Source organism: Actinoplanes sp. NPDC051388, from assembly GCF_055586225.1.
In genome coordinates, this window is sequence record NZ_JBVJIP010000005.1 from 1 (window position 1) to 55,663 (window position 55,663).

Sequence of the window (55,663 nt, forward strand, 5' to 3'; positions counted from 1 at the left end):
GGGGGTGGGGGGGGGCTCGGGGGGGGGGGGGTGGGGTGAGGGGGGGAGGTGGGTTTTTTGTCTGGGTGGGGGGGCGGGGGGGGGGGGGGGGGGGGGGGGGGGGGGGGGGCCCCCCCCCCCCCCCCCCGCCGCAGTCAGCGCTGCTCCGGACAAGAGCAGGCCGACGCGTCGGAAGCGAGTCACGGATGTTCCTCCATCGATGGTCGGGAGCGCTCCCACATCGACGGATGGCGACTTGTCTACCGATATGCCCGGGGTCTTGTCAACATGCTGGAAACATAGGTGTCGGCCAATGCCGGATGGCGGGGCATTTGTTTCCGGCTCTTGACAACCAAATGTCCGGGGACCATCGTCATGGGAGCGCTCCCACTCGATGAACGTCAATGTCTAGGAACGTTACCCCCGACGTGCCAGGAGAGGATCCCCGTGCGCCGCCCCCGAATACCCGCCCTCGTCGCCGTGCTCACGTTGGTCGGCACGCTCTCCCACGCCGGGTCGGCGCCCGCCGCGGCCGACATCCGTGCCGCCGAGGGCTACCACTGGCAGAACGTCCGCATCGACGGCGGCGGCTTCGTGCCCGGCATCGTGTTCAACCGTACGGAAAAGAACTTGATCTATGCCCGGACCGACATCGGCGGCGCCTATCGCTGGAACCAGGCCGGGCAGAACTGGACGCCGCTGCTGGACTGGGTGGGGCAGCGGAACTGGGGCTTCAACGGCGTGCTCAGCATCGCCACCGACCCGGTCGACCCGAACCGGGTCTACGCCGCGGCCGGCATGTACACCAACAGCTGGGACCCGAACAACGGCGCCATCCTGCGGTCCGCGGACCGCGGCGCCACCTGGCAGGTCAGCCCGCTGCCGTTCAAGAACGGCGGCAACATGCCCGGTCGTGGCATGGGCGAGCGGCTGGCGGTCGACCCGCACGACAACCGCAACGTCTACTTCGCGGCCGAGGGCGGCAACGGGCTCTGGCGCAGCACCGACTTCGGCGCGACCTGGGCCCGGGTGACCGCGTTCCCGAACCCGGGCGACTACGTGCAGGACCCGTCCGACCCGAACGGCTACCTGAGCCAGAACCAGGGCCTGACCTGGGTGACCTTCGACGACGTCACGCGCGACGTCTACGTCGGGGTGGCGGACAAGAACAGCCCGGTCTACCGCTCGCCGGACGGCGGCGCCACCTGGGCGCGGATCCCCGGGCAGCCGACCGGTCACCTCGCCCACAAGGGCGTGCTGGACTCGGTCAACCATCAGCTCTTCATCGCCACCAGCGACACCGGCGGGCCGTACGACGGCGGCAAGGGCCAGGTGCACCGGTTCGACACCCGGAGCGGCGTCTGGACCGACGTCAGCCCGGTGCCGCTGAACGACACCTACTTCGGCTACTCCGGCCTGACCCTGGACCGGCAGCACCCGGGCACGCTGATCGTCGCCACCCAGATCTCCTGGTGGCCGGACGCGATCTTCTTCCGCAGCACCGACAGCGGCGCCACCTGGACCCGGATCTGGGACTACGCCGGCTATCCGAACACCACCCGGCGCTACACCATGGACATCTCGGCGAACCGGTGGCTGGACTTCAACAACAACCCCCAGCCGCCCGAATCGTCGCCGAAGCTGGGCTGGATGAACGAGTCGGTGGAGATCGACCCGTTCGACTCGGACCGGATGCTCTACGGCACCGGCGCCACGGTCTATGCGACCACGGAGCTGACCAACTGGGACCGCGACACCACGTTCACCATCCGGCCGCTCGCCAAGGGTCTGGAGGAGACCGCGGTGCTCGACCTGGCCGCGCCGCCGACCGGAGCGCCGCTGGTCAGCGCCCTGGGCGACATCGGCGGTTTCTATCACGCCGATCTCCAGGTGGTGCCGGAGTTCTTCCACGACACCCCGAACCTGGGCAGCAACACCGGCATCGACTTCGCCGAGCTCAACCCGTCGGTGTTCGTCCGGGCCGGCAACGGCACCGGGTCGCACGTCGGCATCTCCACCGACGGCGGCCGCACCTGGTATGCCGGACAGGAACCCGGCGGCGTCACCGGCGGCGGCTCGATCGCGATCTCCGCCGACGCCTCCTCGATCGTCTGGGCGCCGTCCGGCCCGGGCGTGCACTACTCCACCTCACGCGGCGGCTCGTGGTCCGCGTCCGCTGGCATCCCGGCCGGCGCCAAGGTCGAGGCCGACCGCGTCAACCCCAGGACCTTCTTCGGATACGCCGCGGGCCGCCTGTACGTCAGCACGGACGGCGGCGCCACGTTCGCCGGATCCGCCACAGTGGACGCCCGTGCGCTGCGTACCGTGCCCGGCAACACCGGCAACGTCTGGCTGGCCGGCGACTCCGGGCTCTTCCGCTCCACCGACAGCGGCGTCACGGTCACCAGGGTGGCCGGGGTCGACGCCGCCGTCAACGTCGCCTTCGGCAAGGCGGCGCCCGGCGCCACCCACCCGGCCGTCTTCCTGGTGGGCACCGTCGGCGGCGTGGACGGTGTCTTCCGTTCCGACGACACCGGCGCCACCTGGGTGCGCATCAACGACGACACCCATCAGTACGGCAACGCGGGCGAGGCCCTGGCCGGCGACCCGCGCATCTACGGCCGCGTCTACCTCGGCACCAATGGCCGCGGAATCCTTTACGCCGACCGCACCGGAGGCAAGTGATGAAACTGAGACGATGGGCCGCGATCGCGGCCGCCGCCGTCCTCGCGGCGACCGCGGGAACCCTGGCCCTGCCCGGCACCGCACAGGCGCACGGCGCGATGATGGCGCCCGGCAGCCGCACCTACCTGTGCTGGCAAGACGGCCTGAGCGACACCGGGCAGATCATCCCGCAGAACCCGGCCTGCGCGGCCGCGGTGGCCCAGAGCGGCGCCGGCTCGCTCTACAACTGGTTCGCCGTGCTGCGCTCGGACGGGGCGGGCCGGGTCAACGGCTTCCTCCCGGACGGCCAGCTGTGCAGCGGGGGGACCGGTGGGCCGTACAACTTCACCGGCTTCAACCTGGCCCGCAACGACTGGCCGCAGACCCACCTGACGGCGGGCGCCAGCATGCGCTTCGACTACAACAACTGGGCCAAGCACCCGGGCACCTTCTCGCTCTACATCACCAAGGACTCGTGGAGCCCGACCCGGGCGCTGGCCTGGAACGACCTCGAGCCCACGCCGTTCTCCCAGGTGGTCAACCCGACGTCGATCGGCGGACCGGGCACCGACGACGGCCGCTACTCGTGGACCGCGAACCTGCCGTCCGGCAAGAGCGGCAAGCACCTGATCTACTCGGTGTGGTCGCGCTCGGACAGCCAGGAGACCTTCTACGGCTGCTCGGACGTGGTCTTCGACGGTGGCAACGGTGAGGTCACCGGCGTCGGCGACGGCACCGTACCGCCGCCGGACCCGGACCCGACCGACCCGACCGACCCGCCGCCCACCGGCAGCACCTGCGTGGCCGGCTACCGCGTGGTGAGCTCGTGGGGCGGTGGCTTCCAGGGCGAGATGACCGTGGGTGCGCCGACCACCCCGGTGAGCAACTGGATGGTGCACTTCACCTTCCCCGGCACGCAGGCCATCACCCAGTCGTGGAACGGGAAACACTCCACGTCGGGCTCGATGGTGATGCTGTCGCCGGAGGCCTGGACGAGCACCATTCCACCCGGTGGCTCGGTCAAGGTCGGCTTCCTCGCCAACGGCGCCGCGCCGGCGAGCGTGGACAACCTGATGTGCATGCCGGGCTGACGCACCCATGAACCCCCGCGGCACGGCCGAGCCCGCCCGTGCCGCGGGGCCTGCCCTGACAGGCCCTGCCTGCCCCGCCCACGAGCGCGGTGGATGTAGCTTGTGTCGGATGTGACCTCGCAGTGAGGGCCGGCGACAGGGGTGGGGAACGGATCGATGAGGGCTGAGCTTCGATCAGGGCCGCTTCGATCAGGGCTGAGTTTCGATGAGGGCTGAGCGGAGCCGCTCGACCGGGCGTCCGACGCTGGATCAGGTCGCGACCCGGGCCGGCGTCGGCCGCGGCACCGTGTCCCGCGTGGTGAACGGCTCGGAGAAGGTCAGCCCGGAGGCGCGGCGGGCGGTGGAGAGCGCGATCGCGGAGTTGGGTTACGTGCCGAACCGAGCCGCCCGGACGCTGGTCACCCAGCGCACCGACTCGATCGCGCTGGTCATCTTCGAGTCCGGCCAGCGGTTTTTCGCCGAGCCGTTCTTCGGCCGCATCGTGCAGTCGATCTCGTCGGCGCTGGTCGGCCGCAACCTGCAACTGCTGCTGATGATCGCGCAGTCGGGCGAGGAGCGGCGCCGGGTGGACGGCTTCCTGACCCGCCAGCACGTGGACGGCGCACTGCTGCTCTCGCTGCACGGCGACGACCTGCCGGCCCGGCTCGAGGAGCGTGGCGTCGCCACCGTGCGGGCCGGGCGGCCGGTCACGCCGATCGGCGAGCAGTGCTCGGTGGACGCGGACAACCGCGGCGGCGCGCGGGACGCGGTGGAGCACCTGTGGCGGCAGGGCCGCCGCCGGATCGCCGCGATCGCCGGTCCGCTCGACATGGCGCCCGGCGTGGCCCGGCTGGAGGGCTACCGCGACGTGATGGGCCCGACCGGCCCGGTGGCGATCGGCGACTTCAGCGAGGAGAGCGGCGCCGCCGCGATGGCCTGGCTGCTCGACCACCACCCGGGCATGGACGCGGTCTTCGCCGCCTCCGACATGATGGCCGCCGGCGCGATGCGGGTGCTGCGCGCACGCGGGCTGCAGGTGCCTCAGGACGTGGCGCTGATCGGCTTCGACGACTCGGTCATCGCCCGGCACACCGAGCCGCCGCTGACCAGCGTGCACCAGCCGATCGAGGAGATGGGCCAGGAGATGGTCCGGCTGCTGCTCGCCAAGATCGACGGCGAGCCGGTGGACTCGAACGAGGTGGTGCTCAGCACCCGCCTCGTCGTTCGCGGTTCCACCTGATCAGGCGCCGGACGCACGGCCCAGCTCGTCCAGGCGGGTCTGCAGCACGGCGGCCTGGTCGCGGTCGATGGCGTCCGCGCCCTCGCCGACCCGGGCCCGCACCTTCTGCCGCAGCTGGTCCACCCGGGCCGGGATCTCGTCCGGCGCGGCCCGCTCGAGCTCGCGCACCAGGTTGAGCAGGTCGAGGGCCACGTCGTCGCGGATCCGCCCGGCCGCCTGCCCGGCCTCGACCTCGGCGGTCACACGGCCCACCGCCTCGTCGACGCCGATGGTCGGCTCGACTTTTGGTGTGGGCTCCGCGGTCTTCTCAGTTGGTGACGGGGTCGGATCGGATGCCGGAGCCGATGGGGCGGACACCGGCGGTGACGGAGATTCGTCCTCCGCCCAGGAGCCGATCAGCACGGCGACACCGGCGACGGCGAGCAGCAGGACGATCGTGGCGACCCGGCCGATCGACCGTTTCGGCGAGTGCTGCATCGCCACGGTGTGCGCCTCCGCCCGGCCGGCCGTGAAGGACCTCGGCGGGGGCGGGGCGGACACCGGCTCGCCGGCCAGCGCGGTCAGGCCGGCGCGCAGCTCGGCGGCTTCGGGCCGCTCGTCGGGGGAGTCGGCGAGGCAGCGCTCGACCAGCGCGCGGAAGGCGGGCGGCGTTTCCGGCGGCAGCACCGACGGCCCGGCGGCCCGGGCGGCGGTCAGCTCCTCCCAGGTGTCCACCGGATAGGGCGGATCCCCGGTCACCATCTCGAACAGGACCACGCCCAGGCCGTACACGTCGGTGGCGGGCTCGGCCGGCTTCCCGTCCAGGCGCTCGGGCGCCACATAGGCCGGGGTGCCGAAGGTGGCCCCGGTGTCGTCGTCGTCCGGGGCGCCGAACACCGCGCTGATCCCGAAGTCGAGGATCTTCGCGCCGGTCGGCGTCAGCATCACGTTGCCCGGCTTGACGTCGCGGTGCACCACCCGCTGGGCGTGCGCGGCGGCCAGCCCGTCGGCCACCTGCGCGCCGATCCGCGCGGCCTCGGCCCAGCCCAGCGGGCCGTCGGCGATCCGGGCCGCCAGGGACGAGCCGTGCAGCAGCTCCATCACCACGAACGGCGCGATCGTGCCGTCCGGCCGCTTGGTCTCGCCATAGTCGTGCACCGCCGCGATGTGCGGGTGTGACAGCCGCGCAGCGGTCCTGGCCTCGGTGAACGCCTGCTGCACGACGGCCGCGGAGAGGGTGGACAGCTTGATCGCGACCGCCCGGTCGAGCAGCTCGTCGTCGGCCTGCCAGATCTGCGACATGCCGCCGGTGGTGAGCTGATCGGTCAGCCTGTAACGCAGCGACAGCACGGTCCCGGCCGCGGGCCAGACGACATCCACCCGCGAACTGTACTTCGTCCGGCAGCAACGCCACGCCATCGACGTGTGCGTATTCGGCGAATCCGGATCCGGCCTTTGCGATGGGCGCGGAGCTAGGCAAACTGCTGAGGGCAGCACTCCGCCGGGCCACGGCGGACCACGAACAGAGAGGACTCCGGATGACGACCGTCGCGGACGGCATCGAGGGCATCACCGCCCTGGCCGGCAAGGACCTGGGCGCCACCGAGTGGCTGACCGTGACCCAGGAGCGGGTCGGCCAGTTCGCCGACGCCACCGACGACCACCAGTGGATCCACCTCGACGTGGAGCGCGCGAAGGCCGGCCCGTTCGGCGGCACCATTGCGCACGGCTTCCTGACGCTGTCGCTGGTGATCCCGCTGCTCGGGCAGTTGCTGCAGATCACGGGCATCTCGATGGGCGTCAACTACGGGCTCAACCGGGTGCGCTTCCCGGCGCCGGTGCCGGTCGGGTCGCGGATCCGGATGCTCGGCACGGTGGCCTCCGTCGAGCCGGTGCAGGGCGGCGTGCAGGCGGTGCTCGACCTGACGATCGAGGCCGAGGGCTCGGCCAAGCCGGTCTGCGTGGCCCAGAGCATCCAGCGCTTCTACGCCTGAGGTGTTGCGTATAGGTGTGCAGAGACCCTCTGCACACCTATACGCACCGCCGGCGGCCGATTTCTATACTTCCGGCATCGACATCACACGTTTCCCCGACGACGTCGCAGCCCTCATCGAGGCCCGGGACGGCCTGCCGATCGCGGCGATCTTCGGCACGGGTGGCGCGCTCCACGGCGAGATAGTCGCGCCCAGCCCGCGGCACGAAGAAGCCGAGCAGCCGCGGGCCGGCTACGACGAGGTGACCGTGGTCGCCACCGCGATGAAGCTTCCGGACGCGGCGCGCGCCTCGCTCTCCGACGAGCTCGGCGCCGGGTCGTCACCGAGCGCCGGCCGCTCACCGCCGGGACCGACGCGCATCTCGAGATCGAGCGCCCACCGGACAGCTGAGCCCATCCCTGGGCCCGGGCCCGTTGCGTATTTGTGCGCAGAGCCGTTCTGCACACACATGCGCAACAGCCTCACGCGGCGCGGCCGCGGACGCGGCGGCCGACCTCCGCGCGCAGCGCGACGAACTCCGGCTGCTCGCGGGTCGCGATCTGCTCGCCGCGCACCGGCAACCGCACCGCCAGATCGGCCACCACCGTCGCCGGCGCGCCGCCGAGCACCACCACCCGATCGCCCACATACACGCTCTCGTCGATGTCGTGCGTGACGAACAGGATCGTCATCCCCGGCCCGCGCACCGACAGCAGCAGATCCTCCAGATCCTCGCGGGTCTGCGCGTCCACCGAACCGAACGGCTCGTCCATCAGCAGCAGCGACGGGCGGTAGGCCAGCGCCCGCGCGATCGACACCCGCTGCTGCATGCCGCCGGAGAGCTGCCACGGGCGTTTCAGTGCGGACGCCGCCAGGCCGACCTCCTCCAGCGCGGCCATCGCCTCCGCGCGGCGGGACGCCCTGGTGCCACCGCGGCGGCGCAGCGGCAGCGCCACGTTGTCGCGGACCGTGAGCCAGGGGAGCAGGGAGCGGCCGTACTCCTGGAAGACCACGGCCAGGCCCTCCGGGACGCCGGCCACCGGGGCGCCGTCGATCAGGATGCGGCCCTCGGCCGGGGCGGTCAGCCCGGCGACGCAGCGCAGCAGCGTGGACTTTCCGCAGCCCGAGGGGCCGACGATGCTGACCAGCTCACCGCGCGCCACGGTCAGGTCAACGGCTTTCAGGACCGCATGCCCGCCGTACGCGTGACCGAAGCCGTTGATCTCCAGCACGCCGCTCAGTCGCCTTCGCCGTACATCGCCGCCTCGGACCGGGCGACCGGCACCTCCACCAGGAACGGCCCGTCCGCGGTCACCCCGTGCGACAGCGCACCCTCCAACTTGGACGCGTCCGGCACCCGGGTGGCGAAACAGCCCATGCCGATCGCCAGCCCGGAGAAGTCGAGCCGATGGATGTCCGTGCCGACCAGGTCGGTCGCGCCGAGCCGCCGCCCGAGCTGCCGCACCGCCTCGTAACCCCGGTTGTTCAGCACCACGAAGGTGACCGGCGCCCGATATCGCACGGCGGTCCAGATCGCCTGGATGGCATACATCGCCGAGCCGTCGCCGACCACGCAGACCACCCGTTCGCGACCGGCCAGCGCCCGCCCGACGGCCAGCGGCAGTCCCCAGCCCAGCGCGCCGCTGCCGGTGGTCAGGAATCCGCCCGGCCGGGTGATCGGGAAGCGCGCGTGGAACTCGTCGCGGTGGCTGGGGATCTCCTCGACCACCACGGCGCCCGCGGGCGTCACGGCGCGCAGCGTGTCGATCACGAACGCGGCGCTCATCGGGTCGTCGCGGGGCGCCGGATCGGGCCGCGCCCGCGGTGGCGGCTCCGGGCGATAGCGCTTCTCCACCAGGTCCAGCAGCACGGTCAGGCCCTCCCGCACGGTGCTGAGCACGGTCGTCCCGGCCGGCGCCCAGGCCGCCTCCAGCGGGTCGCAGTCCAGCTGGAACAACCGCGTCCCGGCCGGCAGGTAGTCCCCCTCGGTGTGCACGTGGTGCTTGAAGATCGTGCCGCCGGCCGACACCACCACGTCGTGCCCGTCGAGCAGCCGGACGATCTGGTCGCGCACCGGCGGCAGGAAGCCCTGGAACAGGCGGTGGTCCTCGGGGAAGCCGGACCGGGCCGACATCGGCGTGATCCAGACCGCCGCGGAGACCCGCTCGGCGAGTTCCACCGCGGCCTCCCCGGCGCCCTCGGCGTCCACCCCGGCGCCGATCACCAGCGCCGGCCGGCGGGCGCCGGTGAGCGCGCTGGCCACCTCGGCCAGCGCCGCCGGGCCCGCGGTGAAGGCGCCGAGCTGGGGGCGGGCGCGGATCAGCGCCGCCGGCCGGTCCCAGTCGTCCTCCGGCACGGAGAGGAAGACCGGGCCGCGCGGATGCGTCATGGCCATCCGGTAGGCCTCGGCGACCGCGGCGGGCACGTCCTCGGCGCGGTCCGGCTGGCTGCTCCACTTCACATAGGGGCGGGGGAACGTGGCCGGCTCGTCCGCCGACAGGAACGGGCGCGTGGGCAGCATCGCCCGGGTCTGCTGGCCGGCGATGACCAGCAGCGGCACCCGGTCCCGGAAGGCGTTGAACACCGCGCCCAGCCCGTGTCCCACTCCGCCGGCCGAGTGCAGGTTCGCCACCCCGGCGCGGCCCGACCCGATCGCGTGCCCGGCCGCCATCCCCACCACCACCGACTCCTGCAGCCCCAGCACGTACGTGAAGTCCGGCGGCCAGTCGCGCAGCATCCGGATCTCGGTCGACCCGGGGTTGCCGAACACGGTGTCCACGCCGACCTGCCGGAAGAAGTCGAAGACGGCGTCCCGAACGGTGGGCATGTCAGGAACCTCGGTTTCGCAGGGCGGCACGTTCCACGGTCAGCAGCAGCGTGTTGAGCAGATATCCCAGGATGCCGAGCAGCACGATCGCGGACCACACGGTGGGCAGGTCGGACCGGCTCTGCGCGTCGGTGAGCTGGAAGCCGATCCCGTTCGCGGTGCCCGGCAGCAGCTCGGAGAAGACCATCAGGATCAGCGCCAGCGACAGGCTGAGCCGCAGCCCGGCGAAGACCTTGGGCAGCGCCGACGGAATGATCACCCGGGTCAACCGGTCGGCCGCGGAGAGCCGGAAGACCCGCGCGGTGGCGGCCTGCACCGGATCCACCGAGCGGGCGCCGTCCGCGGTGTTCAGCAGGATCGGCCAGACCGCGCTGACCGCGATCGACACGATCTGCATCGCCGTGCCCAGGTGCAGCAGCACGATGAAGACCGGCACCATGGTGGGCGGCGGGATCGCCCGGGCGAACTGCAGCAGCGGATCGAGATAGGCGAGCACCCGCTCGGAGCGGCCCAGCGCCAGCCCGAGCACCACCCCGGCGACCGCGGCGGCGGCCAGCCCGGCGGCCATCCGGCCCAGGCTCGGCAGGATGTTGCCGGTCGCCTCCGGGGTCAGGAAGAGGCGGGTGGCCGGGCCGGAGAACCACAGCTCGTGCATCCGGGCCAGGATCGCGGTCGGCGGCGGGAAGAAGACGTCCGCGGCGGCCCGGGCGGCGAGCTCCCAGAGCAGCGCCAGGGCGGCGGGCACCAGGATCCTCAGCGCCCGTGCCATCCGAGGAACCTCCTCTCGCCCCGCACCAGCACGGCGTTGATCAGCAGGCCCAGCGTGCCCGCCCAGACGGTGCCGGCCAGCACGTCGGTGGTGCCCTCGACGGCCTGCTGGGCCTGCGCGATGAACACGCCCAGCCCGTCGCCGAACCCGGCCAGGATCTCGGTGCCCACGGCGAGGATGAGCCCGATGGCGGCGGCCAGGCGTACGCCGGTGGCGATGAACGGCGCGGCGGCCGGCAGCGAGACCCGCCACATCACCTCGGCCCGGCCGAAGCCGAAGACGCGCAGCGTCTGGCGCGGCACCGGGTCGACCTCGCGCAGGCCGTAGACCGTGTTGAACAGCACCGGCCAGATCGCCGCGTAGACGATCAGCGTCACCTCGGTGCCCAGTCCGGCGCCGAGGATCAGGCTGACCAGCGGGATCAGCGCCACCGACGGGATCGGCCGGAGGAACTCGAGCACCGGCCGCAGCGCGTCGCCGATCGCCGGCACGCCGCCGAGCAGCAGGCCGAGCGCCACGCCGAGGAGCACCGCGAAGGCCACGCCGGTCGCCCAGGCCCGGATCGTCGCGCCGACGCCGGCCAGGAAGAGCGGGTCGCCGGCCAGCCGCACCGCCCGGAACAGCACCTCCGAGGCGGGCGGCAGGAACTCGCGCGGGATCGCCCCCGTCACCGCGAGAAGCTGGCTGGCCGCGACCACGGCCGCGACGCCGATCAGACCCCGCCTCATCCGGTGAAGAGCACGGTCTGGACATCGATCGGGCTCTTCAGCAGACCCTGCGCGGCCATCAGGTCCGCGAGCCGCTGCAGGGCAGCGGGATCGGACTTCGTCGGGTACGCGGGCAGGCTCAGCGTGCCGGCGACGGCGGCGTCCACCTTGGCGTACGAAGGCAGCACCCGCTCGACCGCACCCCGATCCCCGGCCGCTACCGCCTGTGCCTTGGTGATCGCACGCTGGAACGCGGCCGCTGTCTTCGGGTACTTCGTGACGAAGTCCTCAGTCCCGATGTAACCGCTGACCGGAAGTCCGGTCATCGGTGGCCTACCGGCGTCCAGAACCATCCGCCCGGACACCTTCTGCTGGATCACCGTGCCGAACGGCTCGGCGGTGTGCACCGCGTCCACATCACCATTCGCCAGCGCCTTGTCCATCAGCGGAAATGGCACCGCGCGGTATTTGATCGTGGCCGGATCCACGCCGTTCGCGCGGAGAATCTCGTTCAGCGTGAGCGATTGGATGTTGTTCAGGATGTTGACCGCGACGGTCCGGCCGGAGAGATCCGCGATGGTCTTGATCGGCGAATCCCCGCGCACCACCACCCGCATGAATTCCGGTGCCACCGCGGCCCCGCCGGCGAGGATCCGCAATTTCAGGGTGCCCTGCTGGTGGGCCTGCAGGAAGGTCACGTAGTTGGCGCCCGCGATCACGTCGAGTTGACCGTTCTTGAGGGCCGGCAGCGCGGCCAAGCTCTGCGCCACGGGCTGGATCCGCACGGTGAGGCCCTCGGCCGCGAAGAGCTTGCGCTCCTGCGCGATGTGCAGCGCCGCCGCATCGAGCAACGGCAATGAAGCGACCGTCAGCGAGTCCTTTTCCAGCCCGCCGGCCGAATCGGGCTGGTCCGATCCGCAACCGGTGATCGAGAGCAGAAGTAGTGCGCAGAAACCCGCGGTGACGCGATTCCATCGCATAGCGACAAGTCAATACCGATGGTCCGATGTGCACAAGGTCTGCGGGCAGCACGGGGTGAGGGCAGGACTACGTCGAGCCACGAGGACCGGTTCAGTGTTTGAACAAAGTTTTCCTGACCGAAACATGTGAATTCCTCGAACTCGAAGCCGGGTTGACAGGCATGTCAGGCATCTTGGACGATCCCCTGTCGACACGAACTACATTCACGGCCGCCGCGGTTCCGGGTGGCCCCGGCGCAGGAACGGGGAGGCGACGAGTGCCGCCGACGGGGGTCGTCACACCTGATGGGCCGGCACCGAGCGAGACCGCCGTTCTGGGCGTGCCCGATTCCTGGCGGGTGCCGTTGCAGCGCCGCGGTGGCTCCGGCCCCGCCCGGCCCACCTATGCCCCGGTCCCGTTGCCGCCCACCGACGGCGAGAAATACCTCTACGCGAAGCGCCGCCTGGCCCCGATCACCCTGGCGTCGCTGGTCAGCTTCGGCTGCCTGCTGATCAGCCAGGCCAGCTTCATCCGCACCGCGCCGTGGCTGCTCGCGCTGGTCCCGCTGACCGCCTTCACGGTCGTTTACTACCTGATCTCGCTGGTGGTCAACGGCTTCACCCGCGGCTTCGACATACAGGCGCACAAGCGGCTGGTCAAGGCGTGGCAGCCGGAGCGCTGGCCGTCGGTGGACGTGTTCCTGCCGGTCTGCGGCGAGGCGCCGTTCGTGCTGCAGAACACCTGGGAATCGGTCCGCCAGATGGCCAAGTCCTATCCCGGGCCGGTCGACGTCTACGTGCTCGACGACTCCTCCGACGCGGTGCTCGAGCGGATGGCGCTGCGCTTCGGCTTCGTCTACCAGCGGCGGCCGAACCGGGGGTGGTACAAGAAGGCCGGCAACATGCGATATGCGTTCGAGCGCTCGATGAGTGACTACATCCTGGTGCTGGACGCCGACTTCGCCCCGCGCATCGACATGATCGAGGAGATGCTGCCGTACTTCGACCAGGAACCCGATCTGGGCATCGTGCAGTCGCCGCAGTTCTTCCGGGTGCACCCCGGCCAGGGCTGGCTGGAGCGTGGCGCGGGCGCGGTGCAGGAGCTCTTCTACCGCTCGGTGCAGGTGTCGCGGAACAACCACGAGGCGGCCATCTGCGTCGGCAGCTGCGCGATGTACAAGCGTCAGGCGCTGGCCGAGATCGGCGGCAACACGCTGATCGACCACTCCGAGGACGTGCACACCGGCTTCGACCTGCGCCGGGCCGGCTGGCGGCTGCGCTACATCCCGGTCGCGCTGGCGGCCGGCGTCTGCCCGGCCGACGTCGACTCGTTCTTCACCCAGCAATATCGCTGGTGCGCCGGGTCGATGAGCCTGCTCGGGTCGAAGAAGTTCTGGCAGATGAAGCTGCGACCGCGTGCCCGGCTGAGCTACATCTCCGGCTTCTGCTACTACCTGCACACCGCGGTGTTCGCGGTGTTCGCGCCGGTGGTGCCGCTGATCATGCTGCTGGTCTTCCCGCAGAACGTGGGCCTGGCCAACTACCTGCTGATCATCCCCAGCGTGATCTACAACCTGGTGCTGTTCCCGCTCTGGCACAAGTGCCGTTACGGCCTGGACAGCTTCACGGTCAAGATGATCTACGGCTGGTCGCACTTCTTCGCCGTGTGGGACATCCTGCGCGGCCGCCGGATGGGCTGGCAGCCGACCGGCGGCACCAAGAAGAAGAGCAAGACCCGGCGGCTCTGGATCGCGATGCGGTTCTGGACCGGCGGCACCGCGCTGCTCTGGGTCGGCGGCGCCGCGTTCCGGATGGTCACCAAGGACGCGCTGACCTACACGCCGCTCTTCCTGACCGGCATGTTCTTCCTGACGATCGTGGCGCAGGCGCTGCTGATCGACCCCGACAAGGACCGTTCCGAGGTTCTGCCGGCGTGAAGACGAAGCACCTGATCGCGGGGGCGGTGATGCTGTCCCTCGCGGTCGTCGAGTTCAGCATCGCCCGGGACATCCAGCTCGGACCGGCCGCGCTGGCCCAGGCCCCGGGCCCGGGCGGGGCGCCCGCAGTGGCGACCGCCGCGCCGCCCGCCCCCGCCTTCGACGTGTCGCATCTGGCCGCGCCGTCGGGCAAGTACTTCGGGGTGGCGCTCGGTGGCTCGCCGACCGCGCCGGACTCGGTGGCGGCGTATGAGGAGAAGGTGGGCAAGCAGCCCAACCTGCTGACCGTCTTCGAGAGCTTCGACGACGAGTTCGCCGCCGGGCAGGCGCGGGAGGCATATAAGGGCGGCGCGCTGCCGGTGATCCGGTGGGAGCCGTTCAAGCCCAAGCTCAAGGACATCGCGGCCGGCAAGCAGGACGCGTACATCAGCCGGTTCGCGACCGCCGTCCGCACGGTCAACGTGCCGATCGTGCTGACCTTCGCGCACGAGATGAACGGGCACTGGTATTCCTGGGGCACCAGGGGCAACAAGGCGGCCGACTTCGTCGCGGCCTGGCGGCACATTCACGACCTGTTCCGCAAGGCCGGCGCCACCAACGTGATCTGGGTCTGGACGCCGAACGTGGTCAACCCGGTGCCCAAGGTCAAGCTCAAGCCGCTCTACCCCGGCGACAAGTACGTGGACTGGATCGGCATCGACGGCTACTTCACGCACGGCGGCAAGACCACCTACGCGGGGCTGTTCGGGCCGACCAAGAAGCAGGTCCGCACGTTCACCGACAAGCCGTTCCTGATCGTCGAGACCGGCGCCGAGCCGGGCGCCAACCGGCCGATCTGGATCCGCGAGCTGGCGGCCGGCGTCAAGGACGACGACGACATGCTCGGCTTCATCTACTTCAACCAGAACGGCTCGGCCCGCTGGAAGATCGACCAGGACTCGGCGGCGCTCGCGGCGATGCGCAAGGGCGCCGAGGCCAAGGTCTTCGGCTTCACGGTCCGATGACCGCCACCGTCACCCCGCCGCGGGACGTGCAGACGTTCCGGCCCGAGCCGATCAGCCATCGCCGGGCGGGGGAGCGGTCGCCGGCCACCGCCTTCCTGGCGTTGCTGCCCGCGCTGGTGGTGGCCGGGGTGACGGGGTACGGCGCCGGCGACCGCGAGCTGAGCCCGGCCGAGTTCGCCACCGTGCACGCGGCCGGGCTGTCCTGGCCCGAGCTCTGGCGCCTGCTCACCCACACCGACCTGGCGAACGGGTGCTACCTCGCGGCGATGCACGCCTGGTCGGCGGTGGCCGGCGACTCGGCGCTGATGCTGCGCCTGCCCGGCATCGTGGCGATGGCCGTCACCGCCGCGGTCACCGCCCTGATCGGCCGCCGCCTGATCAGCACCCCCGCGGGGGTCGTCGCGGGTCTTCTGCTCGCGCTCACCCCGTCGATCACCCGGTACGCCCAGGAGGCCCGCCCGGCCGCCCTGGTGACCATGTGCGCCACGCTGGCCACCTACTTCCTGCTGCGCGCGGTGGACCGCCCGACCTGGTGGCGGTGGTCGCCCTACGTGCTGACGCTGGCGCTGACCGGGCTGCTCGCGGCGCCCGCCATGGCGCTGCTGGCGCCGCACGCGATCGGGGTGTGGCTGGCCACCCGGCCCGGCGACGAGGCCCGCCGGTGGCGCTTCGCCGGTGCGGCCGGCGCCGCGACCCTGATCGTGCTTCCGTTGCCGGTCCTCTTCGCCGACCAGCACCCGCTTCCGTCCTGGCTGGCCGGCCCCGCGCCGGAGCTGCCCGGCGACGTGTTCCTCGGCGCCCGCCTCGGCTACGCCCTGATCGCCCTGGCCCTGCTCGGCGCGCTGCTGCTGTGGCGCCGGCACCGGCAGGGCGCCGGCCTGCTGCTGGCCTGGGCCGTGCTGCCCGTGCCGGCCGCTCTGCTGTGGTCCGGGACCGCGGGCGGCGTGCTGTTCGTGCTGCCCGCGGTCGCCGTGCTGGCCGGCGGCGCGACGGTTTATCTCTTCCGTCCGCTCGGCACCAAGCCGCACGGCGCGCTGTGGCTGCTCAGCGCCGCCGTGGTGCTGCCCGGGACGGCCTATCTGGCGGTCGACGACCAGCGTGCGGTGCGGCAGGGCCCGGCCGTTTCCCTCGCCGCCGCCCTGACCTGGGTGCGGGAGAAGGCGAAGCCGGGCGACGGCATCGTCTACAACGACCCGGCCGCCCGGCTCGCCGCCGCCGGCGCGACCGCGCCCAAGGACGTGCTGCTGGCCCGGCCCGCCGCGCAGCTCGGGGCCTATCAGGCGCTGGAGTGCCCGGATGCCGCGCCCTGTCTCTCCGGCAGCAAACGGCTCTGGCTGATCGCCCCGGCCGGCCGGAAGGCGCCGTGGGACGGCCTGGCCCCGGCCGCGGCCGCCATCCTCGGCCAGGACTTCGCGGTCACCGACAAGAAGTCCGTGCCGGGCCTGACCGTCACCCTGCTGACCCGCAAGCCGGCCGGGGCATAGCGCCTAGCACGCCGATCGTGGCGGTGGCGGCGGAACGGCGAAGATTCAGCAAATCCGCGGGGTTGCCGATGGGGAGTAGGTGACGACTCTCGTGCAACGTCTGCCGCGTGGCGTCCGGCTCTCCGACGAGTCCTGGGCGGCCCGGCACCGGGTCGTGCTGCGGCTGCTCTGGTGCCATCCACCGGCGTTGCTGCTGGTCGGCCTGGCCGGACCCCGGCCGCTCACCGAGACGTTGGTGTTCTCCGCCCTGATCGCGGTCATCGCGGGCTACAGTCCCTTCGCGGTCGGCCAGGTCGCCCGCTCGACGGTGGCCAGCGTCGGGCTGATCGCCTCCACGTTCGTCTTCATCGAGCTGTCCGGCGGACGCATCGACGCGCACCTGCACCTCTACGCCATCCTGGTCTTCGTCGCGCTCTACCAGCGGTGGGCGCCGCTGGTGTGGGCGCTGGCCATCGTGGTGGTGCATCACGCGGTCGTCGGGCTGGTCGCGCCCAGTCGCGTGTTCGGCATGGGGATGCACCACGAGGACGCGCTGGTGATGGTCGCGATCCACGCCGGCGCCCTGGTGCTCGAGGCGGCCGGAATCCTGGTCCTCTGGCACTTCGCCGAGCAGGCCGAGCGCGAGGGTGAGCAGCTGGCCGAGGAGGCCCAGGCGGCCCGCCGCGAGCGCGACGAGGTGGACCGCGCCGCGAAGGCCCGCGAGATGGAAGCCGAGCAGGCCCGCGCGTCGAAGGCGGTGGACGAGTCGGCGCGGCTGGTCCGGCAGACCGCGGAGGTCGCCGAGGACGTGCGCGCGGCGATCGACGCGGTCGCCGCCGTCGACCGCGAGCTGTCCGGCCTCTCCGCCGCGGTGCAGGACATCGCGCGACGGTCCAGCCAGGCGGCCGGCATCGCGGCGTCCGGCCGTGAGGTGGCCGACGGCGCCACCGAGCGGATGGTCGGCCTGCAGAGCTCGGTCACCGAGATCGCCGAGGTCAACTCGCTGATCGCACAGCTCGCCGGGCAGACCAACCTGCTGTCGCTGAACGCCACCATCGAGGCCGCCCGGGCCGGCGAGATGGGCAAGGGCTTCGCGGTGGTGGCCAGCGAGGTGAAGCAACTGGCCAACGAGACGGCCACCTCGGCCAGCAAGGTGAACGGCGTGATCGACGCGATCACCGGTCAGACCGAGGCGGCGGCCAGCGGCTTCGCGTCGACCACCGCGGCGGTCAACGAGATCAGCGAGGTGCAGGTGGCGATCGCCACCTCGGTCGAGGAACAGGCCGCGGTGCTCTCCGAGATCACCCGCCAGGTCTCCACCGCCTCCCAGGCCGGCAACGACGTCCTCAAGGGCCTGGACCGCCTGATCGCCGACGCCCGCCGGAGCGGCGCCGCCCGGGACTGACTCAGGCGCCCCAGCCGGCCTGCCGGCCGCCGACCCGGTCCGCGACGATCTGCTCCTGATATCCGCTGCGCCGGTAGGCCGCGATCGGGTTCGGGTCCAGGCCGGCGTCCGCGCGCACCTCGCCGAGCAGCGGGCGCACGTCCGTGTTGTAGGCGTCCATCAGCACCGAGTTCGCCTCCAGCACGTCGCCGTCGTTCTGCGCCTTGGTCAGCGCGTCCCGGTCGACCAGCAGCGCCTTGGCGGTCGCCTCCTGGATGTTCATCACCGACCGGATGATCGCCGGGATCTTCGCCTCGATGTTGTGGCACTGGTCGAGCATGAAGTTGATGCCGTAGGCCGGGTTCAGCGCGTCGCCGCGGACGATCTCGTACATGATGCGGAACAGCTGGAACGGGTCCGCGGCGCCGGCCATCAGGTCGTCGTCGGCATAGAACCGGCTGTTGAAGTCGAACGCGCCGAGCTTCTTCTGCCGCAGCAGGAACGCGACGATGAACTCGATGTTGGTGCCCGGCGCGTGGTGGCCGGTGTCGATGCAGACGGTGGCCCGCTCGCCGAGCTCGATGCAGTGCGCATAGGACGTGCCCCAGTCCGGCACGTCGGTGGCGTAGAAGGCCGGCTCGAAGAGCTTGTACTCGAGCAGGATCCGCTGGTCGCCGGTGAGCCGGTCATACGCCTCCTGCAGGGCGGCGTGCAGCCGGTCCTGCCGGTTGCGCAGGTCGTCCTGTCCCGGGTAGTTGAGGCCGTCGGAGAACCACAGCTTGAGATCGCGGGAGCCGGTGGCGTCCATGATGTCCACCGCTTCGAGCAGGTGGTCGGTGGCCTTGCGCCGGATCCCCGGGTCGGGGTTGGTGACCGAGCCCAGCTTGTAGTCGTCGTCCTGGAAGACGTTGGTGTTGATCGCGCCCAGCTTGACCCCGCGCTCGGCGGCATATTCGGACAGCGCCGCGTAGTCGTCCACCTTGTCCCACGGGATGTGCAGCGCGACCGTCGGGGCGACCCCGGTGTGCTGGTGCACGACCGCGGCGTCGGCGATCTTCTCCTGCGGCGAGCGCGGCACGCCGGCCTGGGCGAAGACCTTGAACCGGGTGCCGGAGTTGCCGAACGCCCAGGACGGGGTCTCGATGCGCTGGGCGGTCAGCGCGCGCTTGACCGCGGCGAGGTCAGCCATGGCAGATCACATACCTTCTGTGTCGTCGTCGAGATGGAACACCTCGGTGAGCAAGGTGAAGCCCTCGTCCGGTGGGCGGCCGTCGATGCCGGTGAAGAACTCCGCCATCTCGGCCTGCCAGCGGGCGTTCACCTCGGTCCGCGCCATTGCGGCCTGGGACGCCTCGAGGTCGTCGGACTCGACGTAGCCCACCAGGAGCCCGTCGGAGCGCAGGAACAGGGAGTAGTTGCGCCAGCCGGTGGCCCGAAGTGCGTCCTGCATCTCGGGCCACACGGCCTGGTGCCGCTCCACGTACTCCTCGAGCCGGTCCGGCCGGACCTGGAGTTGGAAGCAGTAGCGCATACGGTTCTTCTTAGAAGTTGAACTGGTCGATGTTGTCGGCCTTGAACTCGGTCGGCGGGCCGAGCACGATCTCGCCGTCCTTGCCGATGGTGTATTCGCCGAGCTTGCCGGCGGTGAACTTCTCACCCTCGGCGCCGGTGATCTGCCCGGAGGACAGAGCCACCCCGGCGTACGCCGCCAGATAGCCGATGTCCGCCGGGTTCCACAGCGCGAACACCTTCACGGTGCCGTCCTTCACGTACTCCCGCATCTGGTTCGGCAGGCCCAGCCCGGTGACCGCGACCTTGCCCTTGTAGCTCGAGCTGCTCACGTAGCGGCTCGCCGCCGCGATGCCGACCGTGGTCGGCGAGACGATCACCTTCAGATTCGGGTACGACTGCAGCAGGCCCTGCGCCTCCTGGAACGACTTCTGGTCGTCGTCGTTGCCGTAGGCGGTCTTGACCAGCTTGAGCTTGCTGTTCTCCGGCTTCGCGAGCTCGGTCTTCACGACCTCGATCCAGGCGTTCTGGTTCGTGGCGTTCGGGGTGGCGGACAGGATCGCGATCTCGCCCTCGCCGCCGGCCAGGTCGCTGGCCATCTTCACCAGGCTCTCGCCGATGCCCTGGGTGGTGGCCTGGTTGATGAAGACGTCCCGGCAGTCCTTCGAGGCGTCCGAGTCGAAGCCGACGATCTTGATGTTCGCCGCCTTGGCCTGCTTCAGCGACGGGCAGACCGCGTTCGGGTCGTTGGCCGCGATCGCGATCACGTCCTGCTGCTGCTGGATCAGCGTGTTGATGTAGGACACCTGGGACGAGGCGGCCGCATCGTTGGGACCGACCAGCTTGTACTCGCCCTTGAGCTCGTCGATCGCGACCTTGCCGCCGCCCACCTCGACGTCCGTGTACGGGTTGTTCAGCTGCTTGGGCAGGAAGGCCATCTTGACGCCCTCCTTGAGCTTCGCGCCCGGGTCGGCGCTGGCGCCGGTGGACGCGCCGGTTGCGGTGTCGGTGGAGTTCTCCTGCGTGGTGCCGCCGCAGGCAGCGACCCCGAGCAGAACTACGGAGGTGGCTGCCGCGGCCAGGAGGCGGCGGGAAAGAACGACCATGGTGGCTCCCGACTGACTGTGATGCGTGGGTGAGAGGAGGGGTGGTGCGTTATTGCGCAGCGGACGCCGCTTGTCGGAGCCGGCGGCGCTGCCAGGTGGAGCGGATCGAGGTGACGATGTTGGGGAGCAGGACCGAGCCCACCAGCAGGACGCCGGTGACGATGTTGAGCGCCTCGCCGGAGACGTCCTCCAGGCGCAGCGCATTTTGCAGCGCGGCGAGCAGCACCACGCCGGCCAGCACGCCGGGCAGGGTGCCCTTGCCGCCGAAGATGGAGACGCCGCCGAGCAGCACGGCCGCGACGACGGCCAGTTCGAGCCCGGCGCCGTTGTCGGCACGGGCGCTCGAATAGCGCAGCGTCCAGAGGACACCGGCCAGGCCGGCGACCGCGCCGCTGAGCACGTACAGCCAGAATTTGGTCCGGGCCACCCGGATGCCGGAGAAATGGGCGGCCTGGGCGTTCGCGCCGATCGCGTAGAGCGAGCGGCCGAACGGGGTGGCGTGCAGGACGACGCCGAAGATGATCGCCAGGACGACCAGGATGACGAGCACGTTGGGGATGGCGCCGTCCCCGATGGTTCCGGTGACCCAGCCGGTGTAGACGGACGGGAAGTCGGCGACCGCGCCGTCGCCGAGGACCACGAAGGCGAGCCCGCGATAGAGCGCCAGGGTGCCGATCGTGACCGCCAGCGAGGGCAGGCCGAGGCCGGTGACCAGGAAGCCGTTGAGCGCGCCCAGGATCGCGCCGAGCACCACGCAGAGCGGGATGATCGTCTCGATGCTCAGCCCGTTGTTCCAGAGCAGGCCCATGATCGCGCTGGTCAGCCCGAGTGTGCTGGCCACCGACAGGTCGATCTCGCCGGTCACGATGATGAACGTCATCGGCAGTGCGACCAGCGCGATCGGCAGCAGGTCGAGGACCAGGAAGGTGAAGTTCCGGCTGGTGCCGAAGTTCTCCACGCTGAACGACGCGATGACCAGCACCAGCACGGTGAGCGCGATGATGATCGTGTCCCAGCCGATCCACCGTCTCAGGTCAGACATGGGAGTCCCTCTTCCGCAGCGAGCGGGCGATCCGCACGGCCACCAGCCGGTCCGCGCCGATGGCGAGGACGATCAGGGCGCCGACGATGGCCTGCTGCCAGAACTGGTTGATGTCCAGCACGGCCAGGGCGCTGCCGATCACGGTGAGCAGCAGGGCGCCGAGTCCCGCGCCCCACACCGTGCCGCTGCCGCCGAAGACCGCCACCCCGCCGACCACCACGGCCGCTACGACGTTGAGTTCGTAGCCGGTGCCGGCCGCCGCGTCGACCGTGCCGAACCGGGCCGCGAACAGCACTCCGGCCAGGCCGGCCAGCGCGCCGCTGAGCAGGAACGCGCCGAGCAGGTTGCGGGCCACCTTGATGCCGGCCAGTTCGGCGGCGGGCGGGCTGGAGCCCATCGCGTAGAGCTCGCGGCCGATCCGGTAGTTGCGCATCATCAGCGACACCCCGCCGACCACGATCAGCGCGATCAGCACCAGCCAGGGGACGCCGAGCAGGCTCTCGTTGGCGAAGCTCAGGAAGTGCGGCGGCAGCTCGTCCGCGTTCACCTGCGAGCCGCCGGCCCAGGAGAACGCGATGCCGCGGAAGATGTAGAGCGTGCCCAGCGTGACCACCAGCGCGGGCACCCGGCCGTAGCGGACCAGCACGCCGTTCACCAGGCCGCAGACCGCGCCGACACCCAGGCCGGCCAGCAGCGCGACGATTATCGGCAGGTCCGGGTTGGCGCTCATCATGGTGGCCACCGCGAAGGCGCTCAGGCCGAGCACCGAGCCGACCGACAGGTCGATGTTGCGGGTGATCACCACGACCGCCTGGCCGGCCGCCATCACCGCCAGGATCGCGGTGTTCAGCAGGATGTCCCGGACGCTCTGCCCGGACAGGAAGCGCGGATTGCCGATCGTCGTGTAGGCGACCAGCGCGACGAGCGCGAGCACGATGCCGAGCTCGCGGGCCTTGAAGATGCTCCGGAAGCCGGGGGTCACGGAAGCCATCGCGCTCATGCCGTCACCTGCTGGCCCATTGCCGCGTACATGACCGACTCCTCGGTGGCCTCGGCTCGGGAGAGCGAGGCGGCCACATGGCCCTCGCGCAGGACGATCACGCGGTCGGCCATGCCGAGCACCTCCGGCAGTTCGGACGACACCATCACCACGGCCATCCCGTCGGCGGCCAGCGACGACATCAGCCGGTGCACCTCGGCCTTGGTGCCGACGTCGATGCCGCGGGTCGGCTCGTCCACGATCAGCAGCTTGGGCTCGGTGGCCAGCCACTTGGCCAGCACCACCTTCTGCTGGTTGCCGCCGGACAGCGTGCCCACCGCGTCGGTGAGCCGGCCCAGCTTGGTCTGCAGCCGCTGGGTCCACTTGAAGGCCTCGGCGCGCTCGGTGGCGCTCCACAGCAGGCCCAGCCGGGAGAGCTTGCGGGCGCGGGGGAGCGTCACGTTGCGCTCGATCGACAGCTCCATCACCAGGCCCTGCTGGCGGCGGTCCTCGGGGACCAGCGCCATGCCTGCCGCCATCGCCGCGCGGGGTGAGCCCGCCTTCAGTCGCCGGCCCAGGAAGGTCACCGACCCCGAGTCGTACGGGTCCACGCCGAACACCGCCTGCATCACCTCGGAGCGGCCGGAGCCGACCAGGCCGGCCAGCGCGACGATCTCGCCGGCGCGTACCGAGAAGGTGATGTCCTTGAAGACGCCCGCCCGGGACAGTCCGGACACCTCGAGCACCACGTCCCCGGCCGGCACCTCCTGCTTGGGGAAGAGGGCGCTCAGATCCCGGCCGACCATCCGGCGGATCATGTCGTCGACGGTGAGGTCGGCGACCGGCTCGGTGCACACGTGCCTGCCGTCGCGCATGATGGTGACGCGCTGGCAGAGCGCGGTGACCTCCTCGAACCGGTGCGAGATGAACATGATCGCGGCGCCCTCGTCGCGCAGCGATCGCACCACCGAGAAGAGCCGCTCCACCTCGACGCCGCTGAGCGCCGCGGTCGGCTCGTCCATCACCAGGATCCGGGCCTCACTGGACAGCGCCTTGGCGATCTCCACGATCTGCTGGTCGGCGATGGACAGGCCGCGGGCCGGGCGGGCCGGGTCGAGCTGCACGCCGAGCCGCTTGAAGAGCTGCGCGGCGGCCGCGGCCATCGCCTTGCGATCGATCTGCCGCAGCTTCGTCAGTGGCTGGTTGCCCATCGCGATGTTCTCGGCCACCGAGAGGTCTGGGAAGAGCGTCGGCTCCTGATAGATCACCGCGATGCCGGCCGCCTTGGCGTCGCCCGGCCCGGCGAAGTCCACGTCCGCGCCGTTCACCCGCAGCGTGCCGGTGTCCGGCCGGTGCACCCCGGCGAGCATCTTGACGATGGTCGACTTGCCCGCGCCGTTCTCGCCGATCAGCGCGTGCACCTCGCCCGCGAGCAGGGGAAAGCTGACGCCCTGGACCGCGGCCACCGCCCCGAAGGACTTGGTCACGTCGCGGACCTCGAGCACGGGCTCCGTCCCCGCCACAGGCCACCTCCCGGTTATTGTTGAAATGTTTCAGTCGGCGTACGGTCGAACGTAGGTGGCGGCAATCACACCTGTCAAGAATGAAGCTGTAACTCGTGCGAAACCTTGACCTGAAGTGCCCGTAGGATGCTGGTCAACGTTTCAAGAAACCCGAGGTGAGCGTGGTCGTCGGCAAGGCACCTTCGGTCAAGGACGTGGCCGCGTCGGCGGGCGTCTCGCTCGGCACGGTCTCCAACGTCATGAACCGGCCCGAGATGGTCGCCACCGCGACCCGTGAGCGGGTCGAGCGCGCGATGGCCGAGCTCGGCTTCGTGCGCAACGAGTCGGCCCGCCAGTTGCGCGCCGGCACCAGCCGCACGCTGGCGTACGTGATGCTGGACGGCAACAACCCGTTCTTCCACGACGTGGCCCAGGGCATCGAGATGGCCGCCGAGGACGCTGACCTGTCGCTGTTCATCTGCAACAGCAACGGCCGCGTGTCCCGCGAGGAGATGCACCTCGACCGCCTGCTCCAGCAGCGCGTGCAGGGCATCCTGATCACCCCGGTGGATCCGGACTCGGCGCTGCTCGGCGAGATCAGCAGGCGCGGCGTGCCGGTGGTCGTGGTCGACCGGGTGCGGGGCAGCGACTTCTGCTCGGTCGCGGTGGACGACGTCTACGGCGGCCGGATCGCGGTCGAGCACCTCATCGAGAACGGGCACCGGCGGGTCGCGTTCGCCGGCGGGCCGGAGGCCATCGGCCAGGTCAGCGAGCGCCTGCAGGGCGCGCGGGAGATCTGGGCCGACAGCGGGCTGCCGCCGGACGACCTGATCTTCCTGCCCACCGCGGCGATGACCGTGGCGGACGGCCGGTCGGCGGGGGAGCGGCTGGCCGGGCTGCCCGCGCGGCGCCGACCGACCGCGGCGTTCTGCGCCAACGACCTGATCGCGCTCGGGCTGCTGCAGCAGGCCATCGGGTCCGGCCGCCGGGTGCCCGAGGACCTGGCCATCGTGGGCTTCGACGACATCGAGTTCGCGGCCGCCGCGGCGGTGCCGCTGACCTCGGTGCGACAGCCCCGCCAGGAACTCGGCCGGGCCGCCGCCCAGCTGGTGCTGGATGAGGCCACCAACCCCGGCCACGTGCACGAACAGGCGATCTTCACCCCCGAGCTGATCGCCCGCGCGTCCACCGCCACCCATTGACCCGCGAAAGTGGTAGCCCAGCCGGGCATCCGTGGTCCGGATGCCCGGCTGGGCTACCACTTTCTTCTTGACCGGTCCCGACACATGCCCGTAACGTGTCGTGAAACGTTTCACGGCCCACTTCAGTGAGGACGACATGACCAACCCGGCCGTCGCCGACCTGCTCGCCCGCAGCAATCGCCTGGGCGCCGATCCCCAGACCACCAACTACGCCGGCGGCAACACGTCGGCCAAGGGCGCCGAGACCGACCCGGTCACCGGGCGCCCGGTCGACCTGCTCTGGGTGAAGGGCTCCGGCGGCGACCTGGGCACGCTGACCGAGGCCGGCCTGGCCGTGCTGCGCCTCGACCGGCTGCGCTCGCTGCCCGAGGTCTTCCCGGGCGTCGACCGCGAGGACGAGATGGTCGCCGCGTTCGACTACTGCCTGCACGGCCGGGGCGGCGCCGCGCCGTCCATCGACACCGCCATGCACGGACTGGTCGACGCGCCGCACGTGGATCACCTGCACCCGGACGCGGGCATCGCGCTGGCCACCGCCGCGGACGGGCCGGCGCTGACCAAGGAGATCTTCGGCGACCGGGTGCTCTGGGTGCCGTGGCGCCGGCCGGGTTTCCAGCTCGGCCTGGACATCGCCGCGGTGCAGCGGGCCAACCCGCAGGCGATCGGCGTGGTGCTGGGCGGGCACGGGATCACCGCGTGGGGCGCGACCAGCGACGAGTGCGAGGCCAACTCGCGCGAGATCATCGACACCGCCGCGGCCTGGATCGCCGCGCACGGCCGCTCCGAGCCCTTCGGATCTCTGATCCACTCGCCGCTGGAAACCGCCGCGCGCCTTGAAAGAGCCGCTGCTCTGTTCCCCATCCTGCGCGGCCTCGCCTCCACCGATCGCCCCCAGGTCGGCCACTACACCGCCACCGACGTGGTGCTCGACTTCGTCGGCCGGGCGGACATGCCATCGCTGGCGGCGCTGGGCACCTCGTGTCCCGATCACTTCCTGCGCACCAAGGTCAAGCCGATGGTGCTGGACACCGCGCCGGACGCGCCGCTGGACCAGGTCGAGGCCCGGCTGCGCGAGCTGCACGCGGCCTACCGGGACGACTACCGCGGCTACTACGAGCGCAACGCCGGACCGGACTCCCCGGCGATGCGCGGCGCCGACCCGGCGATCGTGCTGGTGCCCGGCGTCGGCATGTTCTCCTTCGGGGCCAACAAGCAGACCGCCCGGGTGGCCGGCGAGTTCTACGTGAACGCGATCAACGTGATGGCCGGCGCCTCGGCGATCTCCACCTACGCCCCGATCGACGAGGCGGAGAAGTTCCGGATCGAATACTGGGCGCTGGAAGAGGCCAAGCTCCAGCGGATGCCGAAGCCGGCGCCGCTGGCCACCCGCATCGCGTTCGTCACCGGCGGCGGCTCGGGCATCGGCCGGGCGATCGCGCTGCGGCTGGCCGCCGAGGGCGCCTGCGTGGTGGTCGCCGACCGGGACGCCGCGACGGCGAAGACGGTGGCGGACGAGATCGGCGGGCCGGACAAGGCGATCGCCGTGCGGGTCGACGTCACCGACGGCGCCGCGGTGGCCGCGGCGATCCGGGAGGCGGTGCTCGCCTTCGGCGGCGTCGACCTGGTGGTGAACAACGCCGGGCTGTCCATCTCCAAGCCGCTGCTGGACACCACCGAGGCGGACTGGGACCTGCAGCACGACGTGATGGCCAAGGGCTCGTTCCTGGTCTCCCGCGAGGCCGCCCGGGTGCTCGTCGCGCAGGGCATCGGCGGCGACATCGTCTACATCTCCAGCAAGAACTCGCTGTTCGCCGGGCCGAACAACGTCGCGTACGGCGCCACCAAGGCCGATCAGGCGCACCAGGTGCGGCTGCTCGCCGCCGAGCTGGGCGAGCACGGCATCCGGGTGAACGGCATCAACCCCGACGGCGTGGTCCGCGGCTCCGGCATCTTCGCCGGCGGCTGGGGCGCCAAGCGCGCGGCGGTCTACGGCGTGCCCGAGGAGGAGCTCGGCGCCTACTACGCGCAACGCACCCTGCTCAAGCGCGAGGTGCTGCCCGAGCACGTGGCCAACGCGGTGTTCGTGCTGACGGCGGGGGAGTTGTCGCACACGACGGGGCTGCACGTGCCGGTCGACGCCGGCGTCGCAGCGGCCTTCCTGCGATGAGCCGGTTCGCCGCCGTTGATCTCGGCGCGTCGTCCGGGCGCGTCATGGTCGGCGACGTGGTCAACGGCGGATTGGCCCTGACCGAGGCCCATCGTTTCGCGAACGAACCGGTGCGGGTGCGAGACACGCTGCACTGGGACATCCTCGGCCTCTATCGCGGCGTCCTTTCCGGGTTGCGGGCCGCAGGCCCGGTCGACGGCATCGGCATCGACTCGTGGGCCGTGGACTACGGCCTGATCGACGCGGACGGGCGGCTGCTCGGCAACCCGGTGCACTACCGCGACGCCCGCACGAACGGCGTCCCCGACCGGGTCGCCCAGGTCATCGGCGACGAGAAGCTCTACGCCCTCACCGGCTTGCAGAAGCAGCCGTTCAACACGATCTACCAGCTCGTCGCCGAGCCGCTGGCCGAGCGGGCCGACCGGATGCTCCTGATTCCCGACCTGCTCGCCTATTGGCTGACCGGCGAGATCGGGGCCGAGCTGACCAACGCCTCCACCACCCAGCTGCTCGACCTGCGCACCGGGGAATGGGCCGCCGGGCTGATCGCCGACCTGGGCCTGCCCGCCGGGCTCTTCCCGCCGCTGCGCGCCCCCGGCGCGGTGATCGGCACGTCTGAGGGCACGCCGGTGATCGCGGTCGGCTCGCACGACACCGCCTCGGCCGTGGTCGGGGTCCCGGCGGACGGCCCCGACTTCGCCTACATCTCGTGCGGGACCTGGTCGCTGGTCGGCGTCGAGCTCGATGCGCCGGTGCTGACCGAGGAGTCGCGCCGGGCCAACTTCACCAACGAGGGCGGCGTCGACGGCACGGTTCGCTACCTGCGCAACGTGATGGGCCTCTGGCTGCTGCAGGAGTGCCTGCGGGCGTGGCACGAGCCCGATCTGGCCGGCCTGCTGCGGGCGGCCGCCTCCGCCCCGGCGTTCGCGGCGGTGCTCGACGTGGACCGGCCGGAGTTCCTGCCGCCCGGCGACATGCCCGGCCGGATCGCGACCGAGCTCGAGCGCACCGGGCAGCCGGTGCCGGCCACCCGGGCGGCGACCGTGCGCTGCATCATGGACAGCCTCGCGCTGGCCCACCGACGGTCGGTGCGGGCGGCGTGCGAGCTCTCCGGGCGCACCGCGGAGGTGGTGCACGTGGTCGGCGGCGGCGCCCGCAACGAACTGCTCTGCCAGCTCACCGCGGACGCCTGCGAGCGGCCGGTGCTGGCCGGCCCGGTGGAGGCGACCGCGCTGGGCAACGTGCTGATCCAGGCCCGCGCGGCCGGGGCGCTCGGCGGCGATCTTGCCGCGCTGCGGGCCGTGCTGCGGGAGACGCACCAGATCCGGCGGTACGAGCCCCGCGGCGACCAGTCCCCCTGGGAGTCGCTGGAGCACCGGCTGTGGGGGTGAGCGGATGCGGATCGCGCTGTTCGTGACGTGCCTGGCGGACACCATGTTCCCCGCGGCGGCCAAGGCCACCGTGCTGCTGCTCGAGCGCCTCGGTCACGAGGTGGTGTTCCCGCCCGGCCAGACCTGCTGCGGCCAGATGCACATCAACACCGGCTACCAGCGGGCCGCGCTGCCGCTGGTCCGGCGGCACGTGCGGACCTTCCTGCCGTACGACGTGGTGGTGGCGCCGTCCGGGTCGTGTGTCGGGTCGGTGCGGCACCAGCACGCGACGGTGGCGTCGGCGGCCGGCGACGACCGGCTGGCGGCCCGGGCCACGGCGGTCGCCGAGCGCACCTATGAGCTGTCCGAGCTGCTGGTGGACGTGCTCGGCGTGGAGGACGTGGGCGCCTACTGGCCGCACCGGGTCACCTATCACCCGACCTGCCACTCGCTGCGGGTGCTGCGGGTGGCCGACAAGCCGCTGCGGCTGCTGCGCAACGTGCGCGGCATCGATCTGGTCGAGCTGCCCGCGGCCGAGCAGTGCTGCGGCTTCGGCGGCACGTTCGCGCTGAAGAACGCGGACACGTCGGCGGCGATGCTGAACGACAAGATGGGCCACGTCCTGGAGACCGGCGCCGTGAATGTCACCGCGGGCGACGCCTCCTGCCTGATGCACATCGGCGGCGGCTTGTCCCGCACCAAGACCAGGGTCAAGACCGTGCACCTGGCCGAGATCCTGGCGGCGACGTCATGACGTTCCTCGGCATGCCGGCCCCGAAGGGGCCAGGGTTCTCCGCCAGGGCCGGAGGCACCCCGGCCGGTAGCAACACAGCGCCGCGTGGGGTGGGCATGCTGCGCGGCGACGAGCCGTTCCCGGCCGCGGCGCGGACCGCGCTCGCGAACGACCAGATGCGCCGCAACCTGCGGCACGCCACCAGCACGATTCGCGGCAAGACCGGCCGGGTGATCGCCGAGCTGCCCGACTGGGAGCAGTTGCGCGACGCCGGGTCGGCGCTCAAGGCGGACACCATGGCCCGGCTGCCCGAGCTGCTCATCCAGTTGGAGGAGAGGGTCACCGCGGCCGGCGGCATCGTGCACTGGGCGGCGGACGCCAACGAGGCCAACGAGATCGTCACCCGGCTGGTCCGGGACACCGGACACGACCGGGTCATCAAGGTGAAGTCGATGGCCACCATGGAGATCGGCCTGAACGACGCGCTCGAGGCGGCCGGCATCACCCCGGTGGAGACCGACCTGGCCGAACTGATCGTGCAGATGGGCGACGACAAGCCCAGCCACATCCTGGTGCCGGCCATCCACCGCAACCGCACCGAGATCCGCGACCTCTTCCTGCGCGAGATGCCCGGCGTCGACCCCGACCTCACCGACGACCCGCCGGTGCTCGCCGCGGCCGCCCGGCGCTACCTGCGCGAGACCTTCCTGCGCACGAAGGTGGCGGTGTCCGGGGCCAACTTCGGCATCGCCGAGACCGGGACCCTGGCGGTGGTCGAGTCCGAGGGCAACGGCCGGATGTGCCTGACCCTGCCGGAGACGCTGATCACCGTGATGGGCATCGAGAAGGTGGTGCCGGCCTGGCGTGACCTCGAGGTGTTCCTGCAACTGCTGCCGCGGGCGTCGACCGGCGAGCGGATGAACCCGTACACGTCGATGTGGACCGGGGTGACGCCGGGGGACGGGCCGCAGAGCTTCCACCTGGTGCTGCTCGACAACGGGCGCACCCGGGTGCTGGCCGACGAGGTCGGTCGCGCGGCGCTGCACTGCATCCGGTGCTCGGCCTGCCTCAACGTCTGCCCGGTGTACGAGCGGACCGGCGGCCACGCCTACGGATCGGTGTATCCGGGGCCGATCGGCGCGGTGCTGTCGCCGCAGTTCACCGGCGTCGAGGACAACGCGTCCCTGCCCTATGCGTCGTCGCTCTGCGGTGCGTGTTTCGACGCCTGCCCGGTGAAGATCGACATTCCCTCGATCCTGGTGCACCTCCGCGATCAGGCGCCGCACCCGCGCGGTGAGCAGGCGGCGATGAGCGCCGCGGCGTACACGATGGACCACCCCCGGCTGTACGCGGCCGCGCAGCGCGCCGCGAAGCTCAGCAAGCACGCGGGCCGGCGCCTCCCGCCGCCGCTGAACGGCTGGACCGCGCATCGCGACCTGCCCGAGCCGCCGCCGGAGACCTTCCGCGACTGGTGGGCCAAGCGATGAGCAGCCGCGACGTCGTCCTGGGCCGGATCGGTGACGCGCTGGCCGGCAGCACGCCGCCGCCACCGGTGCCGCGGGACTACCGCCGCGGTGGCGAGCCCGCCGACCTGGCACTGCTGGTCGAGCGGCTGGTCGACTACCGGGCCGTGGTGCACCGCTGCGCCGAGGCGGAGGTGGCCGGCACCATCGCGGAGATCGTGCGCGGGACGGTGGTCGTACCCCCGGAACTGCCGGCCGGCTGGCTGCCGCCGACCGTCGAAGCCCTGACCGACACGGGCTTGAGCGCGGACCGCATCGCGGCCGCCGACGGCGTGGTGACCGCCGCGGCCGTCGCGGTCGCGGAGACCGGCACCATCGTCCTGGACGCCTCGCCGGACCAGGGCCGGCGGATCATCTCGCTGCTGCCCGACCTGCACATCTGCGTGCTGCGCCCGGATCAGGTGGTGGCCGCGGTGCCGGACGCGCTGCCGCGGCTGGACCCGGGCCGCCCGCTCACCTGGATCAGCGGCCCGTCCGCGACCAGCGACATCGAACTCAACCGCGTCGAAGGGGTGCACGGCCCCCGGAACCTGCATGTGATCCTGCTGGAGGAATGATGTCCGACTTGCTCGCGATGAAGCGCCGCCGGAAGACCCGGATCGGGCTGGTGGCCGGCGGCCTCGGCACCTACTGGCCGCAGTTCCCGGCGCTGCTGCCGCAGCTGCAGGAATCGGCCCGCTATGTGTCCGAGCGGTTCGCCGAGATGGACGCCGAGGTGACCGACGCCGGGTTCATCTCGGACGCGCAGGAGGGCGCGATCGCCGCCGAGAAGCTGCGGCTGGCCGACTGCGACCTCATCGTGCTGTTCCTGACCACCTATCTGACCGCCTCGATGGTGCTGCCGATCGCCCAGCGTTCCAACACCCCGATCCTGGTCATCGACCTGCAGCCGACCGAGCGGATGGACCACGCGTCGTTCGACACCGGCGCCTGGCTCGCCTATTGCGGCCAGTGCCCGGTGCCCGAGGTGGGCAACACGTTCCGCCGGGCCGGCATCCCGTTCCGCTCGGTCTCCGGCTGGCTGCGCCAGGAGTCGGCGTGGGATCGCATCGGCCGGTGGATCCAGGCCGCCCACATCCGGGCCGCGCTGCGGCACGCCCGGCACGGCCTGATGGGCCACGTCTACCCCGGCATGCTGGACGTCTCCACCGACCTCACGCTGCTGCCCGTGACCTTCGGGTCGCACGTCGAGGTGCTGGAGTTCGACGACCTGCGCGAGCGGGTGCTGGCGGTGACGCCGGCTCAGACGCGCGAACGGATGGATCTGGCGCGCCAGGTCTTCAAGGTGGACGACACCGTGCAGGAGGAGGACTTCGCCTGGGGCGCCCAGGTCTCGGTCGGGCTGGATCAACTGGTCGACGACTTCGCGCTGGACAGCCTCGCCTACTACCACCGTGGCCTGAACGGCGAACAGCACGAGCGGCTCGGCGCCGGGATGATCCTGGGCGCGTCCCTGCTCACCGCCCGCGGCATCCCGGTCACCGGCGAGTACGAGCTGCGCACCACCGTCGCCCAGCTCGCTACCCAGGTGGCCGGAGCGGGCGGCTCGTTCTGCGAGTTCCAGGCGCTGGACTTCGAGGACGGTGTGGTGGAGATGGGCCACGACGGTCCGGCGCACCTGGCCGTCTCGTCCCGGGATCCGCTGCTGCGCGGCCTCGGCGTCTATCACGGCAAGCGCGGCTGGGGCGTCTCGGTGGAGTTCGACGTGCGGCACGGGCCGGTGACGCTGCTCGGGCTGGGCCAGGACCGGGACGGCAGCCTGTCCTTCGTGGCCGCCGAGGGCACCGTGGTGCCGGGCCCGCTGCTGGCCATCGGCAACACCACCAGCCGCGTCGACTTCGGCCGCGACCCGGGCGAGTTCGTCGACGAGTGGAGCGCGTCCGGCGTCGGCCACCACTGGTCGCTGTCACTGGGCCACCGAGCCGGCGACTACCAGGCGGCGGCGAGCCTGCTGGGCATTGGATTCGCCCGGGTCTGAATCGATGGACGTGATCCTCTAACCTTCGCTGTGCAGAGCGAAGAAACACGGGGGAGCACATGAAGAATCGACGTGGCATCACCATGTCGGCGGCGGCGCTGATCGCCGCCGCCGGCACCGTCCTCGCCGCCGGGCCGGCGCGGGCGGCGGCCGACCAGACCGACGTCGCCGTCGAGGTGGTCGCCGAGCGCACCATCCTGACGTCCTGGAGCTGGACCAGCATCGAGACCTATGTCCGCAACGACGGCCCGGCGCCCGCCTCCGACGTGACGGTGAGCATCACGCTGCCGGCCGGCATGCGGGCCGGCTCGCTGGAGAGCAACTCCGACTGGGAGTGCGACTGGCAGGCGCCGGTGGTCAGCTGCACACACCTCGGCGACATCGCGCCGGGGCAGCGGCTGCGGCCGATCTATCAGAACGGGGTCTCCATCGAGGGGGTCCCGGCCGGCACCACGCTGGAGCCGGTCGGCACGGTCGCCACCTCGACGCCGGAGAGCTCGACCGCGAACAACACCGCGACACTGCCGATCCGCATCGTCGAGTCCGGCATCATCAAGGGCACGCTGTGGAACGACCTCAACGCCGACGGGGTCCGGCAGCCCGGCGAGCCGCCGGCCGAGTCGGTCGGCCTGAGCATCCGCTCCCAGGACGACTACGACCTGTACGGCTTCTCGAACAACTACCGTGGCGCCTACTCCGAGGACGTCCCGGTCAAGCGCTTCCGGGCGAGCAGCACCCTGTTCCGGTCCAGCTGGCGTTTCACCACGCCGGGGGTCGGCAGCGAGGACACCGACTCCGACCTGACCCCGACCGCGGAGACCCGGTACGACCGCACCGGCGAGAGCGAGGTCTTCACGGTCGACGCGTCCACGCCGACCGTCATCGACGTCGGAGTGGTCGCCGCGTTCCGGCCGACGAAGATCGCACCGAAGGGCGCCGTGCAGGGCACCACCCCGACGGTCACGCTGACCGGCGAGCACTTCACCACCGACATGCGGGTGGCGCTGACCCGGCCCGGATCCGACCCGGTGGAGGGCACGGTCGTCAAGGTCAACGCCGACCGCACGAAGATGAAGGTCACGTTCCCGCTGACCGACGTGGCGACCGGCAAGTGGACGCTGACGGTGACGTCCTACTGGCGCGACCGCGCCGAACTGGCCGACGCGTTCACGGTCCGCAAGCCCTGAGCCGGTCGCCAGCCCTGAGTCGCCAGCCCTGAGCTGGTCGCAAGCGCTGACCTGGTCGCGAGGCCTGGACATCAGACGTGACCCCCGCGCCACTGCGCGGGGGTCGCGTCGTGCCCGGCCCGGAAGCGCCTGATGAAATAGCTGACGTCCGGATAGCCGACCTGCCGGCCGATCGCGGCGACGGTCAGATCGGTGCCGGTCAGCAGCAGCCGGGCCTGCTGCATGCGCCGCTCGGTCAGCCACTGCTGCACGGTGCGGCCGGTCTTGCGGCGCACGATCGTGGTGAGGTGCCCGGGCGTCAGCGCCAGTTCCGCCGCGACGTCGGTCAGCGAGATCGGCTCGTGGTAGCGCCGCTCGATCACGTCGAAGACCGCCGCCAGCAACGGCTCGTCCGCCGACCGCAGCTCGCCGGCCACGTCGGTGGCGAGCCGGGCGACCGCCACCAGCAGCAGCGTCAGATGCGCCAGGGCGGCCTCGTGATGCCCGTCCCGGCCGCCCCGCAGCTCGGCGTCCAGCGCGGCGAAGCGGCGCAACCAGCCGTCGCGCTCGGTGGCCGGAATGCGCAGCCGCTGGGCCCGGTCGACGCCCCGGGCGAACGGGAACAGCAGCGGGTGGGCGCGCCACGAGGAATAGGCGCCCGGGGTGCCGGGCCGGATCACCTCGGGCGGGAAGTACGCCGTCCAGGCCTCCCCGATGACGTCGTGCGCCGGCTCCGGGAACGACACCACCTGGCCCGCGCCGATGACGAACAGGTCGCCGTCGGACATCGTCCAGTCCCGTCCGTCGATCCGGAAGGACCCGTCGGCCCGGTGCGCGTAGAACAGCACCAGGAAGTCGTGGGCGTGGGTGCTCCCGGCCGCCAGGGCGTGGCCGGGCAGATGCTCGGCGGCCACCGGCGCCCTTCCCGGCGCCCGGGGAAAGCTGATCAGCGGAACCGAAGAAAGTCCCATCACGCCCACACTTTCGCCATTGTCGTTGCTCTGCCTCGGGGCGAGGCTGATGCCATGACCAAAGATAGTCGGATGGCCGAGCGGGACTACCTGCCCGCGATGGGCCGGCACTGGATGCTGTTCCTCTATGACCCGTTCACCCGCCTGGCCGGCGTGCCCCGGCTGCACGACGAGTTGCTGGACCGGGCCGGCGTCGAGCCGGGCCACCGGGTGCTGGAGATCGGCTGCGGCACCGGAAACCTGCTGCGGGCGCTCGGCCGGCGCACCCCGGGAGTGGACGCGCTGGGCATCGACCCGGACCCGGCCGGGCTGCGCCGAGCCCGCCGCAAGGCCGCCCGCGCGAAACTGCCGATCCGGTTCGAGCGCGCCTTCGCCGGCGACCTGCCGCTGCCGGACGGGCACTTCGACCGGGTGCTGTCGTCCTACATGCTGCATCACCTCGACGCGGCCGAGAAGCTCAGCGCCCTGCGCGAGGTCCGGCGGGTGCTGCGGCCCGGCGGGCAACTGCACCTGGTCGACGCCGACGGCACCGGCCACCGGCACCCGCGGCTCGACGGCAACATCCCCGAGCGGATGCTCGCCGTCATGCGCGACGCCGCCCTGGCGAACGTCACCGAGACCGGCCGCGGCCACCGCCGGGGCCCGCTCGGCGGCTACGTCTTCTGGCGCGCCGAAGCCTGAGCCCGGCGCCGCCAGGCGAAGAACGCGACCGCCACCAGCCAGGCGCCGAACGCGGTGACCGCCGCGGCGGCCAGTCCCCAGCCGGCCACCAGCATCCGGCCGATCTGGTGCAGCGCCCACTCGGTGCCCTGCGGCCGGCAGGTGCCCGCCCGGAACTGGTCGCCCAGATCGCAGACCGGGCTGGCCGCGCGCGCCTCGGTCAGCGCCTGCGCGTTCGTCTTGCCGGCCTGAGCGTCGAGCGCCGCCTGCTTGCGCAGCGCCGCCTCCGGCGAGATCGGCAGCCGGGCCGCCAGCGGCGCCGGCTGGCGGGCCAGCCAGGACTGGAACACGCGGGACATGGCGGCGTGCCCGCGCTCGTTGGGGTGCAGGCTGCTGTGCGACCAGTTCCGCGGGTCGTAGCGCTCCTCCGCGCCGCCGCGCACCGAGCGCAGCTCGACGAAGTTCAGGCCGGGGCGCCCGTCGTTGGCCGGGTCGCACAGTTGCAGGTGCTCGGCGGCGAGCGCCCGGGGCATGTCCTCGACCACGTGGAAGCCGAACTCGGTGGCGGTGCGGGTGATCACGCCGTTCAGCTGGTCCACGAACGAGTGCAGGAACTCCTTCTCGCGGCGGGACAGGGCGAGCTGGTTGCAGCTGCCGGTGAGCTGGATCGGGTCCGGATAGAGTGCGACCGCCACCGGCACACCCGGGAAGGTGTCGTCCACCGCGACATAGGTGGCCCGCAGGTTGCGCGCCACCTGGTCCAATGAGGACGTCCACAGGTCGGCGCGCTCGTTGCAGTAGCCCGGTGCGAGACACATCTGGCCGATGGTGGAGAAGCCGGAGTCGTTGCCGCCGACGCTGAGCACCACCATGGCCGGCGTGAACTTCGCGCCGCCGGGGTTCTCCGCGCGGTACTCGTCCAGCTGGGTGAGCGGGTCGTTGCGGTCGGCCGCCTCGCCCGGCACGCCCTTGCGGGTCAGCGTGACCTCGGCGTCCGGGTTGGCCGGCGGCTTCGGCAGCACGTTCCAGGTGCGGGCGCCGGAGCAGGCCAGGAAGCGCAGGCCGTCGAAGGACGGCGACTGGGACACCGCCACCGCCCAGGCGGTCGGCGCGCGGCGGCACTGGTCGCCGTTCGCCGGATCGGCCTCGTCGGTGCCCGCGTAATAGACCTCGGCGCCCTCACCGGACATGTAGGAGTCGCCCAATGCGACCAGCACCCGCGAGCCGCCGTCCGCGCGCAGGCTCTCCGGTTCGCCGGCCGGGCGCGGCGTCACCCCCATCAGCGCGACCAGCGCGACCACCAGCACCACGTCGGCCTGCGTCGCGGAGGCCACCGCCACCACGAGCACGGCGATCACCGCCAGAACCCAGAGGATCAGGTACGAGTGACTGAGCCGCACCGCGAGCCAGCCGGTGCCGCCGAGCACGGCCAGCCCGAAGCCGCCCAGCACCACCGCCCCGCCGATGCGCTCCTGCAACGCCCGCACGGTCCGCTCGGAGGACAGCGCGATCCCGATCGGCAGCACCACCAGCAGCCCGAGCCCGAGCAGCGCGCCGGCCCCCACCATCGGCCAGCCACTGGTCAGCCACACCAGCGTGGCCCCGGCGAAGGCCATCACGGTGGCCAGCGCGGACAGTCCGAAGCCGAGCCACCAGGGCCGGAAGTCGCGTTGCCGCAACGCCGCCACCGCGCTGCCGAACAGCAGATAGATCACGAACAGGCCGCCGAGCGCGGTGCCGCCCCAGCCGGTGCGGGTGTAGAGCACGATCAGCCCGGCGCCGGCCACCAGCAGCACGAACCACAGCCACAGCGGCACTACCGTCTGCCGGTCGCCGAGCCCCTGGGTGTACTGCCCGGAGACCCACACCGCGGCGGTGGCGATGAACGCGACGAACAGCAGCGCCACCACCCATCCGCGGGCGTCCGGCCGGGCGGCGGCCAGCAGAGCGGCGAGCGCGACCACGAAGAACCCGGTCCGACGGTATGCGGCAGTGTCCACGGAAGAGACCCTATGCCCGGGAGGCGTTTCGTCTGGTCTCGTATCCGCGGTGTGCCACCCAGGTCGCCGTATGGTCTCCACGCACTCCCTCATCGGCCGGCCGGGGCCGGAGCTGAGCGCTTCTCGCGGCGGAGCAGGAGCCAGGCGGCGGCGAGGCAGGTCAGCCGCCGGCGATCAGCCGCAGCACCTCCATCTCCCGCGGCGTCAGACGGTCGAGCCCGGCCGCGGCGCCCGGCGCCTCCGGACGCAGCCGGGTCGCGAAGTCGCCCACCAGGCGCCGGGTCACCGCGGGCGCCAGCAACGCCTCGCCGGCCGCGACCGTGCGCACCGCGTCGATCAGCTCCTGCGGCCGCGCGTCCTTCAGCAGGGAAGCCGCTGGCCCCGGCCCGCAACGCCTCGTAGACGTGTTCGTCGACGTTGAACGTCGTCACCACCAGCACCTTCACCGGGTCGGCGACACCCGGCCCGGCCAGCCGCCGGGTCGCCTCGATGCCGTCCAGCACCGGCATCCGCACGTCCATCACCACCACGTCGGGCCGCACCCGGCGGGCGGTCGCCACCGCGGACTCGCCGTCCGACGCCTCACCGGCCACCTCGATGCCGGGCTGCGCGCCCAGGATCGTCACGAAGCCGGTGCGGCCAGCTCCACCCGCTGCCCGGCGGCCCGGGCCTGCTCGACCAGCTCACCGATCCGCCCGGCCGGCGACGTGTGCAGCACGTCCAGCAGCTGCCGCAGCTCGCCCAGCGCCCAGCACGCGCCGACCAGCACCGCGAACGCAGCACCGCGAGCGCGTCCATCGGCCGCGGCGGCAGCTCGCCCAGCATGGTGCCGCCGGTGTTCAGGGCCGGCACCAGCGCCAGGGCCGCCAGGACGGCCGCGATCAGCGCGTCCTGAGCCCGCGGGTTCCGCAGAAGTGCCACAGCCGGTGGACATTAGCGTGTTCCGCCCTGCCGCGAGCCGCCCGGTTGGCAGATGATCGGTCCATGACCGCCACGAAGATCCTGCTCGACGAGTCCGAGATGCCGCGCCGCTGGTACAACCTGGTCCCCGACCTGCCCGCGCCGCCGCCCCCGGTGCTGCACCCGGGCACCCTGCAGCCGGTCGGCCCGGACGACCTGGCGCCGCTGTTCCCGATGGCGCTGATCCAGCAGGAGGTCACCGCCGAGCGGTATGTGGACATTCCCGAGGAGGTCCTCGAGGTCTACCGGCTCTGGCGTCCGTCGCCGCTGTTCCGCGCGCACCGGCTGGAGAAGGCGCTCGGCACCCCGGCGCAGATCTACTACAAGTACGAGGGTGTCTCGCCGGCCGGGTCGCACAAGCCGAACACCGCGGTGCCGCAGGCCTTCTACAACGCGCAGGCGGGCATCCGGCGGCTCACCACCGAGACCGGCGCCGGGCAGTGGGGCACCGCGCTGGCGTTCGCGGCCGCGCAGTTCGGGCTGGAGTGCGAGATCTGGCAGGTGCGCGCGTCCTACGACCAGAAGCCCTACCGCAAGATGATGATCGAGACGTTCGGCGGCACGATCCACCCGTCGCCGTCCGACCTGACCGCCGCGGGCCGCAAGATTCTCGAGTCGCACCCGGACTCGCCCGGCTCGCTGGGCATCGCGATCAGCGAGGCGGTCGAGGTCGCGGCGCAGCACGCGGACACCAACTACGCGCTCGGCAGCGTGCTCAACCACGTGCTGCTGCACCAGACCATCATCGGCGAGGAGGCGCTGCTGCAGCTGGCCAAGGTGGGCGCGACGCCGGACGTGATCGTCGGCTGCACCGGCGGCGGCTCGAACTTCGCCGGGCTCGCCTTCCCGTTCCTGCGCGAGAAGCTGGCCGGCACGATGGCGCCGGTGATCCGCGCGGTGGAACCGTCCGCCTGCCCGTCGCTGACCAGGGGCGTCTACGCGTACGACTTCGGCGACACCGCCGGGATGACGCCGCTGATGAAGATGCACACCCTCGGGCACGACTTCATCCCGGATCCGATCCACGCCGGCGGGCTGCGCTACCACGGCATGTCGCCGCTGATCTCGCACGTCTACGAGCTCGGGCTGATCGAGGCGGTGGCCAAGACGCAGAAGGAGTGCTTCGAGGCCGGCGTGCGCTTCGCCCGCACCGAGGGCATCGTGCCGGCGCCCGAGCCGACACACGCGCTGGCCGCCTGCATCGAGGAGGCGCTGCGCTGCAAGGAGACCGGCGAGCCCAAGGTGATCCTCACCGCGCTGTGCGGCCACGGGCACCTGGACCTGCCCGCCTACGGCCGCTTCCTGGCCGGCGACATGGTCGACCACGAGTTCTCCGAGGAGGCCCTGGCAGCCTCGGTGGCGAACCTCCCGGCCGTTCCCTAGTGGCGGCGGCCGCCCGCGGCGACGTTGATGGCCCACGACGGCGGCGTTCGTCACACCCACGAATGATCGGCGGGCGCTTATCCTGCTCACACGCCTGCCACGTGGAGGAAATATGACCGACGAGCGTCGCGCCCTGGTGGTTCGCGGTGGCTGGGACGGGCATCAGCCCGTCGAGGCCACCGATCTGTTCATCCCCCATCTGCGCGCGGAGGGCTTCGCGGTCACCGTCGCGGACTCGCCGGAGCCCTATGCGGACGCCGAGCTGATGGCCGGCACCGACCTCGTGGTGCAGTGCATGACCATGTCGACGATCACGCCCGAGCAGCTCGAGGGGCTGATCGGTGCGGTCGAGGCGGGCACCGGGCTGGCCGGATGGCATGGCGGCATCTGCGACGCGTACCGGTCGAGCTCGGATTATCTGCAGCTGATCGGCGGGCAGTTCGCCACCCACGCGGCGAAGATGCCGCCCGGGGAGCGGACGGGCGAGCAGGCCGACAACTATGTGCGGCACACCATCGAGATGACGCCGGCCGCGGCCGGCCATCCGATCACCAAGGGCGTCGGCGACTTCGAGCTGGAGACCGAGCAATACTGGGTGCTGACCGACGACTACATCGACGTGCTGGCCACCACGACGACCGCGACCCGGCCGTGGGGCGCCTGGTCGCGGCCGATCAGATGCCCGGCGATCTGGACCCGTCAGTGGGGCCGCGGCCGCGTCTTCGTCGCCACGCCGGGACACCGGGTCGAGATCCTCGAGGACTCCAACGTGCGCACCATCGTCGAGCGGGGACTGTTGTGGGCGGCGCGATGAGGGTCGGCGTGGTCGGCGCCGGCAAGATCAGCGGGCAGTACAGCGCCATGCTGGCCCGGTTGCCGCAACTGTCGGTCACCGCGGTGGCCGACCTCGACCTGGGCCGGGCCCAGCAGCTGGCCGACCAGCACGACGGCGCTCGAGTCATGTCCCTGGACGAGCTCTATGCGTCGCCGGACGTCGACGTCGTGCTCAACCTGACCACCCCGGCACAGCACGCGCCGGTGGCACTCTCCGCGATCAAGGCCGGCAAACACGTGTACGGCGAGAAGCCGCTGACCGCCACCGGCGCCGACGGCCGTGCCGTGGTGGCCGCCGCGGCCGCCGCCGGGGTGCGTGCCGGCTGCGCCCCGGACACCGTGCTCGGCACCGGCGTGCAGACCGCCCGGGCGGCCGTCGACGGCGGCGCGATCGGTGTGCCGCACGCCGCCACCGCCTTCATGACCGTGCCCGGCCACGAGCGCTGGCACCCCGACCCGGAGTTCTACTACCAGCCCGGCGGCGGCCCGCTGCTGGACATGGGCCCGTACTACCTGACGTCGCTGATCCACCTGCTGGGCCCGGTGACCGAGGTGGCCGGCATGTCGTCGCGGCCCCGCGACGAGCGGCTGATCGGCAGCGGCCCCAAGGAGGGCATCACCTTTCCGGTCGCCATCGACACGCACATCACCGGGCTGCTGCGGCACGCGAGCGGCGCCCTGACCACGTTGCTGATGAGCTTCGACGTGTGGGCCACCCACCTGCCGTGGATCGAGATCTACGGGTCCACCGGCTCGCTGTCGGTGCCCGACCCCAACTACTTCGTCGGCGACGTGCGGCTCTTCACCCGGGAGAGTCTGGAGTGGACCGTGCTGCCGCCGAGCGCGGGCTATGCCGACGGCGGCCGGGGCATCGGCCTGCTCGACCTGGCCGAGTCGGTGGCCGCCGGCCGCCCGCACCGCACCGGCGACGACGTGGCCCTGCACGTGCTCGACGTGATGGAGGCGATCCTGACCGGCGCCCCGATCACCACCACTTGCGAGCGCCCGGCCGCGGTGGACGGCCTGATCACCCTGCCTTGACGATCTTGGGAGACGCATGAAAGGCACCCGGCGCGAGGCTTCGGACGCGGTCGAGGAACAGGGCTGGCGCTTTCTGCTCGGCGCCTTCCGCGCGTCGGTGCCGGTCGGATCGATCGCCCAGGCCGCGGAGGTGGCGGCGCGGGCGGTCGCGGCGTGCGGCGACGACGCCGACGGGCACCTGCGCGCCGACCTCCGAGCCGATCGGGTGGTCCTGACCCTGCAGACGCTGGCGACCGGCCGGATCACCACCCTGGACATCGACCTGGCCCATCGCATCACCGCGGCCGGGCTTCGCACCGAGCCCCGGGTGCAGACGCTCGAGGTCGGCATCGACGCGCTCGACATCGCCGCGGTCCGGCCGTTCTGGAAGGCGCTGCTGGGCTACGCGCAGGAGGGCGACGGCGCGCTCGCCGACCCGGCGGGTCAGGGCCCGGCGATCTGGTTCCAGCAGATGGACGAGCCGCGGCCGCAGCGCAACCGCCTGCACTTCGACGTCTGCGTGCCGCACGACGAGGCTCCCCGGCGGCTCGCGGCCGCGCTGGCCGCCGGGGGCAGGCTGGTCTCCGATGAGCACGCCCCGGCGTTCTGGGTGCTGGCCGACGCCGAGGGCAACGAGGCCTGCATCACGACCTGGCAGGGCCGGGATTAGCCGGACCGGAATCAGAAGGGATAGGTGGGCAGGTCGCCGCGGACCGTGACCCACTGGGTCTCGGTGAACGCCTCGATGTTCGCCTGCGGGCCGCCGTGCCGGGAGCCGGTGCCGGAGGCGCCCACCCCGCCGAACGGCGCGACCGCCTCGTCGTTCACGGTCTGGTCGTTGATGTGCACCAGGCCGGCCGGGATCCGCTCGGCCAGCTCCAGTCCGGCGTAGACGTCCCTGGTCAAAATGCCCAGCGACAGGCCGTATTCGGTGCCGGCGGCCAGCGCAGCGACCTCGTCCAGTGAGTCGAACGGGGTCACCGGCGCGACCGGACCGAAGATCTCCTGCGCATAGGCCGGCGTCTCCACCGGCACGTCGCCCAGCACCGTCGGCCGATAGAACAGGCCCTCGTAGGTGCCGCCGGTGCGCACCGTGGCGCCGCCCTCGACACTCGCCGTGACCAGCCCGTGCACCCGGTCGCGCTGACCGGCGTCGATCAGCGGGCCGAGCGCCACGTGGTCGCGGAACGGGTCGCCCACCGGCAGCTTGGCCACCCGGTCCGCGAGCTGGGCGGTGTACTCCTCGGCGATGTCCCGATGCACCAGGTGGCGGGACGTGGCCATGCAGACCTGGCCGGAGTGCGCGAACGTGCCGAACGCGCCCACCGAGGTCGCCGCGGCGACGTCCACGTCCGGCAGCACGATCAGCGCCGAGTTGCCGCCGAGCTCGAGATGGGCACGCTTGAGATGGCGGCCGGCCAGCTCGCCGACGGCACGGCCGGCCCGGGTCGAGCCGGTGAACGCGATCACCCGCACCGCCGGGTCGGTGACCAGGGCCTCGCCCACCTCGGCGCCGCCCGGCAGCACCTGCAGCACGCCGGCCGGCAGACCGGCCTCCTCGAACACCCGCGCGAAGAGGGCGCCGCCACTGACCGCGGTGCGCGGGTCCGGCTTGAGGATGACCGCGTTGCCCAGCGCGAGAGCCGGGGCGACCGCCCGGATGGCCAGGATCGTCGGGACGTTGAAGGGCGCGATCACGGCGACCACGCCGGCCGGGACGCGGCGCGCGAAGGAGAGGCGGGGCATCGCGCTGCGCAGCATTTCCCCGTACGGGTGGGAGGGCAGCGCCGAGGCCTCGTAGCATTCCTGGGCGCTGGTGTGCACCTGGAAGTCGCCGAACGGCGGGATCGCGCCGGACTCCCGGGCCAGCCAGTCCTTGATCTCCCCGGCGTTGGCGATCAGCACGTCGCCGGCCTTGCGCAGCACCGCGGCCCGCTGGTCGAACGGCGTCGCCGCCCACTCGCGCTGCGCTTGGCGGGCGCGGGCGCCGGCGGCCGTGACGTCGGCCGGCGTCGCCAGGCCCATCTCGCCGATGGTGTCGCCGGTCGCGGGCTCGATCACCGGATAGGCGCCGCCGGCACCGTCCGTCCACGCGCCGGTCCAGATCTTGCCCTGCCACGCGCCGCCGTCCAGCAGACCCATCAGAACCGCTCCCCACATGCCGGAAACCCGGACCGTATGCAGACGACCCGGCTGGGCGCGATCAGATGCTTCCGCCCAGCGGAAGTGCCTCCTTGGCGGGCTCGGCGGCTGGGGTCTCCGCGGTCTGCCGGTCCATGCCGAGGCGGACGAGCACGATGCCGCCGACGATCAGCACGCCGCCGACCGCCTGCACCCAGGTCGGCAGCTCGGACAGCAGGAGCCAGGCGAACAGGACGGCGAACATCACCTCGGTGAGGCCGACGAAGGAGGAGAGCGATGCGCCCAGCAGGCGGGCGGCGCCGATGCCGGCCACGTACGCCACACCGGCCGCGACCACCGACAGGCCGATGATCGGCACCAGCCAGCTCACCTCGCGCCCGGCGAGGTCGACGACCTCGAACGTGGCGCCCATCGGCAGCAGCCCGGTGACCAGGGCGAGCCCCAGCAGCACCGCGCCGACCGCCATGCCGCCGGAGGCCAGCGCGATCGACGGCAGCTCGGGGTCGACGCGGGCGGAGAGGATGAAATAGATGGCCAGCCCGACCGCCGCGATCGCGCCCCAGATCAGGCCGATCGGGTTGATCCGCCCGCCACCGGCCAGGTCGAGCACCAGCACCAGACCGGCCAGCGCGACGCCGGCGCCGATCACGGTGAGCCGCTGCGGGCGCTGGCCGTGCACCGCCCACATCCACAGCACGACGACCAGGATGCCGGAGTATTCGAGCAGCAGCGCCACGCTCACCGGCAGGTATTGCACGGCGTAGAAATAAGCCACCTGGGTGCCCGCGATCGCGAAGAGTCCGAAGAGCCCGATCGACGCCAGCGACCGCCGGGCCACGTGCCACTTGCCGCGCAGCGCGATGATCGCCGGAAGCGCGAGCACCAGCGCGGCGATGCCGACCCGCGCGGCGACCGCCGAGCCGGCCGTCCAGCCGGCTTCGATCAGCGAGCGGGCGAACACGCCCGAGGTGCCGAACGTGGCGGCGGACAGCAGGGCCAGGCCGAGGCCGAGACGCATCGTCGACTCCTTCATCCTGTCATTGGTCATCGGTTGCTATGCTCATGACACTAGAGTGCGGGGCGACAGGAGTCAACGTGGTCTTTGCTAATGACACCGAGGAGGCTCTGGCGGGCGCGGTCGCGTTGGTGAACACCACCGGCAGCGACGGTGAGCTGCTGCCCGACGTGGCCGCGCTGGACGAGTTCTATGTCACCTGGGGCTGGACCGGCAGGCACGACCACACGGTCGCCGAGCTGCGCGCGGTGCGGGCTCTGCGGCCCCGGCTGCGGCGGTTGTGGGAGGCGGAGGAGGACGAGGTCGTCGCGATCGTGAACCGGCTGCTCCGCGAGTCGAGCGCGCTGCCGCAGCTGGTGCGGCACGACCATTGGCCGTACCACCTGCACGCGACCGACCTGGACGCGCCGCTGGCGGCCCGGATGGCGGTGGAGGCCGCGATGGCCTTCGTGGACGTGGTCCGCGACGGCGAACTGGGCCGGCTGCGCATCTGCGCGATGCCGGACTGCGACGACGTCCTGATCGACCTCTCCAAGAACCGCTCGAAACGCTTCTGCGACGCGGGCTGCAGCAACCGCGCCGCGGTGCACGCCTATCGAGCCCGCAAGACCGGCTCCTGAGTGCCGGACACGATCGCCAGGCGCAGCTTGGTCTCGTCCTCGGTGTCCGGGGCGGCGGTGAGGATCACGATCTTCAGTTCGGCGTCGCCGTCGGTCAGGACGTCGCAGTCGAGGGTGATCGGGCCGACCGCGGGGTGTTCGACGATCTTGTGCTGTTCGCGGTGGGCGCCGACCTCGCCGGCCGTCCAGAGCCGCGCGAAGCGCTGGTTCCCCTTGTTCAGCAGCCGGATCAGCGAGGTCAGGCGGTCGTTGTGCGGGAAGCGGCCGGTCGCCCGGCGCAGGTCGGACACGATGGCGGCCTCCACCGTCTCGTGCGCACGCGTGACCACCGGCCACCGCGACAGGCTCGGACCGGCGTCGTCGATCGGGAACGTGTCGCGGGCGAAGTTTCGCCGCGCCGGGTGCGCCGGCGACGGGTCGCCGAGCAGCGCCGACCAGGCGCGGTTCCACCAGATCAGCTGCCAGTCCGCGGCGAACACCGCGACGGCCGAGTCGCCGAGCCGGCTCAGCACCCGGTGCACGCCGGGTGGGATGTGGTCGGAGATCTCGCCGTCGGCGGGCGGGACGAGCCCGGCCAGCCGGTAGAGATGGTCACGCTCCGCGGCGGTGAGTCGCAGCGCGCGGGCGAGCGCGGCCACCACCTGCGCCGACGGGGTGGTCGATCGGCCCTGTTCCAGGCGCACGACGTAGTCGACGGAGATCCCGGTGAGCTCGGCGAGCTCCTCCCGGCGCAGCCCGGCGGCCCGGCGGGAACGCCCGCTCGGCAGCCCGGCCGCCGCGGGGGAGAGGCGATCGCGCCAGGCCCGCAGGGTCGCGCCGAGCTCGGTGCCGTCACTGGTCATGACTCGATTGTCACGCGTGGCCGGGCGCCCAGGGTGGTAACGGTTCTCCTACCGTCACGGCGTCCCTGGCAGGTGCCCCGGGTCGTGTCGACGATGGGCTCATGACGATCACCTTCATCACCGGAGCCAACAAGGGGCTCGGTCGCGAGACCGCCCGCCGCCTCATCGAGCAGGGTCACACCGTGCTGCTCGGCGCTCGGGACGCCGACGCGGGCGGCGCGGCGGCCGACGAGCTCGGCGCCCGCTTCGTCCTGATCGACGTGACGGACGACGAGTCGGTCGCGGCTGCGGCCGCGGACGTCGAACGGCACGAGGGTGCGATCGACGTGCTGATCAACAACGCCGGCGTGCAGGGCCCGATGGGCGACCCGGCCGGGCTCACCGGCGCCGACGTGCTCGCCGTGCTGGACGTCAATCTGGTCGGCGTCGTGCGCGCCACCACGGCCTTCCTGCCGCTGCTGCGCCGGTCCGCCGACCCGGTGATCATCAACGTCAGCAGCGCCATGGGCTCGCTCGCCGCCACGCACGATCCGTCCCGGCCCGAGTCCAAGGCGATCGCTCCGGCGTACACGGCCTCCAAGGCGGCGCTGACCATGCTCACGACCCAGTACGCCAAGGCCCTGCCGGACATCCGCATCAACGCGGCCGACCCCGGCTACACGGCGACCGACCTGAACGGCAACAGCGGTCCGCAGACCGTCACCGAGGGCACCGACGCGATCGTCGCCCTGGCCACCGAGGGTCCGGGCCACGCCTCCGGCCGCTTCGTCGACCGCGACGGCGAGATCGCCTGGTCCTGACCTCGACGACGGTGGCCGGTACCGGTCACCGCCACCGCCCGGCCCCGGCGAGACGGCACCCTGCACCTCGATGAAACATCGAGGATTCAGATCGGCCGTGCTGGCCGCGGTGCTCGCGGCCTCGTTCCCGGCCGCCGGGTGCAGGGCCGGGAACGACGCCACCCCGACATCGAGCGCCGCCACCACCGCGCCGCCGGCGCCATCCGCCCCACCCGCACCGCCGACGCCCTCGGCCGCACCGCCGCCGGCTTCGCCGAGCCGGGCGCCGTTCACCGCGGCGAACGGCACCAAGCTGAAGTCCTGTTCGGACGGTGCGTGCGAGGTCATCGTCGAGTCGGGCGACTCGCTGCCGAACGCCGGCGGCCTCGGCGCTGTCCAGGTCACCGTCCGGGACGGCGAGGTGACCATCTCCAAGACGACCGGCGACGGCTTCTCCAGCACGCTGACCGGCACCGAGGGCACGGTCCAGCAGCTCAACAACCAGATCTTCCAGATAGTCGCCATCCAGGACGACCGAGCGGTCCTCCGGCTGCGCAAGAAGTGATGACGATTTCGCCGCGCCACCCTGCTTGTCGAGTTAGCAACTCAGGTTGACTAAGAAGAGGTTAGTCAACTACGGTTGCTAAGTGCCTGACGACACGATGCAGGATCCCGCTGATGCTCTGGCGGCCGTGGCTGCCCTGCGGCGGCTCGCGGACGAGCTCGAGGACGCGGCCGTCGAGCAGGCGATGCGGGCCGGCTGGGGCTGGCCGCGGGTGGCCGAGGCGCTGGGCGTGACCCGCCAGGCCGTGCACAAGAAGCACTTCAAGCGGCTGGTCGCCGCCGGTGTGACGCTGCGGAGGCGATGACCGTGCTCGGGTTCGACAAGCATGTGAAAGACGTGATCGGCCGGGCCACCGACGAGGCGCGGCAGGACGGCTCGGCGACAGTGGAGGTCCGCCACCTGATGCTCGCGCTCGCCGAGCCCGGCACCGCGGTGGCGAGCGCGCTCGCCGCGTCGGGGCTGGAGCGCGGGTCGATCCGGGAGCTGTTCGATCGGGAGTTCACGCACAGCCTCGGCACGGTCGGCGTCTCGCCGGCGAGCTTCGACCTGCCACGGGCCACCCCGGACCCGCACCGCTTGCCGCAGCTGGGCGCGGGCGTACAGCTGGCGCTGGAGCGCGCGGCCAAGCTCGCCGCCGGCGCGGCACCGCGGCCGGCCCACCTGCTCCTGGCGGTCCTGCAAGCCGAGGTGGGACCGGCCGCCAGAGCGCTCGCCGGCATCGACCGAGCCGCCCTGGCCGCCCGCGTCGAAAGAGCGCATGATGCGGGCTGACCCGGCGGTGGACGTCGACGGTCTGCGGATGCGCTATGGCAGCAAGGACGTCCTGCACGACGTCACTTTTGAGGTCCGCCGCGGGGAGATCCTCGGCCTGCTCGGCCCGAACGGCGCCGGCAAGACCACGACCATCGAGATCCTGGAAGGCTTCCGCGCCCGATCCGCCGGCCGGGTGACGGTCCTCGGCGCCGACCCGGCCCGCGGCGACGAGCGGTGGCGGGCCGGCCTCGGCATCGTGCTCCAGTCCTGGCGCGACCACGGCAAATGGCGGGTGCGTGAGCTTCTCGCCCAGCAGGCCGGCTACTACCCGCGCCCGGCCGACCCGGACGAGTTGATCGCCGCCGTCGGCCTCTCCGCGCAGGCCCGGCAGCGGATCCGCAGCCTCTCCGGCGGGCAACGCCGCCGCCTGGACGTCGCCATCGGCATCGTGGGCCGCCCGGAGCTGCTGTTCCTGGACGAGCCGACCGCCGGCTTCGACCCGGAGGCCCGCCACGAATTCCACGACCTGGTCCGGCGTCTGGCCGCCGACCACGGCACCACCGTGCTGCTGACCACGCACGACATGGACGAGGCCGGCCGGCTGGCGGACCGCATCCTGATCCTCGGCGGTGGACGCATCGTGGCCGGCGGCACGGTCGACGAGCTCACCGAGCAGATCGCCGGCCGGGACCACGTCGGGTGGACCGTGGCCGGGCGGCAATTCTCCCGATCCATCGAGCGAGCCGGGTCCATCGCGTTCGTCCGGACCCTGTTCCGCGAGCACGGCGAAGCGATCAGCGACCTCGAGGTGCGCCGCGCCTCCCTCGAGGACGCCTACCTGGCGCTGGCGCGCCGGTCCGCGGCATGATCAAATCGACGGCGCTGCGCCAGGGCCTCGCGCAGGGGCGCATCGAGCTGCGCCAGTCCTTCACCGGCGGCGAGCTGATCGGCAACCTGTTCTGGCCGGCCGTGACGCTGGTGGCGCTGTTCCTGCTGCGCGACCGCCGGATCGACGGCACCGATCTGCGCTGGGGAGCCCTGGTGCTGCCCGGCACGCTGGGCATGTTCGTCGCCTTCGGCACGCTGCTGATCGCGCAGCAGCTCACCGCCGACCGCGAGGACGGCACCCTGCTGCGGGCCCGGGCCACGCCGCACGGCATCCGTGGCTACCTGATCGGCAAGCACCTCACCGTGTCCGCGACGGTGCTGGCATATCTGGCGATCCTGCTCGCCGGGGGAGCGGTGCTGCTGCCCGGCGGCGTGCGCCCGCTCACCATGGCCTGGGTGCTGGCGCTGGGACTGCCCGCCACCCAGGCGGTCGGGGCCATCCTCGGGTCGGTGCTGTCCGGTTCGCGAGGCGCGGGCCTGCTGTCCGTGCCGGTCCTCGGCCTGATCGCGATCTCCGGCATCTTCTCCCCGCTGAGCGCCCTCCCGGCCTGGCTGCAGTGGGTGGCCCAGGCCTTCCCGGTCTACTGGCTCGGCCTCGGCATGCGTTCGGCGCTGCTGCCGGACGCCGCGGTCGAGCTCGGCGCGTCCTGGCGGCCGGTCGCAACCGCGGTGATGCTCGGCGCGTGGACCCTGGTCGGCCTGCTCGTGGCGCCGCCGGTGGTGCGCCGGATGACCCGGCGTGAGTCCGGATCGCGGGTCGCGCGCAGCCGCGAGCAGGCCCTGCAACGCGTCGGCTGACGGGCCGGGCCGGGCCGGGCCGGGCCGCTGGCTGACGGGCCGGGCCGCTGGCTGACGGGCCGGGCCGCTGGCTGACGGGTCAGGCGAAGCGGCGGGCCAGCTCGGTGGCCCGCCCGGCGGCGGCCTCCCGGGCCTTGGCGAGCACGAAGCGGCGCAGGATCCAGGGCGCCCGCACATCGACGTCCTCGGTGGCGGTCGAGCCGCCGGGCGCCGGCGAGAGCGAGACGGTCGCGTCCAGCCGCACGCCGCCGGGGCTGACCACCCTGCTGGTGACCTGATGAGGCACACCGTTCATGACCACCCGGATCGGGTTGTCCCAGTGGAACGGGCCCAGGTGGAAACGCTCGACGGCCACATAGGTGATGTCCGACTCGGTGCGGTGGACATCGCGGACCGCGACCACCAGCGGCGCCAGCCCCACATAACTCGCCGGGTCCATCAGATGGGCGTAGACCACAGCGGGCTCGGCGGGCACGGTGAACGAGGTGGAGAAGCGCATGTCGCAAGTTTGCCCGGTGCCGGTCGGGGAAGCCGGAGAGCATGCGCTTCGGATACAAACTCTCCGCCGAGGGCTTCGGCCCCAAGGAACTGATCCGGCAGGCCGTCCGCGCCGAGCAGGCCGGTTTCGACTTCGTCGAGATCAGCGACCACTACCACCCGTGGCTGGACGTGCAGGGGCACTCGCCGTTCGCCTGGACCGTGCTGGGCGCCATTGCCGCGCGCACCGAGAGCCTCGGGCTGGCCACCGGCGTGACCTGTCCGACCGTCCGCTATCACCCGGCGATCGTCGCGCAGGCCGCGGCCACGCTGGCGATCGTCTCGGACGACCGCTTCACGCTCGGCATCGGCGCGGGGGAGCGGCTCAACGAGCACGTGGTCGGCCTCGGTTTCCCCAGCGTGCGGGGGCGCCACGAGCGCCTGCGGGAGGCGCTGGACATCATCAACCTGCTCTGGCAGGGCGGCTATCAGTCCTATCAGGGCAAGCACCTGCACCTCGAGGACGCCCAGGTGTTCGACCTGCCCGACAAGCTGCCGGTGATCGCGGTCGCGGCCGGCGGCAAGGACGCCGCCGAACTCGCCGCCACCCACGGGACCGGGCTGTTCGCCACTGAGCCGCGCGCGGATCTGGTCGAGGCGTTCACGGCGAAGGGGGGCAACGGGCCGCGCTATGCCGAGGTGCCGATGGCCTGGGCGACCACTGAGCAGGCCGGCGTGGAGGAGGCGCTGAAGACCACCGCGTGGGCGCTGACCGGCTGGAAGGTGATGAGCGAGCTGCCGAACCCGGCGAACTTCGAGGCCGCCGCGAAGACGGTCCGGGCCGAGGACATCCGGGACCAGTTCGCGGTCGGGCCCGACCCGCAGCCGTACGTGGACGCGGTCCGCGAGTACACGGACGCCGGTTTCGACCACATCGTGCTGCAGAACGCCGGACCCGACCCGGACGGCTTCCTCGACTTCTTCGAGAAGGAGTTGAAGGCCGAGCTCAGCGGAATCTGACGACGGCGACCGGGAACTTGCGATCGGTCTTGGTCTCGTAGTCGGCGGCGTCCGGCCAGTATGCCCGCCAGACGCCGTAGAGCCGCTCCCAGTCGGGGGTGCCCGGGCGCACCACGGTCACGTCGGCCGGCTTGGTCTCGGTGCCGATCTCCACGTCCACCGGGCCGTCGGCCGCCTCGAGGTTCGCCACCCACTCCGGGTCGTCGGGGGCGCCGCCCATGCTGCCGCACACCACGTACGCTTCCCCGTCCGGCGCCGCCACCAGCGGGTTCACGAACTCCTTGCCGGACTTGCGCCCCCTGGTGTGCAGCAGCACCAGGGTCTTGCCCTCCCAGTGCTCACCGACGACACCGTCGCGGGCATGGAACTTCTCGATCACAGAGTCATTGAACGACATGATCCAGACGCTACCCGGCGGCGGGCACCGGCACGTCGACCGCCAGCAGCCGTGCCTCGCGCGCCGCCGCACGGGCGTGCTCGTTGAAGTCCGGCGCCGCGCACAGATAGAGCCGGTGACCGGCGATCGCCACCGCGAAGACGCCGCTGTCCGGCTTGATCTCGTCGAGGATCTCGCCGCCCTCGCGCACCCGCAGCGCCCGCCCGAAGAGCCCGTCGGCAACCCAGAGCGCGCCCTCGGCGTCCAGGCACGAGCCGTCCGGGGCGACCACCACCTGCGGCAGCACCTTGTCGATCGCGGTCTCGGTGGGCAGGTCGCCGAACCGGGCCCAGACCCGCCGATTCTCCAGCGAGCCGTCCGCCGCCACGTCGAACGCGGTCACCCGATTGCCGAACGTCTCGTTCACGATCAGCGTCTCGCCGCTCAGCACGCTGCCGTTCGGGAACCACAGGTCGTCGGCCACCACGGTCACCGTGCCATCCGGGTCGGCACGGACCAGGCGCGACGGCGCAAGCTCGCCGCCACCCATCAGATCAAAACCAAAGCTTCCGATGTACGCCCGCCCGCCCGCGTCCACCACCATGTCGTTCGCATGGCCGGTGAGGTGCGCGGACAGGTCGGCGTGGGTGACCAGGGAGCCGTCCGCCTCGCGCCGCAGCACTCGCTGGTCGCGCATCGAGACGACGAGCAGCCGCCCGTCCGGCAGCCAGCCGAGTCCGGACGGCTGGTGTTCCACCTGGGCCTCGACCCGCTGGTCGGAGCCGTCGGGCAGCACGGAGAAGACCTGGTGGAGATAGAAGTCGGAGAACCAGATCCGGCCGTCGTGCCACCGCGGCGCCTCGAGATAGCAGAACCCGGACAGAACGGTGCTGACCTCGCGGCTCATCGCTGACCTCCGTAGGACGTGTGACCTACGGCAAAGTCAACAGGCCCGGCCGGAGATGTCAATCACTGAGCTATTGGCTCCGCTCCGCTCCGCGGATTTCGCCTTGTAACTGACGACTTGCGACCGACAAAGTGCGAGGCGAAGCCAAGGGACTTTGTCGGCCGCAAGTCATCGGCGGCGAAATCGGCCGGCTGACCTGCTGTTAGAGGTTCGCTGCGCCGGCGGCCTCTGCCTCGGCTACGGCGCTGGTGCGGCGCTCGGCGGCCCGCTGCTCGCCGGCCCCCTCGCGGTCGGCCGTCGCGCCCTTGGTCCGCATCGAGGTGCCGGCCGCGTTGGCCTCACCGTTCACGCCGCCGCGGATCCGGTTGTTCGGGGCCACCACGGCGGCCGGGGTGTTCGACTGCACGGTCAGCACGCCGTCGATGATGTTGTCGTCGACGGTCACCCCGCCGGTGGTGTTGGTGATGCTCACGTCCCGGCCGAAGTAGCCGCCGGAGGCGCAGCCGTCCAGCCCGCCGTTCGGGCCGAGCTGCACGCCGCCGAGGTTGCCGGCGAACGTCGTCCGGCCGCGCACCGCGCTGCCGCACACCACGCTGCCGGTGCCGCTGTTCAGCACCGAGAGCGTGCCGTCGACGAACGAGTCGTGCACGTCCGTGTAGTAGGTGCCCGAGCTGCTCACGTTGCCGGTCACCTGGGTGTTCTGGTCCAGCCGGACCTCGCCCGCGCTGGCCGACACGCCGCCCGTGACGGTGGTGTCCTCGACGAACAGGAAGCTGTCGACCGTGGTGCTGCCCTTCGGGCGTACCGTGATCGATCCGGTCTCCGCGGCGCGGAGATAGACCCCGTAACCGCCCGCCGCGACCACCACCGCGCCGCCGACCGTGGAGTCGCTGGCGTCCAGATAGCCGTTCGCCGCGATCCGGACCTCGCCGTTGATCTGCCCGCCCGCGACCACCAGGTTGGCGCCCGCGGCCACGCTCACGTTGCCGGTGATGGTGGTGCCCGTCAGGTCGCAGGACTCGTTCGGCGGGACGTAGAGGTCGTTCGGCACGGTGACCGCGCCGCCGGTGCCGATGCAGTAGGTGACCAGGTCGGCGCTGGCCGGGGCCGCGCCGGCCAGCACCCCGCCGGTGACGACGGCGGCCGCGGTTGCGAAGTGGGCGATTATCCGTCTGGGCATCGCAGTTCTCCCTTTCCGGGAAAGAGGGTGGGTGCTCATGAGCCGACGTCCGATCGGGCCGCCGCCCGGACGATCGAGCCCTGCTGCCGCTTGGTGATGGTGCCCGCCGCGACGAGCGGTCCGGTGACCGCCTCGACGTGCCGGACGAAGGCGGCGTGGGTGGGGTAGGAGGCGTGTTCGTCGACCAGGTCGTTGATGGTGCAGCCGTCGCCGGTGTCGACGTTCGCGACGCCGGTGTCGTCCATCCCGATCACCACGGTGGCGCGGGTGTCCGAGGCCGGGCAGGCGTCCTCACCGGACGACACCACCGTGAACGTCACGGTCTTCTCGGCCGCGGTGTTGCCGGCGTTGTCGGTCGCTCGATATTTCACCGTGTGCGAGCCGGTCGAGCGCACCACGACCGGCGCGTTGTAGGTCAGCCAGGCGCCGCCGTCGAGCGCGTACTCGATGCGGCGCACCCCCGACTCGGCGTCGTTCGCCGTGACGGTGACCGTGGCCGCGCCGACGTAGTTGCCGTCGCCGTCCTGCTCACCGGCGACCGTGGCGGCGGTGACCGGCGCCGTGGTGTCCGGCGTCGGCGGCGCGACCACGGTGAACGAGGTGGATCCCTCGGCCGAGGTGTTGCCGGCGTTGTCGGTGGCCCGGTAGCGGACCGAGTGCGCGCCGAGCGTGCCGACCACGACCGGCGCGGTGTACTCGGCCCAGTCGTTGCCGTCCAGCGCGTACTCCACCAGGTCGACGCCCGAACCGGCGTCGGAGGCGGTGAGCGTCACCGTCGCCGTGCCGATGTAGTCGCCGTCGGGTTCCCGATCGCCGGTGACCGCCGCGGTGACGGTCGGTGGCGTGGTGTCCTCGGTCGGCGGCGCCACGATGGTGAACATCGCCATCTGCTCGGCCGAGGTGTTCCCGGCGTTGTCGGTGGCCCGGTAGTGCACCATGTGCGAGCCCACGCCGCTGACCACCACCGGCGCCGTGTACGCCTGGAACGGTCCACCGTCCACGTTGTACTCGATCGAGGCCACCCCGGAATCCGCGTCGGAGGCCGTGATCGTGACGGTGGCCGTACCGATGTAGTTGCCGTTGGTGTCCTGCTGACCGGTGACGGTGGAGCTGACCGTGGGCGGGGTGACGTCCTCATCACCCGGCTCGACCACCGTGAAGCCGACCGAGCCGACCGGGGAGGTGTTGCCGTCGTTGTCGGTGGCCCGGAACTGGACCGAATGGTCGCCGATCGCGGTCAC

At 71.8% G+C, this 55,663-nt stretch carries 52 protein-coding genes and 2 pseudogenes (1 of these 54 cut by a window edge); 29 read left to right on the plus strand and 25 right to left on the minus strand.

From position 1 onward, the window contains the following. Nucleotides 1–459 precede the first annotated feature (459 nt). The 3 genes from ACZ6TI_RS14230 to ACZ6TI_RS14240 all read left to right on the plus strand — a co-directional run bounded on the left by ACZ6TI_RS14230 (nt 460) and on the right by ACZ6TI_RS14240 (nt 4,953). Nucleotides 460–2,664, plus strand: coding sequence for a xyloglucanase (locus ACZ6TI_RS14230; protein ID WP_465345460.1), 2,205 nt, complete (start codon nt 460–462; stop codon nt 2,662–2,664). Beyond that, nucleotides 2,664–3,734, plus strand: a complete 1,071-nt coding sequence (locus tag ACZ6TI_RS14235) for a lytic polysaccharide monooxygenase auxiliary activity family 9 protein (RefSeq protein ID WP_465345461.1) — start codon at nt 2,664–2,666, stop codon at nt 3,732–3,734. Before ACZ6TI_RS14230 ends, ACZ6TI_RS14235 begins: the two co-directional genes overlap by 1 nt. Before the next feature lie 205 nt (nt 3,735–3,939). Continuing rightward, a complete protein-coding gene (locus ACZ6TI_RS14240; RefSeq protein ID WP_465345462.1) occupies nt 3,940–4,953 on the plus strand; it encodes a LacI family DNA-binding transcriptional regulator in 1,014 nt (337 codons plus the stop codon). Here ACZ6TI_RS14240 and ACZ6TI_RS14245 read toward each other — a convergent pair whose 3' ends face one another. Continuing rightward, nucleotides 4,954–6,312 (minus strand): serine/threonine-protein kinase, encoded by a 1,359-nt coding sequence (locus ACZ6TI_RS14245; protein WP_465345463.1) that lies wholly within the window; start codon nt 6,310–6,312, stop codon nt 4,954–4,956. A 158-nt stretch (nt 6,313–6,470) separates the two neighbouring features. Here ACZ6TI_RS14245 and ACZ6TI_RS14250 point away from each other — a divergent pair, with 158 nt between their 5' ends. Then, the gene (locus ACZ6TI_RS14250) at nt 6,471–6,926 is read left to right on the plus strand and encodes a MaoC family dehydratase (RefSeq protein ID WP_465345464.1); all 456 of its coding nucleotides are present in this window, start codon (nt 6,471–6,473) and stop codon (nt 6,924–6,926) included. Nucleotides 6,927–7,157: 231 nt separating this feature from the next. On the opposite strand, the gene ACZ6TI_RS14255 is transcribed toward ACZ6TI_RS14250, so the two are convergent. From ACZ6TI_RS14255 to ACZ6TI_RS14280, 6 genes are all read right to left on the minus strand, one after another. After that, nucleotides 7,158–7,286: a hypothetical protein gene (locus ACZ6TI_RS14255; protein ID WP_465345465.1), complete on the minus strand. Its 129-nt coding sequence runs from the start codon at nt 7,284–7,286 to the stop codon at nt 7,158–7,160. 101 nt (nt 7,287–7,387) lie between these two features. Continuing rightward, complete coding sequence (locus ACZ6TI_RS14260) at nt 7,388–8,137, minus strand: ABC transporter ATP-binding protein (protein WP_465345466.1); 750 nt, start codon at nt 8,135–8,137, stop codon at nt 7,388–7,390. Nucleotides 8,138–8,142: 5 nt separating this feature from the next. Further along, on the minus strand, nt 8,143–9,732 hold the full coding sequence (mdlC, locus tag ACZ6TI_RS14265) for a benzoylformate decarboxylase (protein WP_465345467.1): 1,590 nt from the start codon (nt 9,730–9,732) through the stop codon (nt 8,143–8,145). Nucleotide 9,733: 1 nt separating this feature from the next. Further along, nucleotides 9,734–10,501 carry an ABC transporter permease gene (locus ACZ6TI_RS14270; RefSeq protein ID WP_465345468.1) on the minus strand — a complete coding sequence of 256 codons (768 nt, stop codon included), beginning with the start codon at nt 10,499–10,501 and terminating at the stop codon, nt 9,734–9,736. Beyond that, nucleotides 10,486–11,229 (minus strand): ABC transporter permease, encoded by a 744-nt coding sequence (locus ACZ6TI_RS14275; protein WP_465345469.1) that lies wholly within the window; start codon nt 11,227–11,229, stop codon nt 10,486–10,488. The genes ACZ6TI_RS14270 and ACZ6TI_RS14275 overlap by 16 nt, the downstream gene beginning before the upstream one ends. Further along, nucleotides 11,226–12,188, minus strand: a complete 963-nt coding sequence (locus ACZ6TI_RS14280) for an ABC transporter substrate-binding protein (protein WP_465345470.1) — start codon at nt 12,186–12,188, stop codon at nt 11,226–11,228. Before ACZ6TI_RS14280 ends, ACZ6TI_RS14275 begins: the two co-directional genes overlap by 4 nt. A gap of 320 nt (nt 12,189–12,508) precedes the next feature. Between ACZ6TI_RS14280 and ACZ6TI_RS14285 the strand changes: the two genes are divergently transcribed. From ACZ6TI_RS14285 to ACZ6TI_RS14300, 4 genes are all read left to right on the plus strand, one after another. Beyond that, the gene (locus tag ACZ6TI_RS14285) at nt 12,509–14,104 is read left to right on the plus strand and encodes a glycosyltransferase family 2 protein (protein WP_465345471.1); all 1,596 of its coding nucleotides are present in this window, start codon (nt 12,509–12,511) and stop codon (nt 14,102–14,104) included. Next, nucleotides 14,101–15,108, plus strand: coding sequence for a glycoside hydrolase family 26 protein (locus ACZ6TI_RS14290; protein WP_465345472.1), 1,008 nt, complete (start codon nt 14,101–14,103; stop codon nt 15,106–15,108). The genes ACZ6TI_RS14285 and ACZ6TI_RS14290 overlap by 4 nt, the downstream gene beginning before the upstream one ends. Beyond that, nucleotides 15,105–16,592, plus strand: a complete 1,488-nt coding sequence (locus ACZ6TI_RS14295; protein ID WP_465345473.1) for a glycosyltransferase family 39 protein — start codon at nt 15,105–15,107, stop codon at nt 16,590–16,592. The genes ACZ6TI_RS14290 and ACZ6TI_RS14295 overlap by 4 nt, the downstream gene beginning before the upstream one ends. Before the next feature lie 79 nt (nt 16,593–16,671). Then, complete coding sequence (locus ACZ6TI_RS14300; protein ID WP_465345474.1) at nt 16,672–17,976, plus strand: methyl-accepting chemotaxis protein; 1,305 nt, start codon at nt 16,672–16,674, stop codon at nt 17,974–17,976. 1 nt (nt 17,977) lies between these two features. Here ACZ6TI_RS14300 and rhaI read toward each other — a convergent pair whose 3' ends face one another. From rhaI to ACZ6TI_RS14330, 6 genes are read right to left on the minus strand one after another with little or no spacing between them, the layout of a single operon-like run. Beyond that, on the minus strand, nt 17,978–19,144 hold the full coding sequence (gene rhaI / locus ACZ6TI_RS14305) for an L-rhamnose isomerase (protein WP_465345475.1): 1,167 nt from the start codon (nt 19,142–19,144) through the stop codon (nt 17,978–17,980). Nucleotides 19,145–19,150: 6 nt separating this feature from the next. Further along, on the minus strand, nt 19,151–19,486 hold the full coding sequence (locus tag ACZ6TI_RS14310) for an L-rhamnose mutarotase (RefSeq protein WP_465345476.1): 336 nt from the start codon (nt 19,484–19,486) through the stop codon (nt 19,151–19,153). 10 nt (nt 19,487–19,496) lie between these two features. Next, entirely contained in the window at nt 19,497–20,570 is a 1,074-nt protein-coding gene (gene rhaS / locus ACZ6TI_RS14315) for a rhamnose ABC transporter substrate-binding protein (protein ID WP_465345477.1), read from the minus strand. A gap of 49 nt (nt 20,571–20,619) precedes the next feature. Beyond that, complete coding sequence (locus tag ACZ6TI_RS14320; protein ID WP_465345478.1) at nt 20,620–21,612, minus strand: ABC transporter permease; 993 nt, start codon at nt 21,610–21,612, stop codon at nt 20,620–20,622. After that, nucleotides 21,605–22,612, minus strand: coding sequence for an ABC transporter permease (locus ACZ6TI_RS14325; protein ID WP_465345479.1), 1,008 nt, complete (start codon nt 22,610–22,612; stop codon nt 21,605–21,607). The genes ACZ6TI_RS14320 and ACZ6TI_RS14325 overlap by 8 nt, the downstream gene beginning before the upstream one ends. Further along, nucleotides 22,609–24,114, minus strand: coding sequence for a sugar ABC transporter ATP-binding protein (locus ACZ6TI_RS14330; RefSeq protein ID WP_465345480.1), 1,506 nt, complete (start codon nt 24,112–24,114; stop codon nt 22,609–22,611). The genes ACZ6TI_RS14325 and ACZ6TI_RS14330 overlap by 4 nt, the downstream gene beginning before the upstream one ends. A gap of 155 nt (nt 24,115–24,269) precedes the next feature. Between ACZ6TI_RS14330 and ACZ6TI_RS14335 the strand changes: the two genes are divergently transcribed. The 8 genes from ACZ6TI_RS14335 (at nt 24,270) to ACZ6TI_RS14370 (ending at nt 34,253) form a co-directional block, all read left to right on the plus strand. Then, complete coding sequence (locus tag ACZ6TI_RS14335; protein WP_465345481.1) at nt 24,270–25,295, plus strand: LacI family DNA-binding transcriptional regulator; 1,026 nt, start codon at nt 24,270–24,272, stop codon at nt 25,293–25,295. Nucleotides 25,296–25,395: 100 nt separating this feature from the next. Beyond that, nucleotides 25,396–27,462, plus strand: a complete 2,067-nt coding sequence (locus ACZ6TI_RS14340; RefSeq protein WP_465345482.1) for a bifunctional aldolase/short-chain dehydrogenase — start codon at nt 25,396–25,398, stop codon at nt 27,460–27,462. After that, nucleotides 27,459–28,853, plus strand: a complete 1,395-nt coding sequence (locus tag ACZ6TI_RS14345) for a rhamnulokinase (RefSeq protein ID WP_465345483.1) — start codon at nt 27,459–27,461, stop codon at nt 28,851–28,853. The genes ACZ6TI_RS14340 and ACZ6TI_RS14345 overlap by 4 nt, the downstream gene beginning before the upstream one ends. Nucleotides 28,854–28,857: 4 nt before the next feature. Continuing rightward, nucleotides 28,858–29,586: a (Fe-S)-binding protein gene (locus ACZ6TI_RS14350; protein ID WP_465345484.1), complete on the plus strand. Its 729-nt coding sequence runs from the start codon at nt 28,858–28,860 to the stop codon at nt 29,584–29,586. After that, complete coding sequence (locus ACZ6TI_RS14355; protein WP_465345485.1) at nt 29,583–31,052, plus strand: lactate utilization protein B; 1,470 nt, start codon at nt 29,583–29,585, stop codon at nt 31,050–31,052. The genes ACZ6TI_RS14350 and ACZ6TI_RS14355 overlap by 4 nt, the downstream gene beginning before the upstream one ends. After that, on the plus strand, nt 31,049–31,645 hold the full coding sequence (locus tag ACZ6TI_RS14360) for a LutC/YkgG family protein (protein WP_465345486.1): 597 nt from the start codon (nt 31,049–31,051) through the stop codon (nt 31,643–31,645). Before ACZ6TI_RS14355 ends, ACZ6TI_RS14360 begins: the two co-directional genes overlap by 4 nt. Continuing rightward, complete coding sequence (locus ACZ6TI_RS14365; protein WP_465345487.1) at nt 31,645–33,066, plus strand: arabinose isomerase; 1,422 nt, start codon at nt 31,645–31,647, stop codon at nt 33,064–33,066. Before ACZ6TI_RS14360 ends, ACZ6TI_RS14365 begins: the two co-directional genes overlap by 1 nt. A gap of 59 nt (nt 33,067–33,125) precedes the next feature. After that, nucleotides 33,126–34,253 carry a hypothetical protein gene (locus ACZ6TI_RS14370; protein WP_465345488.1) on the plus strand — a complete coding sequence of 376 codons (1,128 nt, stop codon included), beginning with the start codon at nt 33,126–33,128 and terminating at the stop codon, nt 34,251–34,253. Nucleotides 34,254–34,324: 71 nt separating this feature from the next. On the opposite strand, the gene ACZ6TI_RS14375 is transcribed toward ACZ6TI_RS14370, so the two are convergent. Next, nucleotides 34,325–35,203, minus strand: a complete 879-nt coding sequence (locus tag ACZ6TI_RS14375) for a helix-turn-helix transcriptional regulator (protein WP_465345489.1) — start codon at nt 35,201–35,203, stop codon at nt 34,325–34,327. A 54-nt stretch (nt 35,204–35,257) separates the two neighbouring features. On the opposite strand from ACZ6TI_RS14375, the gene ACZ6TI_RS14380 reads away from it, so the two are divergent. Next, entirely contained in the window at nt 35,258–35,884 is a 627-nt protein-coding gene (locus ACZ6TI_RS14380) for a class I SAM-dependent methyltransferase (protein ID WP_465345490.1), read from the plus strand. Here ACZ6TI_RS14380 and ACZ6TI_RS14385 read toward each other — a convergent pair. The 3 genes and pseudogenes from ACZ6TI_RS14385 to ACZ6TI_RS14395 all read right to left on the minus strand — a co-directional run bounded on the left by ACZ6TI_RS14385 (nt 35,857) and on the right by ACZ6TI_RS14395 (nt 38,632). Further along, complete coding sequence (locus ACZ6TI_RS14385) at nt 35,857–37,863, minus strand: GDSL-type esterase/lipase family protein (RefSeq protein ID WP_465345491.1); 2,007 nt, start codon at nt 37,861–37,863, stop codon at nt 35,857–35,859. The two genes, ACZ6TI_RS14380 and ACZ6TI_RS14385, sit on opposite strands and share 28 nt — an antisense overlap. Before the next feature lie 163 nt (nt 37,864–38,026). Next, nucleotides 38,027–38,489: pseudogene (locus ACZ6TI_RS14390) on the minus strand (response regulator); the annotation flags it as partial. Further along, complete coding sequence (locus ACZ6TI_RS14395) at nt 38,486–38,632, minus strand: hypothetical protein (RefSeq protein ID WP_465345492.1); 147 nt, start codon at nt 38,630–38,632, stop codon at nt 38,486–38,488. The pseudogene ACZ6TI_RS14390 and the gene ACZ6TI_RS14395, both read right to left, overlap by 4 nt. Nucleotides 38,633–38,847: 215 nt before the next feature. On the opposite strand from ACZ6TI_RS14395, the gene ACZ6TI_RS14400 reads away from it, so the two are divergent. The 4 genes from ACZ6TI_RS14400 to ACZ6TI_RS14415 all read left to right on the plus strand — a co-directional run bounded on the left by ACZ6TI_RS14400 (nt 38,848) and on the right by ACZ6TI_RS14415 (nt 42,730). Continuing rightward, nucleotides 38,848–40,206: a TrpB-like pyridoxal phosphate-dependent enzyme gene (locus ACZ6TI_RS14400; RefSeq protein WP_465345493.1), complete on the plus strand. Its 1,359-nt coding sequence runs from the start codon at nt 38,848–38,850 to the stop codon at nt 40,204–40,206. 112 nt (nt 40,207–40,318) lie between these two features. Further along, nucleotides 40,319–41,020 carry a ThuA domain-containing protein gene (locus ACZ6TI_RS14405; protein ID WP_465345494.1) on the plus strand — a complete coding sequence of 234 codons (702 nt, stop codon included), beginning with the start codon at nt 40,319–40,321 and terminating at the stop codon, nt 41,018–41,020. Continuing rightward, nucleotides 41,017–42,081, plus strand: coding sequence for a Gfo/Idh/MocA family protein (locus ACZ6TI_RS14410; protein ID WP_465345495.1), 1,065 nt, complete (start codon nt 41,017–41,019; stop codon nt 42,079–42,081). Before ACZ6TI_RS14405 ends, ACZ6TI_RS14410 begins: the two co-directional genes overlap by 4 nt. Nucleotides 42,082–42,097: 16 nt before the next feature. Continuing rightward, a complete protein-coding gene (locus ACZ6TI_RS14415) occupies nt 42,098–42,730 on the plus strand; it encodes a VOC family protein (protein ID WP_465345496.1) in 633 nt (210 codons plus the stop codon). A gap of 11 nt (nt 42,731–42,741) precedes the next feature. On the opposite strand, the gene ACZ6TI_RS14420 is transcribed toward ACZ6TI_RS14415, so the two are convergent. Both ACZ6TI_RS14420 and ACZ6TI_RS14425 read right to left on the minus strand, forming a co-directional pair. Further along, nucleotides 42,742–44,220, minus strand: a complete 1,479-nt coding sequence (locus ACZ6TI_RS14420) for a benzaldehyde dehydrogenase (protein WP_465345497.1) — start codon at nt 44,218–44,220, stop codon at nt 42,742–42,744. A gap of 43 nt (nt 44,221–44,263) precedes the next feature. Then, nucleotides 44,264–45,250 (minus strand): EamA family transporter, encoded by a 987-nt coding sequence (locus tag ACZ6TI_RS14425; protein WP_465345498.1) that lies wholly within the window; start codon nt 45,248–45,250, stop codon nt 44,264–44,266. Nucleotides 45,251–45,297: 47 nt separating this feature from the next. Here ACZ6TI_RS14425 and ACZ6TI_RS14430 point away from each other — a divergent pair, with 47 nt between their 5' ends. Continuing rightward, nucleotides 45,298–45,837: a CGNR zinc finger domain-containing protein gene (locus ACZ6TI_RS14430; protein ID WP_465345499.1), complete on the plus strand. Its 540-nt coding sequence runs from the start codon at nt 45,298–45,300 to the stop codon at nt 45,835–45,837. Here ACZ6TI_RS14430 and ACZ6TI_RS14435 read toward each other — a convergent pair. Then, nucleotides 45,810–46,679 carry a helix-turn-helix domain-containing protein gene (locus tag ACZ6TI_RS14435; RefSeq protein WP_465345500.1) on the minus strand — a complete coding sequence of 290 codons (870 nt, stop codon included), beginning with the start codon at nt 46,677–46,679 and terminating at the stop codon, nt 45,810–45,812. The genes ACZ6TI_RS14430 and ACZ6TI_RS14435 overlap by 28 nt on opposite strands. A 101-nt stretch (nt 46,680–46,780) precedes the next feature. Between ACZ6TI_RS14435 and ACZ6TI_RS14440 the strand changes: the two genes are divergently transcribed. The 6 genes from ACZ6TI_RS14440 (at nt 46,781) to ACZ6TI_RS14465 (ending at nt 50,462) form a co-directional block, all read left to right on the plus strand. Beyond that, the gene (locus tag ACZ6TI_RS14440; protein ID WP_465345501.1) at nt 46,781–47,479 is read left to right on the plus strand and encodes an SDR family NAD(P)-dependent oxidoreductase; all 699 of its coding nucleotides are present in this window, start codon (nt 46,781–46,783) and stop codon (nt 47,477–47,479) included. 70 nt (nt 47,480–47,549) lie between these two features. Further along, entirely contained in the window at nt 47,550–48,023 is a 474-nt protein-coding gene (locus ACZ6TI_RS14445; RefSeq protein WP_465345502.1) for a hypothetical protein, read from the plus strand. A gap of 97 nt (nt 48,024–48,120) precedes the next feature. Further along, entirely contained in the window at nt 48,121–48,327 is a 207-nt protein-coding gene (locus ACZ6TI_RS14450) for a hypothetical protein (RefSeq protein WP_465345902.1), read from the plus strand. Further along, a complete protein-coding gene (locus ACZ6TI_RS14455) occupies nt 48,324–48,794 on the plus strand; it encodes a Clp protease N-terminal domain-containing protein (protein ID WP_465345503.1) in 471 nt (156 codons plus the stop codon). The genes ACZ6TI_RS14450 and ACZ6TI_RS14455 overlap by 4 nt, the downstream gene beginning before the upstream one ends. Continuing rightward, nucleotides 48,784–49,644: an ABC transporter ATP-binding protein gene (locus ACZ6TI_RS14460; RefSeq protein WP_465345504.1), complete on the plus strand. Its 861-nt coding sequence runs from the start codon at nt 48,784–48,786 to the stop codon at nt 49,642–49,644. Before ACZ6TI_RS14455 ends, ACZ6TI_RS14460 begins: the two co-directional genes overlap by 11 nt. Continuing rightward, complete coding sequence (locus tag ACZ6TI_RS14465; protein WP_465345505.1) at nt 49,641–50,462, plus strand: ABC transporter permease; 822 nt, start codon at nt 49,641–49,643, stop codon at nt 50,460–50,462. The genes ACZ6TI_RS14460 and ACZ6TI_RS14465 overlap by 4 nt, the downstream gene beginning before the upstream one ends. A 79-nt stretch (nt 50,463–50,541) precedes the next feature. On the opposite strand, the gene ACZ6TI_RS14470 is transcribed toward ACZ6TI_RS14465, so the two are convergent. After that, the gene (locus ACZ6TI_RS14470) at nt 50,542–50,961 is read right to left on the minus strand and encodes an SRPBCC family protein (protein ID WP_465345506.1); all 420 of its coding nucleotides are present in this window, start codon (nt 50,959–50,961) and stop codon (nt 50,542–50,544) included. Between the two features lie 41 nt (nt 50,962–51,002). On the opposite strand from ACZ6TI_RS14470, the gene ACZ6TI_RS14475 reads away from it, so the two are divergent. Then, nucleotides 51,003–51,959, plus strand: coding sequence for a TIGR03557 family F420-dependent LLM class oxidoreductase (locus ACZ6TI_RS14475; RefSeq protein WP_465345507.1), 957 nt, complete (start codon nt 51,003–51,005; stop codon nt 51,957–51,959). On the opposite strand, the gene ACZ6TI_RS14480 is transcribed toward ACZ6TI_RS14475, so the two are convergent. The 4 genes and pseudogenes from ACZ6TI_RS14480 to ACZ6TI_RS14495 all read right to left on the minus strand — a co-directional run. After that, a complete protein-coding gene (locus ACZ6TI_RS14480) occupies nt 51,946–52,356 on the minus strand; it encodes a nitroreductase/quinone reductase family protein (RefSeq protein WP_465345508.1) in 411 nt (136 codons plus the stop codon). The two genes, ACZ6TI_RS14475 and ACZ6TI_RS14480, sit on opposite strands and share 14 nt — an antisense overlap. A gap of 10 nt (nt 52,357–52,366) precedes the next feature. Beyond that, the gene (locus tag ACZ6TI_RS14485) at nt 52,367–53,242 is read right to left on the minus strand and encodes an SMP-30/gluconolactonase/LRE family protein (RefSeq protein ID WP_465345509.1); all 876 of its coding nucleotides are present in this window, start codon (nt 53,240–53,242) and stop codon (nt 52,367–52,369) included. Between the two features lie 202 nt (nt 53,243–53,444). Next, entirely contained in the window at nt 53,445–54,422 is a 978-nt protein-coding gene (locus ACZ6TI_RS14490; RefSeq protein ID WP_465345510.1) for a hypothetical protein, read from the minus strand. A 299-nt stretch (nt 54,423–54,721) separates the two neighbouring features. Next, a pseudogene (locus ACZ6TI_RS14495) lies at nt 54,722–55,663 on the minus strand (cupredoxin domain-containing protein) (its annotated part continues 594 nt past the right edge of the window); the annotation flags it as partial.

Bases quoted from the DNA above. Each gene is read 5' to 3' on its own strand.
- ACZ6TI_RS14370 (WP_465345488.1), top strand. From the start codon at position 33,126: ATGAAGAATCGACGTGGCATCACCATGTCGGCGGCGGCGCTGATCGCC.
- ACZ6TI_RS14415 (WP_465345496.1), top strand. From the start codon at position 42,098: ATGAAAGGCACCCGGCGCGAGGCTTCGGACGCGGTCGAGGAACAGGGC.
- ACZ6TI_RS14465 (WP_465345505.1), top strand. From the start codon at position 49,641: ATGATCAAATCGACGGCGCTGCGCCAGGGCCTCGCGCAGGGGCGCATC.
- ACZ6TI_RS14490 (WP_465345510.1), bottom strand. From the start codon at position 54,422: ATGCCCAGACGGATAATCGCCCACTTCGCAACCGCGGCCGCCGTCGTC.
- ACZ6TI_RS14375 (WP_465345489.1), bottom strand. From the start codon at position 35,203: ATGGGACTTTCTTCGGTTCCGCTGATCAGCTTTCCCCGGGCGCCGGGA.
- ACZ6TI_RS14435 (WP_465345500.1), bottom strand. From the start codon at position 46,679: ATGACCAGTGACGGCACCGAGCTCGGCGCGACCCTGCGGGCCTGGCGC.
- ACZ6TI_RS14420 (WP_465345497.1), bottom strand. From the start codon at position 44,220: ATGTGGGGAGCGGTTCTGATGGGTCTGCTGGACGGCGGCGCGTGGCAG.
- ACZ6TI_RS14310 (WP_465345476.1), bottom strand. From the start codon at position 19,486: ATGCGCTACTGCTTCCAACTCCAGGTCCGGCCGGACCGGCTCGAGGAG.
- ACZ6TI_RS14485 (WP_465345509.1), bottom strand. From the start codon at position 53,242: ATGAGCCGCGAGGTCAGCACCGTTCTGTCCGGGTTCTGCTATCTCGAG.
- rhaI (WP_465345475.1), bottom strand. From the start codon at position 19,144: ATGGCTGACCTCGCCGCGGTCAAGCGCGCGCTGACCGCCCAGCGCATC.
- ACZ6TI_RS14295 (WP_465345473.1), top strand. From the start codon at position 15,105: ATGACCGCCACCGTCACCCCGCCGCGGGACGTGCAGACGTTCCGGCCC.
- ACZ6TI_RS14460 (WP_465345504.1), top strand. From the start codon at position 48,784: ATGCGGGCTGACCCGGCGGTGGACGTCGACGGTCTGCGGATGCGCTAT.
- ACZ6TI_RS14255 (WP_465345465.1), bottom strand. From the start codon at position 7,286: ATGCGCGTCGGTCCCGGCGGTGAGCGGCCGGCGCTCGGTGACGACCCG.
- ACZ6TI_RS14320 (WP_465345478.1), bottom strand. From the start codon at position 21,612: ATGTCTGACCTGAGACGGTGGATCGGCTGGGACACGATCATCATCGCG.
- ACZ6TI_RS14235 (WP_465345461.1), top strand. From the start codon at position 2,664: ATGAAACTGAGACGATGGGCCGCGATCGCGGCCGCCGCCGTCCTCGCG.
- ACZ6TI_RS14380 (WP_465345490.1), top strand. From the start codon at position 35,258: ATGACCAAAGATAGTCGGATGGCCGAGCGGGACTACCTGCCCGCGATG.
- rhaS (WP_465345477.1), bottom strand. From the start codon at position 20,570: ATGGTCGTTCTTTCCCGCCGCCTCCTGGCCGCGGCAGCCACCTCCGTA.
- ACZ6TI_RS14450 (WP_465345902.1), top strand. From the start codon at position 48,121: ATGCAGGATCCCGCTGATGCTCTGGCGGCCGTGGCTGCCCTGCGGCGG.
- ACZ6TI_RS14455 (WP_465345503.1), top strand. From the start codon at position 48,324: ATGACCGTGCTCGGGTTCGACAAGCATGTGAAAGACGTGATCGGCCGG.
- mdlC (WP_465345467.1), bottom strand. From the start codon at position 9,732: ATGCCCACCGTTCGGGACGCCGTCTTCGACTTCTTCCGGCAGGTCGGC.
- ACZ6TI_RS14440 (WP_465345501.1), top strand. From the start codon at position 46,781: ATGACGATCACCTTCATCACCGGAGCCAACAAGGGGCTCGGTCGCGAG.
- ACZ6TI_RS14270 (WP_465345468.1), bottom strand. From the start codon at position 10,501: ATGGCACGGGCGCTGAGGATCCTGGTGCCCGCCGCCCTGGCGCTGCTC.
- ACZ6TI_RS14325 (WP_465345479.1), bottom strand. From the start codon at position 22,612: ATGAGCGCGATGGCTTCCGTGACCCCCGGCTTCCGGAGCATCTTCAAG.
- ACZ6TI_RS14350 (WP_465345484.1), top strand. From the start codon at position 28,858: ATGCGGATCGCGCTGTTCGTGACGTGCCTGGCGGACACCATGTTCCCC.
- ACZ6TI_RS14400 (WP_465345493.1), top strand. From the start codon at position 38,848: ATGACCGCCACGAAGATCCTGCTCGACGAGTCCGAGATGCCGCGCCGC.
- ACZ6TI_RS14410 (WP_465345495.1), top strand. From the start codon at position 41,017: ATGAGGGTCGGCGTGGTCGGCGCCGGCAAGATCAGCGGGCAGTACAGC.
- ACZ6TI_RS14360 (WP_465345486.1), top strand. From the start codon at position 31,049: ATGAGCAGCCGCGACGTCGTCCTGGGCCGGATCGGTGACGCGCTGGCC.
- ACZ6TI_RS14355 (WP_465345485.1), top strand. From the start codon at position 29,583: ATGACGTTCCTCGGCATGCCGGCCCCGAAGGGGCCAGGGTTCTCCGCC.
- ACZ6TI_RS14470 (WP_465345506.1), bottom strand. From the start codon at position 50,961: ATGCGCTTCTCCACCTCGTTCACCGTGCCCGCCGAGCCCGCTGTGGTC.
- ACZ6TI_RS14280 (WP_465345470.1), bottom strand. From the start codon at position 12,188: ATGCGATGGAATCGCGTCACCGCGGGTTTCTGCGCACTACTTCTGCTC.
- ACZ6TI_RS14425 (WP_465345498.1), bottom strand. From the start codon at position 45,250: ATGACCAATGACAGGATGAAGGAGTCGACGATGCGTCTCGGCCTCGGC.
- ACZ6TI_RS14250 (WP_465345464.1), top strand. From the start codon at position 6,471: ATGACGACCGTCGCGGACGGCATCGAGGGCATCACCGCCCTGGCCGGC.
- ACZ6TI_RS14475 (WP_465345507.1), top strand. From the start codon at position 51,003: ATGCGCTTCGGATACAAACTCTCCGCCGAGGGCTTCGGCCCCAAGGAA.
- ACZ6TI_RS14345 (WP_465345483.1), top strand. From the start codon at position 27,459: ATGAGCCGGTTCGCCGCCGTTGATCTCGGCGCGTCGTCCGGGCGCGTC.
- ACZ6TI_RS14445 (WP_465345502.1), top strand. From the start codon at position 47,550: ATGAAACATCGAGGATTCAGATCGGCCGTGCTGGCCGCGGTGCTCGCG.
- ACZ6TI_RS14275 (WP_465345469.1), bottom strand. From the start codon at position 11,229: ATGAGGCGGGGTCTGATCGGCGTCGCGGCCGTGGTCGCGGCCAGCCAG.
- ACZ6TI_RS14365 (WP_465345487.1), top strand. From the start codon at position 31,645: ATGTCCGACTTGCTCGCGATGAAGCGCCGCCGGAAGACCCGGATCGGG.
- ACZ6TI_RS14405 (WP_465345494.1), top strand. From the start codon at position 40,319: ATGACCGACGAGCGTCGCGCCCTGGTGGTTCGCGGTGGCTGGGACGGG.
- ACZ6TI_RS14480 (WP_465345508.1), bottom strand. From the start codon at position 52,356: ATGTCGTTCAATGACTCTGTGATCGAGAAGTTCCATGCCCGCGACGGT.
- ACZ6TI_RS14240 (WP_465345462.1), top strand. From the start codon at position 3,940: ATGAGGGCTGAGCGGAGCCGCTCGACCGGGCGTCCGACGCTGGATCAG.